The 56,996-nt window shown below is 57.1% G+C and carries 52 protein-coding genes, 1 other RNA gene, 1 pseudogene and 1 other annotated feature (1 of these 55 running past the window's edge); of the genes and pseudogenes, 29 read left to right on the forward strand and 25 right to left on the reverse strand.

The genetic code is table 11. The features are described from left to right. Positions 1–150: 150 nt before the first annotated feature. Positions 151–1,011, reverse strand: coding sequence for an acyl-CoA thioesterase II (tesB, locus tag IM299_RS06085; RefSeq protein WP_028012172.1), 861 nt, complete (start codon positions 1,009–1,011; stop codon positions 151–153). A 203-nt stretch (positions 1,012–1,214) separates the two neighbouring features. Between tesB and IM299_RS06090 the strand changes: the two genes are divergently transcribed. Next, complete coding sequence (locus IM299_RS06090) at positions 1,215–1,742, forward strand: YbaY family lipoprotein (protein WP_028012173.1); 528 nt, start codon at positions 1,215–1,217, stop codon at positions 1,740–1,742. A 33-nt stretch (positions 1,743–1,775) separates the two neighbouring features. Here the strand turns inward: IM299_RS06090 and IM299_RS06095 are convergent. Beyond that, a pseudogene (locus IM299_RS06095) lies at positions 1,776–2,172 on the reverse strand (MGMT family protein). An 84-nt stretch (positions 2,173–2,256) separates the two neighbouring features. On the opposite strand from IM299_RS06095, the gene ffs reads away from it, so the two are divergent. From ffs to IM299_RS06110, 3 genes are all read left to right on the forward strand, one after another. Next, an RNA gene (gene ffs, locus IM299_RS06100) (signal recognition particle sRNA small type) lies at positions 2,257–2,353 on the forward strand. A 258-nt stretch (positions 2,354–2,611) separates the two neighbouring features. Next, positions 2,612–2,863 (forward strand): hypothetical protein, encoded by a 252-nt coding sequence (locus IM299_RS06105; RefSeq protein ID WP_048961231.1) that lies wholly within the window; start codon positions 2,612–2,614, stop codon positions 2,861–2,863. Continuing rightward, positions 2,860–3,075: a hypothetical protein gene (locus IM299_RS06110; RefSeq protein ID WP_028012176.1), complete on the forward strand. Its 216-nt coding sequence runs from the start codon at positions 2,860–2,862 to the stop codon at positions 3,073–3,075. Before IM299_RS06105 ends, IM299_RS06110 begins: the two co-directional genes overlap by 4 nt. A gap of 80 nt (positions 3,076–3,155) precedes the next feature. Here the strand turns inward: IM299_RS06110 and IM299_RS06115 are convergent, their stop codons facing one another. Further along, complete coding sequence (locus IM299_RS06115) at positions 3,156–4,577, reverse strand: PLP-dependent aminotransferase family protein (protein ID WP_193357169.1); 1,422 nt, start codon at positions 4,575–4,577, stop codon at positions 3,156–3,158. 86 nt (positions 4,578–4,663) lie between these two features. Between IM299_RS06115 and IM299_RS06120 the strand changes: the two genes are divergently transcribed. The 3 genes from IM299_RS06120 to IM299_RS06130 all read left to right on the forward strand — a co-directional run bounded on the left by IM299_RS06120 (position 4,664) and on the right by IM299_RS06130 (position 9,617). Next, positions 4,664–5,275, forward strand: coding sequence for a YitT family protein (locus IM299_RS06120; protein WP_028012178.1), 612 nt, complete (start codon positions 4,664–4,666; stop codon positions 5,273–5,275). A 76-nt stretch (positions 5,276–5,351) separates the two neighbouring features. Next, positions 5,352–6,422, forward strand: coding sequence for a LacI family DNA-binding transcriptional regulator (locus IM299_RS06125; protein WP_193357170.1), 1,071 nt, complete (start codon positions 5,352–5,354; stop codon positions 6,420–6,422). Between the two features lie 102 nt (positions 6,423–6,524). Next, positions 6,525–9,617, forward strand: coding sequence for a beta-galactosidase (locus IM299_RS06130; RefSeq protein WP_193357171.1), 3,093 nt, complete (start codon positions 6,525–6,527; stop codon positions 9,615–9,617). 33 nt (positions 9,618–9,650) lie between these two features. On the opposite strand, the gene IM299_RS06135 is transcribed toward IM299_RS06130, so the two are convergent. Next, the gene (locus IM299_RS06135) at positions 9,651–10,451 is read right to left on the reverse strand and encodes a nickel/cobalt efflux protein RcnA (RefSeq protein ID WP_047362435.1); all 801 of its coding nucleotides are present in this window, start codon (positions 10,449–10,451) and stop codon (positions 9,651–9,653) included. Between the two features lie 133 nt (positions 10,452–10,584). Here IM299_RS06135 and IM299_RS06140 point away from each other — a divergent pair, with 133 nt between their 5' ends. Beyond that, entirely contained in the window at positions 10,585–10,857 is a 273-nt protein-coding gene (locus tag IM299_RS06140; RefSeq protein ID WP_028012182.1) for a metal/formaldehyde-sensitive transcriptional repressor, read from the forward strand. Here IM299_RS06140 and IM299_RS06145 read toward each other — a convergent pair. Continuing rightward, positions 10,850–12,415: an EAL domain-containing protein gene (locus IM299_RS06145; RefSeq protein WP_048957838.1), complete on the reverse strand. Its 1,566-nt coding sequence runs from the start codon at positions 12,413–12,415 to the stop codon at positions 10,850–10,852. The genes IM299_RS06140 and IM299_RS06145 overlap by 8 nt on opposite strands. 219 nt (positions 12,416–12,634) lie before the next feature. Here IM299_RS06145 and IM299_RS06150 point away from each other — a divergent pair, with 219 nt between their 5' ends. Beyond that, positions 12,635–12,895 carry a type B 50S ribosomal protein L31 gene (locus IM299_RS06150; protein ID WP_006176933.1) on the forward strand — a complete coding sequence of 87 codons (261 nt, stop codon included), beginning with the start codon at positions 12,635–12,637 and terminating at the stop codon, positions 12,893–12,895. Positions 12,896–12,897: 2 nt separating this feature from the next. Next, the gene (ykgO, locus tag IM299_RS06155) at positions 12,898–13,038 is read left to right on the forward strand and encodes a type B 50S ribosomal protein L36 (protein WP_003859006.1); all 141 of its coding nucleotides are present in this window, start codon (positions 12,898–12,900) and stop codon (positions 13,036–13,038) included. On the opposite strand, the gene IM299_RS06160 is transcribed toward ykgO, so the two are convergent. Then, on the reverse strand, positions 13,035–13,745 hold the full coding sequence (locus tag IM299_RS06160) for a GNAT family N-acetyltransferase (protein ID WP_193357172.1): 711 nt from the start codon (positions 13,743–13,745) through the stop codon (positions 13,035–13,037). The two genes, ykgO and IM299_RS06160, sit on opposite strands and share 4 nt — an antisense overlap. A gap of 101 nt (positions 13,746–13,846) precedes the next feature. Here IM299_RS06160 and IM299_RS06165 point away from each other — a divergent pair, with 101 nt between their 5' ends. After that, positions 13,847–15,307: a PLP-dependent aminotransferase family protein gene (locus IM299_RS06165; protein WP_193357173.1), complete on the forward strand. Its 1,461-nt coding sequence runs from the start codon at positions 13,847–13,849 to the stop codon at positions 15,305–15,307. Here IM299_RS06165 and IM299_RS06170 read toward each other — a convergent pair. The 6 genes from IM299_RS06170 to acrA all read right to left on the reverse strand — a co-directional run bounded on the left by IM299_RS06170 (position 15,279) and on the right by acrA (position 22,115). After that, complete coding sequence (locus IM299_RS06170) at positions 15,279–15,746, reverse strand: YlaC family protein (protein ID WP_028012186.1); 468 nt, start codon at positions 15,744–15,746, stop codon at positions 15,279–15,281. The two genes, IM299_RS06165 and IM299_RS06170, sit on opposite strands and share 29 nt — an antisense overlap. A 116-nt stretch (positions 15,747–15,862) precedes the next feature. Further along, positions 15,863–16,414, reverse strand: a complete 552-nt coding sequence (gene maa / locus IM299_RS06175) for a maltose O-acetyltransferase (RefSeq protein WP_028012187.1) — start codon at positions 16,412–16,414, stop codon at positions 15,863–15,865. Positions 16,415–16,623: 209 nt separating this feature from the next. Continuing rightward, positions 16,624–16,842 (reverse strand): HHA domain-containing protein, encoded by a 219-nt coding sequence (locus IM299_RS06180; RefSeq protein ID WP_008499287.1) that lies wholly within the window; start codon positions 16,840–16,842, stop codon positions 16,624–16,626. Positions 16,843–16,869: 27 nt separating this feature from the next. Next, complete coding sequence (gene tomB, locus IM299_RS06185; protein ID WP_028012188.1) at positions 16,870–17,244, reverse strand: Hha toxicity modulator TomB; 375 nt, start codon at positions 17,242–17,244, stop codon at positions 16,870–16,872. A gap of 508 nt (positions 17,245–17,752) precedes the next feature. Continuing rightward, positions 17,753–20,899, reverse strand: coding sequence for a multidrug efflux RND transporter permease subunit AcrB (gene acrB / locus IM299_RS06190; protein ID WP_041911061.1), 3,147 nt, complete (start codon positions 20,897–20,899; stop codon positions 17,753–17,755). A gap of 22 nt (positions 20,900–20,921) precedes the next feature. Next, positions 20,922–22,115, reverse strand: coding sequence for a multidrug efflux RND transporter periplasmic adaptor subunit AcrA (gene acrA, locus IM299_RS06195; RefSeq protein ID WP_041911060.1), 1,194 nt, complete (start codon positions 22,113–22,115; stop codon positions 20,922–20,924). Between the two features lie 141 nt (positions 22,116–22,256). On the opposite strand from acrA, the gene acrR reads away from it, so the two are divergent. Together acrR and mscK are read left to right on the forward strand one after the other, a co-directional pair. After that, positions 22,257–22,910: a multidrug efflux transporter transcriptional repressor AcrR gene (gene acrR, locus IM299_RS06200; protein ID WP_023310602.1), complete on the forward strand. Its 654-nt coding sequence runs from the start codon at positions 22,257–22,259 to the stop codon at positions 22,908–22,910. Positions 22,911–23,022: 112 nt separating this feature from the next. Further along, a complete protein-coding gene (gene mscK, locus IM299_RS06205) occupies positions 23,023–26,370 on the forward strand; it encodes a mechanosensitive channel MscK (RefSeq protein WP_047362428.1) in 3,348 nt (1,115 codons plus the stop codon). A 1-nt stretch (position 26,371) separates the two neighbouring features. Here mscK and rsmS read toward each other — a convergent pair whose 3' ends face one another. Both rsmS and priC read right to left on the reverse strand, forming a co-directional pair. Continuing rightward, a complete protein-coding gene (gene rsmS / locus IM299_RS06210; protein WP_193357174.1) occupies positions 26,372–26,548 on the reverse strand; it encodes a pleiotropic regulatory protein RsmS in 177 nt (58 codons plus the stop codon). Between the two features lie 14 nt (positions 26,549–26,562). Continuing rightward, positions 26,563–27,090, reverse strand: coding sequence for a primosomal replication protein N'' (gene priC, locus IM299_RS06215; protein ID WP_041911058.1), 528 nt, complete (start codon positions 27,088–27,090; stop codon positions 26,563–26,565). Between the two features lie 50 nt (positions 27,091–27,140). On the opposite strand from priC, the gene IM299_RS06220 reads away from it, so the two are divergent. The 9 genes from IM299_RS06220 (at position 27,141) to IM299_RS06260 (ending at position 36,509) form a co-directional block, all read left to right on the forward strand. Beyond that, positions 27,141–27,518 (forward strand): DUF454 family protein, encoded by a 378-nt coding sequence (locus IM299_RS06220; protein WP_193357175.1) that lies wholly within the window; start codon positions 27,141–27,143, stop codon positions 27,516–27,518. A gap of 151 nt (positions 27,519–27,669) precedes the next feature. Beyond that, positions 27,670–28,221, forward strand: a complete 552-nt coding sequence (apt, locus tag IM299_RS06225) for an adenine phosphoribosyltransferase (protein ID WP_000127359.1) — start codon at positions 27,670–27,672, stop codon at positions 28,219–28,221. Positions 28,222–28,309: 88 nt separating this feature from the next. Further along, positions 28,310–30,238: a DNA polymerase III subunit gamma/tau gene (dnaX, locus tag IM299_RS06230; RefSeq protein ID WP_163333618.1), complete on the forward strand. Its 1,929-nt coding sequence runs from the start codon at positions 28,310–28,312 to the stop codon at positions 30,236–30,238. Next, positions 29,568–29,632: a sequence feature (DnaX frameshifting element), on the forward strand. Its footprint overlaps the gene before it by 65 nt. 54 nt (positions 30,239–30,292) lie before the next feature. Beyond that, complete coding sequence (locus tag IM299_RS06235; protein ID WP_003858972.1) at positions 30,293–30,625, forward strand: YbaB/EbfC family nucleoid-associated protein; 333 nt, start codon at positions 30,293–30,295, stop codon at positions 30,623–30,625. Beyond that, a complete protein-coding gene (gene recR, locus IM299_RS06240; protein ID WP_006809843.1) occupies positions 30,625–31,230 on the forward strand; it encodes a recombination mediator RecR in 606 nt (201 codons plus the stop codon). Before IM299_RS06235 ends, recR begins: the two co-directional genes overlap by 1 nt. A 110-nt stretch (positions 31,231–31,340) precedes the next feature. After that, positions 31,341–33,215, forward strand: a complete 1,875-nt coding sequence (gene htpG / locus IM299_RS06245) for a molecular chaperone HtpG (RefSeq protein WP_045259919.1) — start codon at positions 31,341–31,343, stop codon at positions 33,213–33,215. A gap of 195 nt (positions 33,216–33,410) precedes the next feature. After that, positions 33,411–34,055, forward strand: coding sequence for an adenylate kinase (adk, locus tag IM299_RS06250; protein WP_193357176.1), 645 nt, complete (start codon positions 33,411–33,413; stop codon positions 34,053–34,055). A gap of 124 nt (positions 34,056–34,179) precedes the next feature. Beyond that, positions 34,180–35,142 carry a ferrochelatase gene (gene hemH, locus IM299_RS06255; RefSeq protein ID WP_041911054.1) on the forward strand — a complete coding sequence of 321 codons (963 nt, stop codon included), beginning with the start codon at positions 34,180–34,182 and terminating at the stop codon, positions 35,140–35,142. A 62-nt stretch (positions 35,143–35,204) separates the two neighbouring features. Next, entirely contained in the window at positions 35,205–36,509 is a 1,305-nt protein-coding gene (locus IM299_RS06260; protein ID WP_045260696.1) for an inosine/guanosine kinase, read from the forward strand. A 92-nt stretch (positions 36,510–36,601) separates the two neighbouring features. On the opposite strand, the gene ybaL is transcribed toward IM299_RS06260, so the two are convergent. Beyond that, positions 36,602–38,278 carry a YbaL family putative K(+) efflux transporter gene (ybaL, locus tag IM299_RS06265; RefSeq protein ID WP_041911052.1) on the reverse strand — a complete coding sequence of 559 codons (1,677 nt, stop codon included), beginning with the start codon at positions 38,276–38,278 and terminating at the stop codon, positions 36,602–36,604. A 232-nt stretch (positions 38,279–38,510) separates the two neighbouring features. Next, positions 38,511–39,719: an MFS transporter gene (locus tag IM299_RS06270; protein ID WP_193357177.1), complete on the reverse strand. Its 1,209-nt coding sequence runs from the start codon at positions 39,717–39,719 to the stop codon at positions 38,511–38,513. Positions 39,720–39,883: 164 nt separating this feature from the next. On the opposite strand from IM299_RS06270, the gene ushA reads away from it, so the two are divergent. Then, the gene (ushA, locus tag IM299_RS06275) at positions 39,884–41,536 is read left to right on the forward strand and encodes a bifunctional UDP-sugar hydrolase/5'-nucleotidase UshA (RefSeq protein ID WP_193357178.1); all 1,653 of its coding nucleotides are present in this window, start codon (positions 39,884–39,886) and stop codon (positions 41,534–41,536) included. Positions 41,537–41,655: 119 nt separating this feature from the next. On the opposite strand, the gene ybaK is transcribed toward ushA, so the two are convergent. The 3 genes from ybaK to copA all read right to left on the reverse strand — a co-directional run bounded on the left by ybaK (position 41,656) and on the right by copA (position 45,677). After that, positions 41,656–42,135: a Cys-tRNA(Pro)/Cys-tRNA(Cys) deacylase YbaK gene (gene ybaK / locus IM299_RS06280; RefSeq protein ID WP_008499307.1), complete on the reverse strand. Its 480-nt coding sequence runs from the start codon at positions 42,133–42,135 to the stop codon at positions 41,656–41,658. Between the two features lie 198 nt (positions 42,136–42,333). Then, positions 42,334–43,128, reverse strand: a complete 795-nt coding sequence (locus IM299_RS06285) for a TraB/GumN family protein (protein ID WP_045631425.1) — start codon at positions 43,126–43,128, stop codon at positions 42,334–42,336. Between the two features lie 50 nt (positions 43,129–43,178). Then, positions 43,179–45,677 carry a copper-exporting P-type ATPase CopA gene (gene copA / locus IM299_RS06290; RefSeq protein ID WP_193357179.1) on the reverse strand — a complete coding sequence of 833 codons (2,499 nt, stop codon included), beginning with the start codon at positions 45,675–45,677 and terminating at the stop codon, positions 43,179–43,181. A gap of 108 nt (positions 45,678–45,785) precedes the next feature. Between copA and cueR the strand changes: the two genes are divergently transcribed. After that, the gene (cueR, locus tag IM299_RS06295) at positions 45,786–46,196 is read left to right on the forward strand and encodes a Cu(I)-responsive transcriptional regulator (protein ID WP_028012206.1); all 411 of its coding nucleotides are present in this window, start codon (positions 45,786–45,788) and stop codon (positions 46,194–46,196) included. Here cueR and IM299_RS06300 read toward each other — a convergent pair. From IM299_RS06300 to IM299_RS06310, 3 genes are all read right to left on the reverse strand, one after another. Next, positions 46,193–46,645 carry an NfeD family protein gene (locus tag IM299_RS06300; protein ID WP_028012207.1) on the reverse strand — a complete coding sequence of 151 codons (453 nt, stop codon included), beginning with the start codon at positions 46,643–46,645 and terminating at the stop codon, positions 46,193–46,195. The two genes, cueR and IM299_RS06300, sit on opposite strands and share 4 nt — an antisense overlap. Next, the gene (locus tag IM299_RS06305; RefSeq protein WP_008499312.1) at positions 46,642–47,556 is read right to left on the reverse strand and encodes an SPFH domain-containing protein; all 915 of its coding nucleotides are present in this window, start codon (positions 47,554–47,556) and stop codon (positions 46,642–46,644) included. The genes IM299_RS06300 and IM299_RS06305 overlap by 4 nt, the downstream gene beginning before the upstream one ends. 110 nt (positions 47,557–47,666) lie before the next feature. Beyond that, the gene (locus tag IM299_RS06310; RefSeq protein ID WP_193357180.1) at positions 47,667–48,524 is read right to left on the reverse strand and encodes a hypothetical protein; all 858 of its coding nucleotides are present in this window, start codon (positions 48,522–48,524) and stop codon (positions 47,667–47,669) included. A 246-nt stretch (positions 48,525–48,770) separates the two neighbouring features. Between IM299_RS06310 and fetA the strand changes: the two genes are divergently transcribed. After that, positions 48,771–49,442: an iron ABC transporter ATP-binding protein FetA gene (gene fetA / locus IM299_RS06315; protein WP_028012209.1), complete on the forward strand. Its 672-nt coding sequence runs from the start codon at positions 48,771–48,773 to the stop codon at positions 49,440–49,442. Further along, positions 49,435–50,217: an iron export ABC transporter permease subunit FetB gene (fetB, locus tag IM299_RS06320; protein ID WP_193357181.1), complete on the forward strand. Its 783-nt coding sequence runs from the start codon at positions 49,435–49,437 to the stop codon at positions 50,215–50,217. Before fetA ends, fetB begins: the two co-directional genes overlap by 8 nt. 51 nt (positions 50,218–50,268) lie before the next feature. On the opposite strand, the gene IM299_RS06325 is transcribed toward fetB, so the two are convergent. Genes IM299_RS06325 through tesA form a run of 3 tightly spaced genes read right to left on the reverse strand, consistent with a single transcriptional unit; the run spans position 50,269 to position 52,604 of the window. Beyond that, positions 50,269–51,123, reverse strand: coding sequence for a co-chaperone YbbN (locus IM299_RS06325; RefSeq protein WP_193357182.1), 855 nt, complete (start codon positions 51,121–51,123; stop codon positions 50,269–50,271). A 58-nt stretch (positions 51,124–51,181) separates the two neighbouring features. Then, positions 51,182–51,991: an SDR family oxidoreductase gene (locus tag IM299_RS06330; RefSeq protein WP_102863616.1), complete on the reverse strand. Its 810-nt coding sequence runs from the start codon at positions 51,989–51,991 to the stop codon at positions 51,182–51,184. Continuing rightward, positions 51,981–52,604, reverse strand: coding sequence for a multifunctional acyl-CoA thioesterase I/protease I/lysophospholipase L1 (gene tesA / locus IM299_RS06335; protein WP_041911043.1), 624 nt, complete (start codon positions 52,602–52,604; stop codon positions 51,981–51,983). The genes IM299_RS06330 and tesA overlap by 11 nt, the downstream gene beginning before the upstream one ends. On the opposite strand from tesA, the gene ybbA reads away from it, so the two are divergent. The 3 genes from ybbA to IM299_RS06350 all read left to right on the forward strand — a co-directional run. Then, positions 52,575–53,261, forward strand: coding sequence for a putative ABC transporter ATP-binding protein YbbA (ybbA, locus tag IM299_RS06340; protein ID WP_041912055.1), 687 nt, complete (start codon positions 52,575–52,577; stop codon positions 53,259–53,261). The genes tesA and ybbA overlap by 30 nt on opposite strands. Continuing rightward, positions 53,258–55,672: a putative ABC transporter permease subunit YbbP gene (gene ybbP / locus IM299_RS06345; RefSeq protein ID WP_193357183.1), complete on the forward strand. Its 2,415-nt coding sequence runs from the start codon at positions 53,258–53,260 to the stop codon at positions 55,670–55,672. The genes ybbA and ybbP overlap by 4 nt, the downstream gene beginning before the upstream one ends. 182 nt (positions 55,673–55,854) lie before the next feature. After that, positions 55,855–56,996 carry the 5' portion of a porin gene (locus IM299_RS06350; protein ID WP_047367634.1) on the forward strand. The gene runs 4 nt beyond the window's last position, so 1,142 of the gene's 1,146 nt are visible here — the first part of the coding sequence; its start codon is at positions 55,855–55,857; the stop codon falls past the right edge of the window.

Here is a 56,996-nt window from a genome sequence, read left to right on the forward strand (position 1 = left end):
AAAGGAAAGGCCCTGGAGATACTCCACAGCCCCGAAAAAAAGCCAGTCAGTTGCTTAACTGACTGGCATTACAACTTCGGTTGCCGTTTTTAATGTTTATTGCCTCTCCCATGGGAGAGGGGCAGGGTGAGGGCATCAGGCCGCACACCATCACCCGCGATTACGCATTACCCCTTCCTGCACCGTAGAAGCGACCAGCACGCCGTCCTGGGTATAAAACTCTCCACGCACAAATCCGCGAGCGCTCGACGCTGACGTACTCTCCACGCTGTAAAGCAGCCACTCATTCATATTGAACGGACGGTGGAACCACATGGAGTGATCGATGGTTGCGACCTGCATCCCTTTTTCAAGGAAACCAACGCCGTGCGGCTGTAGCGCAACCGGCAGAAAGTTAAAGTCAGACGCGTAGCCCAGCAGATACTGATGCACGCGGAAATCTTCCGGCACGGTGCCATTGGCGCGGATCCAGACCTGACGTTTCGGCTCGGCGGTGTGGCCTTTCATGGGGTTGTGGAACTCAACCGGGCGGATCTCCAGCGGTTTATCGCAGAGAAACTTCTCTTTGACCTGCGGCGGAAGCAGATGCGCCAGCGCGCGGGCGATATCGGTCTCTGATTTGAGTTCGTCCGGCGACGGTGCTGGCGGCATCACTTTCTGATGTTCATACCCCGGTTCCGGTGCCTGGAAAGAGGCGGTCATATAAAAGATAGGCTTACCGTTCTGAACGGCCGCCACGCGGCGTGCGCTGAAGCTGTTACCGTCTCTCAGGACTTCAACGTCATACACGATCGGTTTTGCGCTGTCGCCAGGGCGTAAGAAATAGCTGTGGAATGAGTGCACCAGGCGGTCTGCAGGGACGGTCTCCTTTGCAGCGTAGAGCGCTTGTCCAACGACCTGGCCGCCGAAAACCTGACGTAAGCCGAGGTCTTCGCTCTGCCCGCGATAGAGTCCTTCCTCAATTTTTTCCAGATTCAGTAATGTCAGCAGATTGTTCAGTGCCTGACTCATAATTGTCCTCAATAAACGCCGTAGCGAAAGATAGGCAGAGTATAACGCAGAAATGAAAGTGGTCCGATGGGTAGAATAATCTGAATGTCGGCACGTTTTTAGGCATTAATCGGTGATCTGTGCCACACTTAAAAACGTTATGTGATTGAAACGACATCGGATGGGATCGATCCCGCTGGTGCATTGATGATAAGGAGACTTCAATGAAACTCGTGCCCATGCTAAGTGGTGTAGCTATTGCGGTGGCGTTGTCCGCCTGTGCCGGTAAGAGCGCCCAGGTGCCGGTACCAGCTGCAGATCCGAACGGGATTAATACCCTTTCACAGCAATCCATTCAGCAGCCTAACGTTTCCGGTACAATCTGGATTAAACAGAGAGTCGCTCTGCCGCCGGATGCGGTATTAACGGTCACGCTGTCTGATGCTTCCCTGGCGGACGCGCCGTCGAAGGTGCTGGCTCAGCGCGCGGTCCGTACTGAAGGTAAGCAGGCTCCGTTTAGCTTCGTGTTGCCGTATAACCCGTCAGACGTGCAGCCGAATGCCCGTATTCTGCTGAGCGCAGCGGTAACCATCAACGGCAAGCTGGTCTTTATCACCGATACGGTCCAGGAAGCGATTAACCACGGTGGAACCAAAATCGACCTGAATCTGGTGCCGGTGCAGCAAACCGAAGTCCCGGTTGCTCCACAGACCAATCAGCCGTCCCTGCCAACCCCACCGACCCAGATGTAACTGTTGCTCTTACCCTCTCCTTCGGGGGAGGGTTTAGTACACCCAGCGGTATTTCTGCAAATCAATCTGTCCTGCGCCCGACACCTGCACACCCTCTGAAAGCAATGCCTGACGCTGACGCTGGAGATCCGGCCCGGTCAGCGAGATAGCGCCATGACGGTTTACCACCCGATGCCAGGGCAGCGTACTGCCTTCCGGCAGCCGCTTCAGGACGCCACCGACCTGTCGCGCCGCGCGTGGAGAGCCTGCCAGCCTTGCCACATCACCGTAGGTGGTGACATAGCCTTCCGGAATCGAGGCCACGATTTGCCATACGCGCTGGGGAAAGGAGTCGTTTTCGTCCATACCTTCACCTGTGGGGATGTTTGGACCGTCATGGTAAACGAAGATCGCCCTGATTGCTGCGCCTGTTTGCGCAAGAAACCAGCATCCGGTTCCTGGTCGCTTGCAATTGGCTCTTCGCACAGGGATAATGCGCCAGCGCGTTGGTTATCAACGCTCTCAATGGGGGCTCTGTTGGTTCTCCCGCAACGCTACTCTGTTCACCAGGTCAGGTCCGGAAGGAAGCAGCCAGGGCAGACGACGTGGGTGCCGGGATGTAGCTGGCAGGGCCCCCACCCATTTGTGGCCTCATCCATCTTTCCTGTTCCCATCTCTTTTTAGCCTTTATTCCACAATAATATAATGCCTATACCGTGTAATATATATTTCATCGCTCTGAAATATTACTGTCATAAACCTGTAATAATAGACTGGCATTTTATAATTGGACGTCTATTTTCGTCAAAATTCAAAAAAATATAGATCTGGATAACAGTGATAACTTCGTGTATTAAATAAAGTACTTATTCCGAAGGGAAGTGACAAACATGGCTACTGCAGTTTTAAATGTTAAAATTGACGAAGCGCTAAAAGAAAGACTCCGCCACTATGCGGAAGTAAATAACGAAAATTTAAGCGTGACCACAGAGAAACTGCTGCTGCTGGCGTTTGAAGCAGTAGAAGAGGTGGGAGTATCGGAAGAGGATATTGATAATCAGCATACGGAAGAAGAGAGTGTTTCTCCTTTTACTCCTAAAGAAATCAAGGCTCTACGTAAACTTCTGAAGAAGAGAAAATGAAACAACAACTGTCAACTGCCAGTGACTACAACGAGGCCTGCGCTCTGTTACGTTCAGGCTACGTGAAGCATGTACGTCTTGGCTGGAATGTTGGAAGCGATGAGTTCTTTCGTATTGCGTCTGACTGGTGTGATACCGGTGCAAAAATAAAGAAAGACGGTGATAATTTCGTTATTTCCCTGAAAGGTTTCCCCATTCCTCCTCAGCACTAAATCCTGACCAGTGAAAACTGCTGACTGCATATATTACAGTCAGCAGTTTTTATTTTATGATCCAGTTCAAAATTTTAATATTAAACCAGGCGGCGTTTGACTACTGGCGTATTTGAATTTAGCGCGAGCCATAACGGTTTAATCCGCAGCAATGCCGCTTCCAGCTCCGCTGGCTCCAGCGAAAAGGGCATACGTAAAAAGCGGTCAAACGCCCCCGATAAGCCAAACCGCGTCCCGGTTCCCAGGTTAATCCCGATGATTTCTGCCCGTGCGGCAAGCTGTGTCGCCAGCATGCCAGGAAGTTCGATCCAGTAAGAGAGTCCGCCCTCCGCCTCATGAAACTTCCACTCCGGGAAATGTTCTCGCAGCAGGTTACTGCATCGATCGCGCCGTTCCGCCAGCATCTTGCGGCGAGCGGGCAGAAAACGCTCGCTATTGTCGATAAGCCACAGCGTTGCCAGCTGCTCAAGCAGCGGCGAGCCTAAATCCAGCGTATCGCGCGTCTGGGCGAGCGTGGCGATAGTCCGCGAGGAGGCGCGGATCCAGCCGAGACGCAGCCCGCCCCAGAAGCTTTTTCCGGCAGAGCCTAGCGTAATCACGCTGGCCTGCGGGTTAAACGATGCCAGCGGTGGCGGCGGTGGCGAATCAAACCAGAGATCGACCATCGTTTCATCCACGACCAGCGCCGTGCGGGTCTGGGCTGCTATATCAGCGATTGCCTGACGGGTGGCGATATCCATGCATCGACCGGTAGGGTTGTGAAAATCTGGCATCAGGTAGGCCAGGCGCGGCGCGGTCTGGGCAAGCGTAGCCGCAAAGCCATCCGTATCCCAGCCCGTTTCCGGTAACGACACTCCTACTGGCCGACACTGTGCTCCCTGAATAGCGGCAATCGCCAGCGGATAGGTGGGGTGATCGACCACGACGCGATCCCCCGGTCCGGCCATCATCCGCAGCACCAGCGCGAACCCGCTGACGGCACCGTTGACCACCATCACCTCGTCTGCCCGGGTTGGAAGACCTCGCGCGGTATAGCGCGCAGCGATGGCCTCCCGTAGCGCCGGCAGCCCAAGCTGCTCGTAGCCCGTCAGCGAGAGGTGTTGAGTAATAGCCGTAAGTGCATGGGTGTAAGCCTGGTGGATCTCCGGCCCGGCGCTGAGGGCGGCAGTGGAAAGATCCAGGGCGACGCTCGCTGCGGAAAGGGTGGGAACGGCGCGTGCATCCGGGAGGATGACGCGCGATCCGCTGCCGTGGCGGCTTTCAAGATAACCCTCTTCACGCAGGTGGGCGAGGGCGCTGCTGACGGTGGTTCGGCTGACGTTCAGCGCCGTCGCCAGCTCACGCTCACCCGGCAGGCGCGTATGCAGTGCCAGCCGGCCATCAAGGATTAATAAGCGCAGCGCGTCGGCCAGCTGGCGCCAGAGCGGAGTGCGGGATGAAGTTTGCTGCCAGTGCCCTAAAAGGCGTACCAAAGACTGGCTTCCGAAGCGGCGTGATGACATAAGCAGTCCACTATTTAAAAACTGGACATTAATCTTAGTGCCATTTTAGGTCAGGATGAAAGTCGGGTTCACTGGAGAAGATAAAAATGGTACGTCGTCTGCTACAACTTTATGTCGGTTTAGGGCTGTATGGGCTTTCCACCGCGATGTTTATTCGTGCGGATCTGGGGGTCGATCCGTGGGATGTGTTTCACCTTGGCGTGGGAATACAGCTGGGGATGAGCATCGGGACGGTGATCATTTTGACCGGTGCTGCGGTGCTCTTACTGTGGATCCCACTGCGTCAGATGCCCGGTCTTGGCACGATCAGCAACGTGATTTGTATCGGTCTGGCGGCGGACGCCAGCATGGCGCTTATCCCCGAACTGAGTTCGTTATCCGTGCGCATCGCTTTCCTGGTGTCGGGCATCGTGATGAACGCGATCGCCACCAGCATGTACATCGGGGCCGGTTTCGGGCCTGGTCCGCGCGACGGCCTGATGACCGGCATTCACGCCCGGCTGGGGTGGTCCATTCGCAGCGTGCGTACCTCCATCGAAGTGTCCGTCCTGCTGATTGGGTGCGTGCTGGGTGGCTCGTTTGGGGTGGGAACCGTGGCGTATGCTCTGACCATTGGCCCGCTTATTCAGCTCTGTTTGCCCTGGTTCCGCCAGAAGCCGCGCGGTGAGAAAATGACGCAGCCGGAGCGGGTTGTTTAATTTGCGAAGCGCTCACATGTTTTAACGGCGTCGCTGTGCCAGAATAGAAGCTTCGAAAATCGCGATGCCAGAACGCATGAAAGCAATCACTCTTTATGATGTCGCCCTCCTTGCGGGGGTTTCTTATCAGACCGTTTCCCGCGTGATTAACGACGCGGAGCACGTCTCTGCCCGCACGCGGGAAAAGGTGCAGCAGGCAATGGCGGAGCTGCATTACGTTCCCAACCTGCGGGCGCAGCAGTTGGCGGGGAAACGCACCCGTACGCTGGGGCTCATCACCACCGATCTGGCGCTGCACGCGCCTTCGCAAATTGTCTCGGCGGTAAAATCCCGGGCTGCAGGGCAGGGGGCGAGCGTCCTGATTTCCATGGTGGAGCAGCCGCAGCAGTGTCAGGCGGCGCTTCAGGCGCTGCTGGCGCAGCGGGTAGACGCGCTGCTGGTCAATGTGCCGCTTGACGATCCGCACGCCGAAGCGCTCAGGTCGCTGGCGACGCCCGTCCCGGTGCTGTTCCTCGACGTGTCACCGTCAGCGCAGGTAAATAGCCTCGTGTTTAACGCCGAAGAGGGGGCACGCCTGGGCGTTGAGCATCTGCTTTCGCTGGAGCATCAGCATATTGCCCTGCTGAGCGGGCCGGAAAGCTCGGTCTCTGCGCGCGCGCGTCTGGCGGGATGGAAATCGACGCTGGCGCAGGCGGGTCTTGACGCGGCTGCGGTGGCCTACGGCGACTGGAGCGCGGCCAGCGGCTATGAGAAGGGACATGTGCTGCTCTCGGGGGCGGTACTGCCGGATGCCATTCTGGTGGCGAACGATCAGATGGCGCTTGGGGTAATGCGCGCCTGTGCGGAAAAAGGGATAGCTGTTCCTGGCCAGATATCGGTGGTCGGGTTTGACGATACGGCCGACAGCGCCTGGTTTTCTCCGCCGCTGACGACCATTCGTCAGGCGTTTCGCGAGGCTGGCGAGCGCAGCGTGGAGTGGCTTCTGTCCCCCAGCGGGGGGGAGGAATGCTGGCAGGTTCAGCTGCCGGTAACGCTGGTGACCCGCCATTCCAGCGCGCGTCGTACCCCGCAGCAGGCCGAACGCGAGGATCTGGCGCAGCAGCTCAGAAGCCTGGCCCTCCTTGCCGGGCAGCTTGCCCGCAAATAAAACTTTGTGATCGGACTCGCTACCCCGCGATTGCGTGCTTTACCGTCGCCGGGTGCCAGGGCATGTTAACCAAAATTGTGAGCGCTTCGCAAAGAGGTTGATATGCCCAACACTTTATCGCTGACTCTCAGCGCCATTCTGGCCCGACGGGACTGGGAAAACCCGGGGGTCACCCAGTGGAACCGTCTGGAGGCACATGCGCCGTTACACAGCTGGCGTCTTGAACAGCCTGCCCTGGATGATGCTGCATCAGCCAGCAGACGCTCCCTCAATGGGGTGTGGCGATTTAACTACTTTCCTGCACCTGAGCAAATCCCGGAGGCGTGGGTAACCGCAGATTGTGCAGACGCCGTTGCGATGCCCGTGCCGTCGAACTGGCAGATGCAGGGGTTTGACACGCCCATCTACACCAACGTCACCTATCCTATCCCCGTTAATCCGCCTTTTGTGCCGCAGGAAAACCCAACCGGCTGTTACTCGCTCACATTTGATGTGGATGACGCGTGGCTTCAGAGCGGGCAGACCCGCATCATCTTTGACGGCGTGAACTCTGCGTTTCATCTGTGGTGCAACGGGCGCTGGATGGGCTATTCCCAGGACAGCAGGCTGCCTGCCGAATTCGATCTCTCGACGGTCCTGCGGCCCGGTGAGAACCGCCTGGCGGTCATGGTGTTGCGCTGGTGCGACGGTAGCTATCTGGAAGATCAGGACATGTGGCGCATGAGCGGTATTTTCCGCGATGTGACGCTACTGCATAAACCCGAAACGCAGATTGCCAATTATCGCGTGGTGACGGACCTGAATGCGGAGCTGGACCGCGCGGTGCTTAAGGCAGATGTCGCGCTGGCAGGGGCGGGCTTTGCAGACTGCGAGGTGGTCTTTACCCTGTGGCGCAAGGGTGAAAAATGCGCCAGCGTTTCCCGGTGTCCGGGGTCTGCCGTTGTGGACGAGCGCGGCAGCTGGGACGAACGCTTAACGGTGGCGATCCCCATTGACCGCCCCGCGCTCTGGAGTGCTGAAACGCCGGAACTGTATCGCCTGACGATGGCGCTTCTCGGCCCGCAGGGTGAGGTGCTTGAGGTTGAGGCGTGCGATGTGGGCTTCCGCCGCGTTGACATCAGCAACGGCCTGCTGAAGCTCAACGGTAAGCCGCTGCTGATCCGCGGGGTTAACCGACACGAGCATCACCCGGAAAACGGTCAGGTGATGGACGAGGCGACCATGCGTCGCGACATCGAAATCATGAAGCAGCATAACTTCAACGCCGTTCGTTGCTCGCACTACCCGAACCATCCGCTGTGGTACCGGCTTTGCGATCGCTACGGGCTGTACGTCGTTGACGAAGCCAATATTGAAACCCATGGCATGGTGCCGATGAGCCGCCTCGCTGACGATCCACGCTGGCTGCCCGCCATGAGTGAGCGCGTAACCCGCATGGTGCAGCGCGATCGCAATCATCCCTCAATTATCATCTGGTCGCTGGGTAACGAGTCCGGCCACGGCGCGAATCATGATGCGCTGTACCGCTGGCTGAAAACCACCGATCCCACGCGCCCGGTACAGTACGAAGGCGGCGGGGCGAATACGGCGGCGACCGATATTGTTTGCCCGATGTACGCCCGGGTCGATTGGGATCAGCCTTTCCCGGCGGTGCCTAAATGGTCAATCAAGAAATGGATCGGCATGCCCGACGAAACGCGTCCGCTGATCCTCTGTGAATACGCCCACGCGATGGGAAACAGCTTCGGCGGGTTTGCGAAATACTGGCAGGCGTTTCGCAGCCATCCTCGCCTGCAGGGTGGGTTTGTCTGGGACTGGGTCGATCAGGCGTTGACGAAGAAAGACGAAAAGGGCAACGCGTTCTGGGCCTACGGTGGGGACTTTGGCGATACGCCGAACGATCGGCAGTTCTGCCTTAACGGACTGGTATTCCCCGATCGCACGCCGCACCCGGCGCTATACGAAGCGCAGCGCGCCCAGCAGTTCTTTACCTTTACGCTGGTCAGTACCTCTCCGCTGGTGATTGAGGTGCAAAGCGGCTACCTGTTCCGCCCTACCGATAACGAGGTGCTGAGCTGGACGGTTGTCCGGGATGGGAAGGTACTGGCTTCGGGCGAGGTGACGCTGGCGATAGCCCCTGAAGGCGTTCAGCGTCTGGAGATCGCTCTGCCGGAATTGAAAGCCGGGCCGGGTGAAATCTGGCTGAATGTTGAAGTGCGCCAGCCGCGGGCAACGCCGTGGTCACCGGCAGGCCATCGCTGCGCGTGGGAGCAGTGGCCGCTTCCGGCCCCACTCTTTATTGCACCACCAGCCTCTACGGGCGAGCCGCCGGTTTTAACGCAAAACGGTCGCATCCTGGAGGTCACGCATCGTCAACAGCGATGGCAGTTCGATCGCGCATCCGGATACCTGACTCAATGGTGGCGAAATGGCGTTGAAACGCTGCTTTCACCCGTGACGGATAACGTCAGCCGCGCGCCGCTGGACAACGACATTGGGGTGAGCGAAGCGACGCGCATCGATCCAAACGCGTGGGTTGAACGCTGGAAAGCGGCGGGCATGTACGATCTCACCTCGCGCATGCTGCACTGTGAGGCAGAGCAGCATGCGCGTGAGGTGGTGGTTACCACGCTTAATGTCCTGGAGCATCGCGGCAGGGCGCTGTTCCTGAGCCGTAAAATCTGGCGGGTGGACGAGCAGGGGGTTCTGCATGGTGACATTCAGGTCGATATTGCGTCTGATATCCCGGAGCCCGCGCGCATTGGCCTGAGCGTTCATCTCGCTGAAACGCCAGAAAAGGTTGACTGGCTGGGGCTGGGGCCGCATGAAAACTACCCGGACAGAAAGCTGGCGGCGCAGCAGGGGCGCTGGACACTGCCCCTGGCAGACATGCACACGCCGTATATCTTCCCGACGGAAAATGGTTTGCGCTGCGATACCCGCAAACTTGTGCTGGGGGCGCATCAGCTGAATGGCGCGTTCCATTTCTCAGTGGGCCGCTATAGCCAGCAGCAGCTGCGTGAGACAACCCATCATCATCTGCTGCGGGAAGAGCCGGGGTGCTGGCTCAACCTCGATGCGTTTCATATGGGGGTGGGCGGCGATGACTCCTGGAGCCCCAGCGTTTCGCCGGAATTTATTCTGCAGACGCGCCAGCTTCGTTATACCTTTAGCTGGCAGCAGACTCTTACCTGACCAGAGAGGCGGCCACCGGGCGTGGCCGCCTGCTTACGCCAGAATGCCGCTCAGGCCATGCAGGCTCATGTAAATCCCTACCACGATAATCAGCGCGGCGGAGATCCACGGCGCTTTGCGGGAAAGTTCGCTGAATCCGGGCCAGCGTTTTGTCGCGTGCTTGAGGCTTAAGGCGGCAATCGCGCCGGAAGCGACCAGCGTTAACGCCAGACCGATGCTGAAGCTGAATACCAGCGTCGCGCCGAGCGCAAAATGCTTCAGCTGCAGGCAGATCAGCAGAACGGTGATGGACGCCGGGCAAGGGATAAGCCCGCCGGTCAGGCCAAACATCGCGATCTGTCCTGTCGTCACGTTTTGTCCGTTAAAACGCCGGTTGATATCCTGCGCGTGCGCGCGCTGGTGGGCGTCCTGCCACTCCTCTTCAACCAGTGGGTGTGCATGATGATGATCATGATGGTGGTCATGATCGTGATGATGATGATGATCGTGCGGCTGGCCCTCTTTCCAGGTTCGCCAAGCCATCCACAGGGCGATTGCAACGATCAACACCCCGGAGATCAGCTGGAACCAGGGTTCGGACGTATGTACGTCCCAGCCGCGGCCAAACCATAGTCCTGCCATGGCAATGATCCAGACTACCGCCGTATGGGAAAGCGTAGCCGCCAGACCGAGCAATACCGCCTGCTTCAGCGTGCCGCGGATAGCCACGATAAAGGCAGCCATCATTGTTTTTGAGTGGCCCGGCTCCAGGCCATGCAGCGCACCGAGCAGGATAGCGCTGGGAACAAACAGCCAGGCATTACCCTGCTGCAGGAGTGAAGCAAAATCGTTCATTGAAATTTCCAGTATGGAAAGCATGCGCAAATAGTACTCCCCCCCAGTAGTTTAATACTACCCCCCAGTAGAAAAATGCTCAGGGGGAGTAGAGCGTGATATGCTTCAAAAGCCAAAAATGAGGGAGACAGAGATGTCACATACCGTTCGCGATAAGAAGATGTTATTGACTCGCCTGAAGAAAATTCAGGGGCAGAGCACCGCGCTGGAGAAAATGCTCAACAGCGATCACGAGTGCGCCGAGGTGTTACAGCAGCTGGCGGCGATCCGTGGCGCGGTCAATGGCATGATGATGCAGGTGATTGAAGGGCATCTTACCGATCATGTCGTGAAAGAGCCCGAAGAGGCGCAGCGTGAAGCCGATCTTGGCGTCGTGCTGCAGGTGATCAAATCCTATCTTAAGTAGAGCGCGTGGCGAGGTTGTTCTCTGCCCAAAGGATAAATTCCGTCCTGGGCAGCGCCTTACTGTAGAACCACCCCTGCCCATACTGCACGCCGTGGCGGTGCAGCCAGGTAAGCTGCCCTTCGGTCTCCACGCCTTCCGCCACCATTGCCAGCTGCAGCGACTTCGCCATTTCGATAATGTGCGGCGTTACGTTTTTGTACTCCAGTGCATCCACGAACGATTTGTCAATTTTTAGCGTGTCGACATCGAGATGCTGCAGATAGCTGAGGCTGGAATAGCCCGTGCCAAAATCATCAATGTAGACAGGGTGGCCCGAACGGCGAAACGCGGCGATAGCCGGCGCGCTGATTTTGGGGTCGGCAAAGCCACGCTCGGTTAACTCAAGGGCGATTTGTCGGGGATGAATCTGCCACTTATTCAGGAGTTGACTCAGTAAAGGCGGCAGATTACCGGAGGTCAAATCGGCCGGGGCGAGGTTGATGGAGATATGCTGATCGGGGTGGAGCTGCAGCCAGTGGCCCATATCTTCAAACACTTTTTCCATAACTAACTGCGTCAGCTGCGAGATAAGGCCGGTTTGCTCGGCAAGCGGCACAAATATATCAGGCGAGAGACTGCTTCCGTCTGGCTGGGGCCAGCGCGCAAGCGCTTCCGCACCCACGATTTTTCCACTGCACAGCGCCACGATGGGCTGATAGTGAACCACAAAATCGCGGCTGTTAATGGCGTCCAGCAGGCGATTGCGCGGCGACTGGATTCGTCGCAGGATCCGCAGGACAAACAGTGCCGCCAGAAGGCTTATCAGGACGCCAAACGGCAGCCAGAAAAGCAGCTGTCGGTGCCAGCTTTCAGCCAGGGGGGTGAGCGATGCCCACGTGACGACAGTAAATCCAAGCTCAGGTACCGGCTTCATCACGTACATGGAGCCCTTGTACTGAACGCTGGAGACGCCTCGATCGTTGATCCGATCGCGGATATGCGGATCAAGCGTGTTACTGCTGGCGAAAATAAGATGCGTTGCGCTTCCCACCAGAGCGGCATCAATGGCAATCGCCCCGAAAGGGATCACATCCACAAGCGAGGCAGGATCGACCAGAACAAGGTAATGGCCCTTCCCGAGCACGGCCATATAGCGGTGAAAGCCAAGATCGTTCTGTGCGGTAAGCCACGCGCTGTAGCCATCTTCGGTGATACGCATGGGAGGAGGATAAGCGGCGGATTTACTGGCCTGCTCAAGCGAAGAGCAGAGGGGTTTGAGGTTGTCGATATAGATCACCTCCTGGATATAGCGCCACGAGAACGCGACCCGACGTATTTCCCTCAAATGCAGCGGACTACAGGGAACGCCCTTAAATCCCTGCAGGTGATTTAACGCTTCTTTAGCCTGATCCACGACCCTGTCGGTGCGCATCAGCACTCGAGAAGCATAGCTATCCAGCGCATCAACAAATTTCTCTTCTGCCTGGCGATGGGCAAGCCAGATGCTGAGGCAAATGGGAACCAGCACGGAAAAGATAAGTACGCCAGTCACCAGACTGACCAGATGTCGGGTTTTCATGCTGTCGTTTCCTTTCTCATATGCCCGAATCCGGACACTGAGTTTCCTGCCTGAAGAGAAAGATTTTACCGCGAAATGAAATAGTTATAGCACGTGGGGGCAGGGTTTTCATGTTGTCTAAAGCAAATTAGAAAATATCCTCAGGAGAGAGAGGGTTGTTTTTTCAACCTTGCCTGGATATTATTTTGTTATGTTATAACAAAACACAAAGGGTTTATGATGAAACCAAACATCCATCCAGCGTATCGCACCGTGGTATTCCACGACACCAGTGCCAATGAATACTTTAAAGTGGGTTCAACCATTAAAACCGACCGCGAAATTGAGCTCGACGGTGAAACGTATCCGTACATCACTATCGAGGTTTCTTCAAAATCGCATCCGTTTTATACCGGTAAGCAAAAAACGTTTTCCACGGATGGCAGCGCAGCGCGCTTCCGCAAGCGTTTTGGCGGTTTTCTTAATGCGAAGCGGGGCTAACCATGCAGGTGCTTAACTCATTGCGCAGCGCAAAACAGCGTCACCCGGATTGCCAGATAGTCAAACGCAAGGGACGCTTATACGTGATTTGCAAATCCAATCCGCGCTTTAAGGCGGTGCAGGGACGTAAAAAAAGACGCTAGACGCGCGTTTCTCGCCAGCTTTCCAGGGAGCTTTTCTGTTTGCCATCGGCAGTAAAATTGTCGGTGGCAAGCCAGCCTTCAAAGGCGCTCGCCAGCGCCGGCCACTCTTTGTCGAGAATCGAAAACCAGTCGGTATCCCGGTTACGGCCTTTTATGACCAGCGCCTGGCGAAAACGGCCTTCAAACTGAAAGCCCAGACGCAGTGCCGCTTTGCGTGATGGTTCGTTCAGGCTGTTGCATTTCCATTCATATCGCCGGTAGCCCAGGGTATCGAACGCGTACCGCATCAGCAGATATTGCGCTTCTGTTGACATGGGTGTGCGGCTTAACAGCACGGAGAAGTGAACGTGTCCCACTTCCACAACGCCGTTTTTAGGATCGATCCGCATCAGGGCCAGCGTCCCGACAGGGGCCTGGGTCTGATTATCGATAACGGTAAAGTGCATCGGATCAGATAACTCACACACGCTTGCCACCCATTCGGCAAACTCAGCGGCCGTGGCATCGGGTTCACGCAGTAGCCACGTCCAGCTGCGGGTGTCTCCGGCCAGAGCATAGGCGGAGAACAGCGCCCCGGCATGCTCCACGCGCAGCGGTTCAAGCCGACAATAATGCCCCTGCAGTACCACCCGGGACGGATGAGGGCGAGGCTGCCAGTCGGTAAGGGCTTCGCCCACAGGTTGTCCAAACTCATTGAATGTCTTCATCTTTATTTCCGTGACGTTGAGAAGAGTTCCAGATTAGAAAATTACTGGTTCCTTAAAAAGAACCACTCAGCTATGTTTTGGTGGTACCACAAGGAGATGAGATGAACATACCGGGCGATGAACTTTATACCTTGCTCCATGCTGCGCTTAAAACGCGTGGGGAAGAGACGCTCCAGCGCGCGCTCTATCTCGCTTTGCGGGAGGCCATACTGGGCGGAAGGCTTCGGTCCGGCAGCCAGCTGTCCGGCTCGCGAACGCTGGCGCAGCAGCTTTCCGTTTCACGGAACACCGTCAATGCGGCGCTGGACCAGCTCACGCTCGAAGGCTATTTGCTGCGTAACCGTCAGGGGACGCGGGTGGCGCAATTCGCCCATCGTGCCAGCCCGCGGGTTCTGACCGATCCTGAGGTCAGGCTGGCAAAACGTGTCGTCCAACTGCCTGCGCCTGTGCAGCGCGACACCCCGGTGATGGCCTTTACGCCGGGAACGCCCGCCATCAACTATTTCCCCTTGCCGCTGTGGCGGAGATTGTACGATCGCGTCCTGCGGGAGGAGGGGAGCGCTCTGCTGGGCTATGGCGACCCGGCCGGTGAGCCGTCGCTGCGGGCAGCCATCGCCCGTCACCTTGCGCTTTCTCGCGGCATTGACTGCGACGCCAGCCAGATTGTGATAACCGAAGGGGCGCTGGAGGGCGTCAATCTGTGCACGATGCTGTTAAGCGAGCCGGGGGATGTCGCCTGGGTGGAAAATCCCGGCTACAGCGGAGCCAAAAGCGCCTTCGTCAAAACCGGCCTTGCGATGATCGGCATATTGGTGGATGACGAGGGAATGTGCTGGGAAGGGCTGCATGCGCCTTCACCTGCGCTCGTTTTCACTTCGCCGTCGCATCAGTTTCCTTACGGGAGCGTGCTCAGCGCGCGGCGGCGTCTGGCGCTGCTGGAACTGGCCCGCCAGCACAAGGCGTGGATCATTGAGGACGATTACGACAGCGAGTTCCGCTATGTCGGCGAGCCCGTACCGGCGATGCTGGGCATGGTCAACAACGCGCCCGTTGTGTATCTGGGGACGTTCAGTAAAACGCTGTTTCCGTCGCTCCGAATGGGGTTCATGGTGTTACCGCCAGCGCTGGCGAAAGCGGCGCGTCCGGCCATCGGCTCGCTGCTGCGCGGCGGGCATCGCGCAGAACAGCGCACCCTGGCGCTGTTTATCGAGGAGGGGCACTATGCCCGTCATCTTGCCGCCATGCGTCGCCTGTATCGTAAGCGTTACCGCCAGCTGCGGGAGGTGCTGAGCGCAGAGCTTTATACTCCGCACCGTGTTCTTGCCGGTGAAGGGGGAATGCACCTGACATTGGCGATTGACGGTATCGACGACCAGCGGCTGGTGGAGAAAGCGAGGGCATTTCAGCTGGCACCCGCTGCGCTGAGCGGCTATTACCTGGAGACGAAGCAGGGGCAAACCGGCCTGGTTTTAGGTTACGGCAACACCTCTGCTTCGCAGTTTGCGTCGGGTATCCGACGCCTGCAGGCGTTAATTACGCAGCAGCAGGACGGGAAAGGGTAAAAACATCATAAAAAGAGAGCTGGCCTTTCGTTGCGACCATTTTCTGCAGCTTCTCTTTGTGCACGGTTTCGACAGCCGGAGAGTGCAGGATGCTGTCGATAAGCTCATTTGGCACAAAACGCGTGTTGTACCATTCGCCGTTGTAGCAGACCCGGAAATCGAGGACGTCGATATCTTCGTAACGGTAGCGGGGATTCACGTCGAAAAAGAAAAAGGCGTTAAACACGACAAACAGCACCACCAGCAGCCAGACGGAGTCCACCAGCGTTTCGGACTTCAGCATGACAATCAGCGTTGCCAGCCAGGCGGCATACATGGCAACAAACAGCCCGGGATGTTTGCGGATAAAGCTAATGCTAAAGCGCGGGCGATTGTCTCGCTTTTCGCGGTGGTTAAGATCGTCGATGGTAGCGGTAAGCAGGCGCTGTATCTCGGTCATTTTTGGCCTTTTGAGTGTTGACAATACAGGGTATCTGCCAATTTTAGGGGAGCCATCCGGCTGAAAAAAGTAACAGTCGGGCGCTAAAAGACCATAACAGTTGGCTCCCCGGAGCGTTACAGCGTTTTAATGATTTTCGCTGGGTTACCGCCCACGACGACGTTAGCCGGCACGTCTTTCGTCACGACGGCACCGGAAGCCACAACCACATTATCCCCGATGGTGACGCCTGGGTTAATGACCGCACGTCCACCAATCCAGACATTATTGCCAATGGTGACGGGCTTACCAAACTCCACTCCGCTGTTACGTTCTTGCGCATCCAGCGGATGGGTGGCCGTATAAATATGAACGCCCGGCGCGAGCATGCAGTTGTCGCCAATATGTACAGGGCAGACATCCAGCATTACGCAATCGAAGTTGGCGTAAAAGTCTTTGCCCAGATAAATGTTATATCCATAGTCACAGCGGAAGCTCGGCTCAATATACGCCCCTTCGCTTTGTCCCAGCAGTTCCGCCAGAATGTTCTGGCGTTCTGTTTTTTCGTCAGGCGCGGTGTGGTTATAGCGGTGAAGCAGATGGCGCGCCCGAAGCCGATCGGCGCGTAACGTCTCATCACCAGGGCGGTAATGTTCACCTGAAATCATCTTCTGTTTTTCTATGCTCATCGGAAACCTCTCTGGATGTTATTCCTGAAGGGTAATCGCAACAGGCGTTAAGGGGAACGTTCCCGGAAGGCCGATGTGACCACAGTCACAACATTGTTGCTGATGAGCGCGTTTAACACGGAGACTTGGCTTTCGCGCAGGGAGCATAACGGGACAGGTGAATACAGCTTATAACGTGGCGTAGAAACTCTACAGACACACTTCAAAGATTAACGGACAAATTTCCATACAGAAGTAGGGATTTTGTCATACAGCTTATTCATCGTTAGCTCTGCAAGGCGATGGTCAGCGGCTGAATAAAATACCGCCAGTTCATTATCAGAAAGCTCGTATTTATTCTTTTCAATGACGCGTTCAAGGGTGTCAATTGACTGACAACGTCGTAAGCGCATCAAATAATCGATTTTTGTGAGTGGTTTATCAGACATAAATTCACCTTAGTAATTGTAATAATTTTAACAGGAAAGACTAACCGGGTTAGCTCTGCTCACGTTGACGAAACAGCGGAATAGCCGGTTTCCCGATTTACGCCATTTTTGCAAATCCTGAGTGTTAATGCCGTAACTGCTGAACAACATAAAGGTGTCGTCCAGGTATTCATCAATTTGCTCAATGAGCTTATTATCTTCATTGTACTTAATTTTATAATTAAGTGCGAAGGTAGCGATATGCTCTATCAGCTCATTCAACTGTAAATTGATGGCAGACGTTGGGTCATTTACCCAGCCATGGTTGCTTTCATCAAGATTGGCAAGGCAGTCATGGTACAAGGATTCGCAGAGAAATTTCAACTGCGCGATATCATGCCTTTTTGGCGAGTACTCGTCCATAGCGCATCCCCTTCTGAGTGATTTCTTACTCACCGAACATCATTGTCGGGATGGATACATCTGACTTAGCTACATGAGCGCTGTGTTCCTGATAACCTAACTATAAGCCACTCCTTCCTGGATTTCACCGCGCTATTACGAAAAATTACAAATAAAACCGCAGGCTGCGAGCGTCTACGCAAATGTTCATCCGAAACTGAACTTTTTTATCAGGATTAACGATAGTTTTTTCGCTTCCTTACATTTCATTGGCTTAGCTTAGAGCCATAAGAAAAGTTCACATCCGGAGTTCCGTTTGTCTTAACTTTTAATTAGGAATATTCCTAACAACTTAAGCAAGGAAATAGATTTAAAAAAATCCTGAGTTCACCTATTAAGTTATCAGTTAATTATGATATGTCTGTTTAAGATGACAGAAAATAAATAGGACCTCAATAAGCTTATTTTATGATTTTTTCTGAAAATAAAAAGGCCGCAAATGCGGCCTTTTTATTATATGAAACCGGTATCAGTGAGGTTCTACCGAATGACTGTGCTCAACATCTTCATTCTTCCGGCTGAAGCGGCGGCGCACCACCACGAAGAACACCGGGACGAAGAAGATAGCCAGTACGGTCGCGGTGATCATACCGCCCATTACACCTGTACCGACCGCGTTCTGCGCACCGGAGCCTGCACCGGAGCTAATAACCAGCGGCATTACGCCGAGGATGAACGCCAGAGAGGTCATCAGGATTGGACGCAGACGCATACGCACCGCTTCCAGCGTCGCCTCAATAAGGCCTTTACCCTCTTTCTCCATCAGATCTTTGGCGAATTCAACGATAAGTATCGCGTTCTTCGCCGACAAGCCAATGGTTGTCAGCAGGCCTACCTGGAAGTACACGTCGTTGGTCAATCCACGGAACGTTGCCGCAAGCAGCGCACCAATAACCCCGAGTGGAACCACCAGCATAACGGAGAACGGAATTGACCAGCTCTCGTACAGCGCCGCCAGACACAGGAAGACCACAATCAGTGAAATGGCGTACAGGGCAGGGGCCTGGTTACCGGACAGACGTTCCTGATAGGACATACCGGTCCAGTCATAGCCGATACCCGCAGGCAGTTTGCTGGCCAACTCTTCCATCAGGTTCATGGCTTCACCGGTGCTTCGGCCCGGTGCGGCCTGACCCAGGATTTCCATCGACGGCAGACCGTTGTAACGTTCCAGACGCGGAGAGCCGTATTCCCAGTGTGACGTTGAGAAGGATGAGAACGGCACCATCTGACCGTTGCTGCCGCGAACGTACCAGTTGTTAATATCGTTCGGCAACATACGGTACTGCGCTTCGGACATGACGTACACTTTCTTCACGCGACCACGGTCGATGAAGTCGTTGACGTAGCTACCGCCCCAGGCCGCACCCAGCGTGGTATTGATGTCGCTGATGGACACGCCCAGCGCCTGCGCTTTTTCCTGATCGATGTTGATCTTATACTGCGGCGTATCTTCCAGTCCGTTTGGACGTACGCCGACCAGCAGGTCAGGGTGTTTAGCCACTTCGCCGAACAGCTGGTTACGCGCCTGCGTCAGTTTCTCGTGACCCAGACCGCCCTGGTCGATCAGCTGGAAGTCGAAGCCGGTCGCCGTACCCAGTTCAACAATCGCTGGCAGGTTAAAGGCGAAGACCATCGCATCTTTAATCTGCGAGAAGGTGCCCATGGCACGGCCCGTGATCGCTTCAACTTTATTCTCATCGCCCGGACGATCCGCCCAGTCTTTCAGAGAAACGAAGGCGATACCGGTGTTCTGACCACGACCCGCAAAGCCAAAGCCGTTAACCGCAAACACGGATTCAACGTTCGCTTTCTCTTTGGTGAGATAGTAGTCCGTCACTTCGTCCAGCACCTTCTGGGTTCGCTCTTGCGACGCCCCTGCCGGAAGCTGTGCCATCGTCAGGAACACGCCCTGGTCTTCATCTGGCAGGAACGAGCTTGGCAGACGAACGAACAGGAACGCCATCCCCACTACGATGATGATATAGAGCAGCAGATAACGACCGGTGCTGCGCAGGATATTGCCCACGCTGTCGGTGTAGTGGTGTGTGCTCTTATCAAACATGCGGTTAAACCAGCCGAAGAACCCTTTATGCTCGCCGTGACCGCCTTTCTGAACCGGCTTCAGCATGGTGGCACACAGCGCTGGCGTCAGGATCAACGCTACCAGTACCGATAGCGCCATCGCGGAGACGATGGTAATGGAGAACTGGCGGTAAATCGCACCCGTAGAGCCTCCGAAGAAGGCCATCGGGATAAATACCGCGGACAGCACCATCGCAATACCGACCAGTGCGCCCTGGATCTGGCCCATGGATTTACGGGTGGCTTCCTTCGGCGGCAGACCTTCTTCCGCCATCACGCGCTCGACGTTCTCTACTACTACGATGGCGTCATCCACCAGCAGGCCGATGGCGAGCACCATCCCGAACATCGTCAGGGTGTTTATCGAGAACCCAAAGGCTGCAAGGATGGCAAAGGTCCCCAGCAGAACGACCGGCACGGCGATGGTTGGGATCAGCGTCGCGCGGAAGTTTTGCAGGAACAGATACATCACCAGGAACACCAGGATGATCGCTTCTACCAGCGTTTTAACCACTTCGTGAATCGAAATTTTAACGAACGGGGTAGTGTCGTACGGATAAACGATTTTCAGGCCTGACGGGAAGAACGGTTCCATCTTCTTCAGTTCCGCACGGATTGCCGTCGCGGTGTCCAGGGCGTTCGCGCCTGTCGCCAGTTTGATACCCAGACCGGACGCCGGTTTACCGTTAAACTTCGCGATGATGTCGTAGTTCTCACCACCCAGCTCAACCCTGGCAACGTCGCGCAGACGAACCTGCGAACCGTCCTGGTTCACCTTCAGCAGAATTTTGCTGAACTCATCGGCGGAGGTCAGACGGGTTTGCGCGATGATGGACGCGTTAAGCTGCTGGCCTTTCACCGGCGGCGTACCGCCTAGCTGACCGGCTGCCACCTGGGCGTTCTGCGCTTTAATCGCGTTAATCACGTCAACCGGCGTCAGCTGGAAGTTGTTCAGTTTGTTCGGATCCATCCAGATACGCATCGCGTACTGGGAACCGAACAGCTGAACGTCACCCACACCGGACGTACGGCTGATGGCGTCCTTCATGTTGGCGCCCACGTAGTCGGAAATATCCTCCTGCGTCATGGTGCCGTTGGTGTTAATAACGCCGACAACCATCAGGAAGCTGCTGGACGATTTCTCGACGCTCACACCCTGCTGTTGCACTTCCTGCGGCAGAAGAGGCATTGCCAGCTGCAGTTTGTTTTGCACCTGAACCTGCGCAATGTCCGCATCCGTACCGGATTCAAAGGTCAGGGTGATCTGAACCGTACCGGTGGAGTCACTGTTTGAGGACATGTACATCAGGTTATCGATACCGTTCATGTTCTGTTCGATAACCTGAGTCACGGTATCCTGCACCGTTTTCGCATCAGCCCCCGGGTAGGTTGCGGAGATCGTTACCGCCGGTGGCGCAATCGTTGGATATTGCGCCACAGGCAGCTTCAGGATCGCAAGTCCCCCGGCCAGCATGATGATAATGGCGATCACCCACGCAAATATGGGGCGATCGATAAAGAAATTAGGCATGTCTTAACGGCTCCTGTTTAAGTTAAGACTTGGTTTGTTCTGACTGGCCAGCGGCCGAAGCTTGTTGTTTATCGTCAGATGTCACTTCCTGTGCTTTTACCTGCGCGCCAGGACGTACTTTTTGCAAACCAGTAACAATCACGCGATCGCCATCTTTCAGACCTTCCGTCACCAGCCATTTATCGCCAATCGCCTGCGTGGCGGTGATATTGCGCGTTTCGACTTTGTTATCTGCCCCAACAACCAATGCGCTCGCATCGCCGCGTGGCGTACGGGTCACACCCTGCTGTGGAACAAGAAGTGCGGTTGGATTCGTTCCTTCTTCCAGACGCGCGCGAACGAACATACCTGGCAGCAGATTTTTGTCAGGGTTCGGGAAAATCGCACGTAAGGTGATGGAACCGGTGGTCTGGTCGACCGTCACATCAGAGAATTCCAGAGTACCTTCCTGCGGGAACTTGATACCGTCGTTGGTAACCAGCTCCACTTTGGCTTTGCCGTTTTCCTGTTTCAGGGTGCCGTTAGCCAGCTCCTGTTTCAGGCGCAGGAAATCGTTGCTGGACTGCGTCACGTCAACGTAGATCGGATCAAGCTGCTGCACGGTAGCCAGCGCAGTGGTCTGCCCGTTCTGCACCAGCGCCCCTTCCGTCACGGAAGATTTACCAATACGACCGCTGATAGGGGAGGTCACTTTGGTATAGGCCAGGTTAATGCGTGCAGTTTCGACAGCCGCTTTGGCTGCTACCACGGCCGCGTTAGCCTGCTGGGCATCTGCCAGCGCGGTATCGTAATCCTGTTGGCTGATGTACTTCGTGCCGAGCAGTTTCTGGTAGCGGTTCAGCGTCAGCTGAGCGATTTTTGCCGCCGCTTGTGCTTTAGCCAGGTCACCTTTTGCGCTTTCATAAGAAGCCTGATAGGTCGCGGGATCAATCTGATACAGAGACTCACCGGCCTTCACATCGCCGCCTTCGGTAAAGTTACGTTTCAGGATAATGCCGCTAACCTGAGGACGCACTTCCGCAATGCGGTAAGCGTTTGTACGGCCTGGTAATTCTGTGGTGATCTGCAGAGGTTCAGATTTGAGTGTCACAACGCCGACTTCTGGCGCCTGCTGAGCTCCTTGTTGAGCCGGTTTGTCGTCACATCCTGTAAGCGCTAAGCTGCCTGAGAGCATCAGAACGACCGCCAGAGGCGTTAACCCTCTGTTTTTGTTCATATGTAAACCTCGAGTGTCCGATTTCAAATTGATCAAGGGTCCTGAGTCTAAAAACCCATTGCTGCGTTTATATTATCGTCATGCTATGGTACATACATTCACAAATGTATGTAAATCTGACTCCTGTAAATTCACCCACCTATGGCACGAAAAACTAAACAACAAGCGCTGGAAACCCGACAACACATTCTGGATGTGGCAATACGTTTGTTCTCTCAGCAGGGTGTTTCTTCTACCTCGCTGGCGCAAATTGCTCAGGCTGCCGGTGTGACGCGGGGAGCGATTTACTGGCATTTTAAAGACAAGTCAGATCTGTTCAGTGAAATCTGGGAGCTTTCAGAGTCCAGCATTAGCGATCTCGAGAGTGAGTATCGGGCAAAATTCCCTGACGATCCACTCTCAGTATTAAGAGAAATATTAGTATATATCCTTGAAGCAACGGTAGTTGAAGAGCGTCGCAGATTAATGATGGAAATTATCTTTCATAAATGTGAGTTCGTGGGCGAGATGGCGGTGGTGCAACAAGCGCAGCGCAGTCTCAGCCTGGAGAGCTACGATCGTATCGAACAGAACCTGAACCTGTGTATGCAGGCAAAGCTGTTACCGGCCAATTTACTCACCCGCCGGGCAGCCATCCTGATGCGCAGCTACATTTCAGGTCTAATGGAAAACTGGCTTTTTGCGCCGCAATCCTTTGACCTCAAAGAGGAAGCCCGCAGCTACGTGGCGATTTTACTGGAAATGCTACAGCTCTGCCCGACGCTGCGCAGCGACGCGCCTTCGCTCACGGCCTGAGCCCTTCCAGGATTTATCTCAGAGGCTTACGTTCTCGCTATTCTGCTTCCGACGAGCGTGATATTCTTCACGCCGGACTATTTTCGGTCATCTGCTGACATCATTCACAACTATGCTGCCCATCAATCGCTCGCAACATCCTGTATTTGCATTGCTCTTTGCTATGCTGTTTTTCTTCTCCACCGCGCCGCTTTCCTGGGCCCGCGCAGACAACAGCACTGATATTCCCTCGCGCAGTGAAATTCAGTCGCAGCTCGACACCCTGAACAAACAAAAAGAGCTCTCTCCTCAGGAGAAACTCACCCAGCAGGATCTGACGGAAACGCTGGAAAACATTGATAAGATTGAGCGCGTTAAAGCTGAAACCACCCAGCTTCGTCAGAAGGTGGCGCAGGCGCCGGAGAACATGCGTAAGGCCACGGAAGCGCTGAGCGCGCTGAGCGACGTCGATAACGACGATGAAACGCGCAAAACGCTCTCCACGCTCTCCTTACGCCAGCTGGAATCGCGCGTCGCGCAATTGCTCGACGATCTGCAAACCGCACAGTCTGACCTCGCGACCTACAACAGTCAGCTCGTCTCCCTGCAAACCCAGCCCGAGCGCGTGCAAAACGCGATGTACGCCGCGTCTCAGCAGCTGCAGCAGATCCGCAACCGCCTGAACGGCACGACGGTAGGGGAGGGCACGCTGCGCCCGACCCAGCAAACCCTGCTGCTGGTTCAGCAGTCGCTGCTCAATGCGCAAATCGAACAGCAGCGTAAAAGCCTGGAAGGGAATACGGTGCTGCAGGACACGCTCCAGAAACAGCGTGATTACGTGACGGCGAATATTAATCGTCTGGAGCATCAGCTTCAGCTGTTGCAGGAGGCGGTAAACAGCAAACGCCTGACCCTGACGGAAAAAACCGCTCAGGAAGCCGTCTCGCCGGACGAAACTGCCCGCATTCAGGCCAACCCGCTGGTGAAGCAGGAGCTTGAGGCTAACCACCAGCTCAGCCAGCGCCTGATACTGGCGACGGAAAGCGGCAACTCGCTGGTTCAGCAAAATATTAAAGTGAAGAACTGGCTGGATCGCGCGCTGCAGGCGGAGCGCAACATCAAAGAGCAGATCGCGGTTCTGAAGGGCAGCCTCCTGCTGTCGCGTATTCTCTACCAGCAGCAGCAGACGCTGCCGTCTGCCGACGAACTGGAGGACATGACCAACCGCATTGCGGATTTACGTCTGGAGCAGTTTGACGTCAACCAGCAGCGCGATGCCCTTTTCCAGAGTGATGCTTTCGTCGCCAAAATCGAAGAGGGGCACTCCAGTGACGTAAATCCGGAAGTGCATGACGCGCTGCTCCAGGTGGTGGATATGCGCCGTGAACTGCTGGACCAGCTCAATAAACAGCTGGGCAACCAGCTGATGATGGCAATTAACCTGCAGATTAACCAGCAGCAGCTGGTCAGCGTGTCAAAAAGCCTGCAGGAGATTTTGACGCAGCAGATTTTCTGGGTGAACAGCAACAAGCCGATGGACTGGGACTGGATTAAGTCCTTCCCGGAGACGCTGAAAACGCAGATTAAGAGCATGAAAATCACCGTGAACTGGGAGAAAGCCTGGCCTGCGGTAATGATTGCTTTCCTGGCGGGCTTACCGCTGCTGCTGATTGCCGGTCTGATCCGCTGGCGTTTGAAATGGCTGAAACAGTACCAGGCGAAGCTGGCCTCGGAAGTGGGGCAACTGCGTAACGACAGCCAGCTCCATACGCCAAAAGCGATTCTGATAGATCTCATTCGCGCGCTGCCGGTGTGCCTGATTATTCTGGCCGTGGGCCTGATCCTGCTCACGATGCAGCTTAACGTCAGCGATCTGCTCTGGGCGTTCAGTAAAAAACTGGCGCTGTTCTGGCTGGTATTTGGCGTGTGCTGGAAGGTGCTCGAAAAAGACGGCGTGGCGGTGCGTCACTTCAACATGCCTGCGCAGCTGACCAGCCACTGGCGTCGCCAGATTGTGCGCGTCAGCCTGGCGCTCCTGCCGCTGCACTTCTGGTCGGTAGTCTCCGAGCTTTCCCCGCTGCATCTGATGGATGATGTGCTGGGTCAACTGGTCATTCTGCTCAACCTGCTGCTGATTGCGATCCTGATGTGGCCGATGTGCCGCGACAGCTGGCGTGATAAAGAGTCCCACAATATCCGTCTGGCCACCGTGACGGTGCTGGCGATCATTCCGCTGGCGCTGATGGTGCTTACGGCAACGGGCTACTTCTACACCACGCTGCGCCTGTCCGGGCGCTGGATCGAGACGGTCTATCTGGTGATCGTCTGGAACCTGCTCTATCAGACCGTGCTGCGCGGCTTAAGCGTCGCGGCCCGCCGCATTGCTTACCGTCGTGCCATTGCGCGTCGTCAGCATCAGGTGAAAGAGGGGGCTGAAGGCGCGGAGCCGCAGGAAGAGCCGACCATCGCGCTGGAGCAGGTTAACCAGCAGACGCTGCGTATCACCATGCTGGTGATGATCGCGCTGTTTGCGGTGATGTTCTGGGCGATCTGGTCTGATTTAATTACCGTCTTCGCTTATCTCGACAGTATTACCCTCTGGCAGTACAACGGTACCGAAGCCGGCGCGGCGGTGATGAAAAGCGTCACCATGGGCAGCCTGCTGTTTGCGCTGGTGTCGTCGGTGGTGGCCTGGGCGCTGATTCGTAACCTGCCGGGTCTGCTGGAAGTGCTGGTGCTCTCAAGGCTGAACCTGCGCCAGGGGGCGTCTTACGCCATCACCACCATCCTGAATTACGTCATCATTATCGTCGGGGCGATGACGGTATTCGGCTCGCTGGGCGTCTCGTGGGATAAACTGCAGTGGCTGGCGGCGGCCCTCTCGGTCGGTCTTGGTTTTGGCCTGCAGGAGATCTTCGGTAACTTTGTCTCCGGCCTGATTATCCTCTTCGAACGTCCGGTGCGTATCGGCGATACCGTCACCATCGGTACGTTCTCCGGGACCGTCAGCAAGATCCGAATTCGTGCGACCACCATCACTGACTTCGATCGTAAAGAGGTGATCATCCCGAACAAAGCGTTCGTGACCGAGCGTCTGATCAACTGGTCGCTCTCGGATACCACCACGCGCGTGGTGATTCGCCTCGGCGTGGCCTACGGTTCCGATCTGGATAAAGTGAAAGAGGTATTGCTTAAAGCCGCTAAATCGCATCCAAAAGTCATGCACGATCCTGCGCCAGACGTCTTCTTCACCACCTTCGGGCCAAGCACGCTGGATCACGAGCTGCGTTTATACGTGCGTGAACTGCGCGATCGCAGCTACACAGTTGATGAACTGAACCGCGCGATCGACCGCCTGTGCCGTGAAAACAACATTAACATCGCCTTCAACCAGCTTGAGGTTCACCTGCATAATGAGAAAGGTGATGAGCATACGGAAGTGAAGCGCGACATTAAGGGCGACGACCCGACTCCGGCTTAATCTATTTTCCCTCTCCCACAGGGAGAGGGTTAGGGGGAGGGGGAAGTTTCCCCTCAAAATCCCGCCGCACAATCTCCAGCGCTTTAAGCACCGTCTCGGCCGGGATCTCATGATTCTCCAGCAGCATAATTAAATCGACGGCCAGCTTGACCTCGTCGGGTGCATTTTCCAGTGACATAGATGTGGCTCCAGTTAACGGGTCAGGCGTGCAATCACGCGTTCAATCTCATCCAGCGCCTGACGGCAGCGGACGATGCGGCCTTCCAGCGCGCTAATCTCGCGCATCAATAGCTGCTGCTCTTCCAGCGTTTCGCTGTTGTTCAGGCGGGCTTCGCGCTCGCGCTTCATCTCAAACAGACGCCGCTCAAACTCCTGATTCTCCAGCCGCTTGCGCTGCCATTTTCCCAGCCCAGGTGAGGCGCTGTCCCACGCCCGTAGCGGCCAGGCGGCGATTTCGCGGTGCAGGGCGGTGATCTGCTCGGTAAGATGCTCCGCAAGCCACACCACCTGTTCCTGCTGTTCACTCTCAACCGCGTGGCGAAGCTCATCGAGGTTGGTCTGCATCTCAGCAAGGTAATCCTGAATGACGGTGCTGCGGGTGCGGAAAAGCTGCCGGTCAAAGCGCGGTTTCAGCGTGGCGTGTCCCATCAGCGGCGTGGCCTGCGCCCGCAGAGCGATCAGCTGATTTTGCAGCTTCTCAAGAAGCAGTGCTGTTTTCAATGCGCTCTCCAGTGGTAAAGTAGCCGTTCAGTTTGATAACGATTCGCATTATGCAGCGTACTATTTTAATCATCATTGGCTGGCTCGCGGTAGTGCTGGGTACGCTGGGCATCGTATTGCCCTTGCTGCCGACCACCCCGTTTATCCTGCTGGCCGCCTGGTGCTTCGCCCGCTCGTCGCCGCGTTTTCACCACTGGCTGCTGTACCGCTCGTGGTTTGGCGGCTACCTGCGGCACTGGCAAAAACACCGGGCCATGCCGCCCGGGGCCAAGCCGCGCGCCATTGCCTTTATCCTGATCACCTTCGCCATTTCGTTATGGCTGGTGAACATGATGTGGGCGCGTATTCTGCTGCTGGCGATCCTGGCCTGCCTGCTGATCTTCATGTGGCGGATCCCCGTGGTTGATGAAAAGCAACAAAAGCACTGAAGCCTCATCATGGCGGTTGCAATTATGGCGCGCAGCCAGTAAATTCGACCGTTTTCGAGCACAGGTGCGCCTGGTCAAAGGTTAAACAACTGTTACTTTGACCGACTCGTCGCGCGCCGTGAGTAACACTGTTTCATTTAGGCACAAACCGATGACCGCAACTGCACAGCAGCTTGAATATCTGAAAAATAGCATCAAAAGCATCCAGGACTATCCAAAGCCTGGCATTCTTTTCCGTGATGTCACCAGCTTGCTGGAAGACCCGAAAGCGTACGCGCTCAGCATTGAACTGCTGGTCGAACGATATAAAAACGCCGGGATCACCAAAGTAGTAGGTACCGAAGCCCGCGGCTTCCTGTTTGGCGCACCGGTTGCGCTGGCGATGGGCGTGGGTTTTGTGCCGGTGCGTAAGCCGCGCAAACTGCCGCGTGAAACCATCGCCGAGAGCTACGAGCTGGAGTACGGCACCGATCAGCTGGAGATCCACGTTGACGCGATCAAGCCCGGCGACAAAGTGCTGGTGGTGGACGATCTGCTGGCAACCGGCGGCACTATCGAAGCGACCGTCAAGCTGATCCGCCGTCTGGGTGGTGAAGTGACCGACGCGGCCTTCATCATCAACCTGTTCGATCTTGGCGGTGAACAGCGCCTGGAAAAACAGGGCATTACCAGCTACAGCCTGGTGCCTTTCCCGGGTCATTAATCCCGGTTTTCACAACCTCGCTCAATGGGTGAGGTTGTGATAGCATTCCCCTCCATAAATTCACCTTCCAGCGTTGCAGAGCCTGCCCATGAGTTATCAGGTGTTAGCCCGTAAATGGCGACCTCAAACCTTTGCTGACGTTGTCGGTCAGGAACATGTGCTGACGGCCCTGGCGAACGGCTTGTCGCTAGGTCGCATCCATCACGCCTATCTTTTTTCCGGCACCCGCGGCGTCGGTAAGACCTCTATTGCCCGTCTGCTGGCGAAAGGTCTGAACTGCGAAACCGGGATCACCGCCACCCCGTGCGGCGTGTGTGACAACTGCCGCGAGATCGAGCAGGGGCGTTTTGTCGATCTGATCGAGATCGACGCCGCCTCGCGCACCAAGGTGGAAGACACCCGCGATCTGCTCGACAACGTGCAGTACGCCCCGGCGCGCGGCCGCTTCAAGGTCTACCTGATCGATGAAGTGCACATGCTGTCGCGCCACAGCTTTAACGCCCTGCTGAAAACGCTGGAAGAGCCGCCCGCGCACGTTAAATTCCTGCTGGCGACCACCGATCCGCAAAAGCTGCCGGTTACCATCCTGTCGCGCTGCCTGCAGTTCCACCTGAAGGCGCTGGACGTTGAGCAGATCCGCGCGCAGCTTGAGCATATCCTTGATGAAGAGAATATCGTTCACGAGCCGCGCGCCCTGCAGCTGCTGGCCCGCGCGGCTGACGGCAGCCTGCGTGATGCGCTAAGCCTGACCGACCAGGCGATCGCCAGCGGTGACGGCAAGCTCTCGACCGAAGCGGTCAGCACCATGCTCGGCACGCTGGATGACGATCAGGCGCTGTCGCTCATCGAAGCGATGATTGCCGCCAACGGCGAGCGCGTGATGTCGCTGGTCAACGCGGCCGCTGCCCGCGGTATTGAGTGGGAAGCGCTGCTGGTCGAGATGCTCAGCCTGCTGCACCGCGTGGCGATGCTGCAGCTGTCTCCGTCGGCCATCGGTGCGGATATGGCCGCCATTGAACAGCGGATGCGTGAACTTGCCCGCACCGTGCCGCCTGCCGACGTGCAGCTGTATTACCAGACGCTGCTGATTGGCCGCAAAGAGTTACCGTTCGCGCCGGACCCCAGGATGGGCGTCGAAATGACGCTGCTGCGCGCGCTGGCGTTCCATCCGCGCATGCCGTTGCCGGAACCGGAAGCGCCGCGGCAGTCTTTTGCCCCGGTCGCCCCTACGGCGGTGATGTCACCGCAGCAGGTGCCACCGCAGCCGACGCCGCCGCCACAGCAAAACGTGCCGCTGTCGGATGCCACCAGTTCGGTGCTTGCCGCACGCAGCCAGCTGCAGCGTGCGCAGGGAGTAACCAAACCAAAAAAGAGTGAACCGGCAGCGCCAGGAAGAGCGCGGCCGGTGAACAACGCCGCGCTTGAACGACTGGCCTCGGTAACGGAGCGCGTACAGTCGCGTCCGGCACCGTCCGCGCTCGAGCAGAAAGCCCCGGTGAAAGAAGAGGCTTACCGCTGGAAGGCGACCACCGTTGTTGAAACGGTCAAGGAAGTGGTCGCCACGCCGAAAGCGCTGAAAAAGGCGCTGGAGCATGAAAAAACGCCTGAGCTTTCCGCGAAGCTCGCCGAAGAGTCCATCGCGCGCGACGCCTGGGCCGCTGAGGTCAGCAAACTCCAGCTACCGAAGCTGGTGGAGCAGGTCGCGCTGAACGCCTGGAAAGAGCAGGACGGCAATCAGGTGCGTCTGCACCTGCGTCCGGGCCAGCGGCACCTCAATTCCCCTGGCGCGCAAAAGGCGCTGGCCGAGGCGCTTGCTGCTTTACAGGGTTCACCGGTTGAATTGACTATCATTGAAGATGATAATCCGGCAGTGAAAACGCCGCTTGAGTGGCGCCAGGCCATTTATGAAGAGAAGCTCGCGCAGGCGCGCGAGGCAATTATTGCGGATAACAACATTCAGACCCTGCGCCGGTTCTTCGACGCCGATCTGGATGAAGAGAGTATTCGCCCCATTTGATCGTGAGTCTGACTTACGGTTGTAATCCTTAAACGTGAAAGAAGAGAGAAGCCTATGTTTGGTGGAAAAGGCGGTCTGGGTGGCCTGATGAAGCAGGCTCAGCAGATGCAGGAAAAAATGCAGAAGATGCAGGAAGAGATCGCTCAGCTGGAAGTCACGGGTGAATCCGGTGCCGGTCTGGTCAAGGTGACCATTAACGGTGCGCACAACTGCCGTCGCGTTGAAATCGACCCGAGCCTGCTCGAAGACGACAAAGAGATGCTGGAAGATCTGGTTGCAGCCGCGTTTAACGATGCCGCTCGCCGTATCGACGAAACCCAGAAAGAGAAAATGGCCTCTGTTTCCAGCGGTATGCAGCTGCCGCCGGGCTTTAAGATGCCGTTCTGATGCAAACCAGTCCGCTGCTCACGCAGTTAATGGAAGCACTGCGCTGCCTGCCGGGCGTTGGCCCGAAGTCGGCGCAGCGCATGGCGTTTACGCTATTGCAGCGCGACCGCAGCGGCGGGATGCGCCTGGCGCAGGCTCTGACCCGCGCCATGTCAGAAATTGGTCACTGTGCGGATTGCCGCACCTTTACCGAGCAGGACGTGTGTAACATCTGTACGAACCCGCGTCGTCAGGAGAACGGCCAGATTTGCGTGGTGGAGAGTCCGGCGGACATCTACGCCATCGAACAAACCGGGCAGTTTTCCGGCCGCTATTTCGTGCTGATGGGGCACCTCTCCCCGCTGGACGGCATTGGCCCGGACGATATCGGTCTTGACCGCCTTGAACAGCGTCTTGAGTCCGAAACCATCAAAGAGGTGATCCTCGCCACCAACCCCACGGTGGAAGGGGAGGCAACCGCCAACTACATCGCCGAGCTGTGCGCGCAGTACGGCGTTGACGCCAGCCGCATCGCCCACGGCGTGCCGGTCGGCGGCGAGCTGGAAATGGTCGACGGCACCACGCTGTCGCACTCTCTGGCCGGACGTCACAAGATTATTTTCTGACCAAACGGAGGCCGCGCGCGCGGCCTCCGCTTGAAAATTTCCCCCCGTATCCCCATCTCTCACTCAACGTTTTAAAACCCCATTAAATGGCATTGTTGAGGTCGACATAGATGAAAGGACAAGAAACCCGTGGTTTCCAGTCAGAAGTAAAACAGCTTCTGCACCTGATGATCCATTCCCTGTATTCCAACAAAGAAATTTTCCTGCGTGAGCTGATTTCCAACGCCTCCGATGCGGCGGACAAGCTGCGCTTCCGCGCGCTGTCTAACCCGGATCTGTACGAAGGCGACGGCGAGCTGCGCGTGCGCGTCTCTTTCAACAAAGAGAACCGCACCCTGACGATTGCCGATAACGGCATCGGGATGAACCGCGACGAGGTCATCGACCACCTCGGGACCATCGCGAAATCCGGCACCAAAGCGTTTCTGGAGTCCATGGGCTCTGACCAGGCGAAAGACAGCCAGCTGATTGGCCAGTTCGGCGTAGGCTTCTACTCGGCGTTCATCGTGGCGGACAAAGTCACCGTGCGCACCCGCGCGGCGGGCGACAGCGCCGAGAACGGCGTGCTGTGGGAATCCAAAGGGGAAGGCGAATACACCGTTGATGACATCACCAAAGCGGATCGCGGCACCGAAATCACCCTCCACCTGCGCGAAGGCGAAGATGATTTCCTGAACGACTGGCGCGTACGCTCCATCATCAGCAAATATTCCGACCACATCGCGCTGCCGGTAGAGATTGAAAAACAGGAAGAGAAAGACGGTGAAACCGTTGTTTCCTGGGAGAAAATCAACAAGGCGCAGGCGCTGTGGACGCGTAACAAGGCTGAAATCAAAGACGACGAGTACAACGAGTTTTATAAGCACATCGCTCACGACTTTACCGACCCGCTGACCTGGAGCCACAATCGCGTGGAAGGGAAGCAGGAGTACACCAGCCTGCTGTATATCCCGGCACAGGCACCGTGGGACATGTGGAACCGCGATCACAAGCACGGCCTGAAGCTGTACGTGCAGCGCGTCTTCATCATGGACGACGCCGAGCAGTTCATGCCGAACTACCTGCGCTTTGTTCGTGGCCTGATAGACTCCAACGATCTGCCGCTGAACGTCTCCCGTGAAATCCTCCAGGACAGCACCGTTACCCGTAATCTGCGTAACGCCCTGACCAAACGTGCGTTGCAGATGCTGGAAAAACTGGCGAAAGACGACGCGGAAAAATACCAGACCTTCTGGAAACAGTTCGGCCTGGTGCTGAAAGAAGGCCCGGCTGAAGACATGGCGAACGTTGAAACCATCGCCAAACTGCTGCGCTTCGCCTCTACGCACACTGACTCCTCCGCCCAGACCGTGTCGCTGGAAGAGTACGTCTCCCGCATGAAGGAAGGGCAGGAGAAGATCTACTACATCACCGCCGACAGCTATGCGGCAGCGAAGAGCAGCCCGCACCTGGAGCTGCTGCGTAAGAAAGGTATCGAAGTGCTGCTGCTTTCTGACCGCATCGACGAGTGGATGATGAACTACCTGACCGAGTTCGACGGTAAGGCGTTCCAGTCCGTTGCCAAAGCCGACGAGTCCATCGACAAGCTGGCGGATGAAGTGGACGAAAGCGCGAAAGAAGCCGAGAAGGCGCTGGAGCCGTTCGTTGAGCGTGTCAAAACCCTGCTGGGCGACCGCGTGAAAGAGGTGCGCTTTACGCACCGTCTGACCGATACTCCGGCGATTGTCACCACCGATGCGGACGAAATGAGCACCCAGATGGCGAAGCTGTTCGCCGCGGCGGGCCAGGCGGTACCGGAAGTGAAATATATCTTTGAGCTTAATCCGGATCATCCGCTGGTGAAACGCGCGGCGGATACCCAGGATGAAGCTCGCTTTGCCGAGTGGGTTGAACTGCTGCTGGATCAGTCCCTGCTGGCCGAGCGCGGCACCCTGGAAGATCCTAACCTGTTCATTAAACGTGTGAATGCGCTGCTGCTGGCGTAACTGACCACGTCTCCCCTGGTCTTCTCCCTCTCCCCGTGGGAGAGGGCCGGGGTGAGGGCACCAGACCGCACTCTCCCAAATTATCTCCCCCCATTAACCGTTTCAGCCTTCCCGCCTTCCTTGAGCCACGCCCGTTCTGGTGGTATTGTTTAGCGCTTTTGAAAAATTGAAACGACATTTGAGGGGATTTTCGCAATGCGTATTATTCTGCTTGGCGCTCCGGGCGCGGGTAAAGGAACTCAGGCTCAGTTCATCATGGAGAAATACGGTATTCCGCAAATCTCCACCGGTGACATGCTGCGCGCCGCTGTAAAATCTGGCTCCGAGCTGGGTAAACAAGCGAAAGACATCATGGACGCAGGCAAGCTGGTAACCGACGAGCTGGTTATCGCGCTGGTTAAAGAGCGCATTGCGCAGGAAGACTGCTGTAACGGTTTCCTGCTGGACGGCTTCCCACGCACCATTCCTCAGGCTGACGCCATGAAAGAAGCGGGCATCAACGTGGACTACGTGCTGGAGTTCGACGTACCGGACGAGCTGATCGTTGACCGTATCGTTGGCCGTCGCGTGCACGCTGCCTCTGGCCGCGTTTACCACATCAAATTCAACCCGCCTAAGGTTGAAGGCAAAGACGACGTGACCGGCGAAGAGCTGACCACCCGTAAAGACGATCAGGAAGAGACCGTGCGTAAACGCCTGGTGGAATACCATCAGATGACCGCGCCGCTGATTGGCTACTACACCAAAGAAGCGCAGGCGGGTAACACCAAATACGCCAAAGTTGACGGCACCAAAGCCGTGGCTGACGTACGTGCAGAGCTGGAAAAAATCCTCGGCTAATCACGCGCCTCTCACCCGGGCTTCCGGGTGAGAAATATTCTCATCTTACCTATTACAGCAATGGGTTTCGTTTAAACGCATTTCCGCTACAATTGACAACCTATCAAATGGTTAAGAGGCGTGAATGAGTCAGGCGAAAACCGGCATCCTGCTTGCCAATCTGGGCACCCCAGAAGCACCCACTCCAGCGGCGGTAAAACGCTACCTGCGACAATTTTTAAGCGACACGCGCGTCGTGGATTTTCCGAGACTGCTGTGGTGGCCGCTGCTGCGTGGCGTCATTCTGCCGATTCGCTCTCCGCGCGTCGCCAAACTTTATCAGTCCGTCTGGATGGAGGAGGGCTCGCCGCTGATGGTGTACAGCCGTCGTCAGGAAAAAGCGCTGGCCGCCCGTCTGCCGGATATGCCCGTCGCACTCGGCATGAGCTACGGTAAACCTTCGCTGGAAAGTGCCGTCGATGCGCTGCTGGCACAGGGCGTGGATCATATCGTCGTGCTGGCCTTGTATCCGCAGTACTCCTGCTCGACGGTGGCCGCCGTCTGGGACGAGCTGGCGCGTATTCTGAAGACGCGTCGCCGCATTCCGGGCGTGACCTTTATTCGCGATTATGCGGATAACGATCTCTACATTAAGGCGCTTGCCAACAGCGCCCGAGCATCGTTTGAAAAGCACGGCGAGCCGGATCTGCTGCTGCTCTCCTATCACGGTATTCCGCAGCGTTTCGCCAACGAAGGGGATGATTACCCCCAGCGCTGCCGCGATACCACCCGCGAGCTGGTCTCCGCCCTTGGCCTGCCGCCGGAGAAGGTGATGATGACCTTCCAGTCGCGCTTTGGCCGCGAGCCGTGGCTGACGCCGTACACCGATGAAACCCTCAAAATGCTCGGCGAGAAGGGCGTGAAGCACATTCAGGTGATGTCGCCGGGCTTCTCGGCGGACTGCCTTGAAACGCTGGAGGAGATCGCGGTGCAAAACCGGGAATTTTTCCTTGAGGCCGGCGGCGAAAAGTATGAGTACATTCCGGCGCTTAACGACTCACCTGAGCATATCGACATGATGGTCTCGTTGGTGACGAACAGCCGCTGATCGCACTCCGGGCCGGGTTTGTGCTACCATTCCCGGCCCATATTCTTCGTACAGTTCAGACCATGAAATTTCCCGGTAAACGCAAATCCAAACACTACTTTCCCGTCGATGCCCGCGATCCGCTCCTGCAGCAAATCCAGCCTGAAAATGAAACCAGCGCGGCCTGGGTTGTCGGTATCGACCAGACGCTGGTGGACATTGAAGCGAAAGTGGATGATGAGTTTGTCGCCCGTTACGGTCTGAGCGCCGGTCACTCGCTGGTGATTGAGGACGACGTTGCCGAAGCGCTGTACCAGGAGCTGGTGCGCGAAAATCTGATTACCCATCAGTTCGCTGGCGGCACCATCGGCAACACCATGCACAACTACTCGGTGCTGGCAGATGACCGCTCGGTGCTGCTCGGCGTGATGTGCAGCAATATCGAAATCGGTGGCTACGCCTACCGCTACCTGTGTAACACCTCCAGCCGCACCGATCTTAACTATCTCCAGGGCGTAGACGGGCCGATTGGCCGCTGCTTTACGCTGATCGGCGAATCCGGCGAGCGTACCTTTGCCATCAGCCCGGGCCACATGAACAAGCTGCGCGCGGAAAGCATTCCCGAAGAGGTGATCGCGGGCGCGTCTGCGCTGGTGCTGACCTCCTACCTGGTGCGCTGCAAGCCGGGCGAGCCGATGCCTGAGGCGACCATGAAGGCGATTGAGTACGCGAAAAAGTACGACGTGCCCGTCGTTCTGACGCTGGGCACCAAATTCGTGATTGCCGATAACCCGGAGTGGTGGCAGACCTTCCTGAAAGAGCACGTCTCCATTCTGGCGATGAACGAAGAAGAGGCCGAGGCGCTGACCGGTGAAAGCGATCCGCTACTGGCGTCCGACAAAGCGCTGGACTGGGTGGATCTGGTGCTCTGCACCGCGGGTCCGGTTGGGCTGTATATGGCGGGGTTCACGGAAGAAGAGAGCAAGCGCAAAACCCAGCACCCGCTGCTGCCGGGGGCGATTGCGGAGTTCAACCAGTACGAGTTCAGCCGCGGCATGCGCCACAAAGACTGCGTGAATCCGCTGCGTATCTACTCCCACATTGCGCCGTATATGGGCGGGCCGGAGAAGATCATGAACACTAACGGCGCGGGCGACGGCGCGCTGGCCGCGCTGCTGCATGACATTACCGCGAACGCCTATCACAAAACTAACGTGCCGAACTCCAGCAAGCACAAGTTCAGCTGGCTGACCTATTCGTCGCTGGCGCAGGTGTGCAAGTACGCGAACCGCGTGAGCTACCAGGTGCTGAACCAGCATTCTCCACGCTTAACGCGTGGACTGCCGGAACGAGAAGACAGCCTCGAAGAGGCGTACTGGGACAGGTAAAAGCAAAACGGCAACCTGTGGTTGCCGTTTTTAGTATTTGTTCCCTCTCCCTGTGGAGAGGGCCAGGGTGAGGGCATCAGGCCGCAGCAAACTTACCCCGTAACCGCCTCTTCAACTGGCGGCTTCGTCAGCAGCGTCAGCATGGTGTTCGCAATCTCACGCTCGCCCATCACCACCTGATTCGCGCCGCGCTCGGTAATGTACTCCACCTCGTCGTCATAGTGCGCTCGGGCAATGATCTCAATACCGGGGCACTTCTCACGCGCGGAGGCCACAATCTCACCCGCTTCATAACCGTTTGGAATGGTCAGCAGCAGCCAGCGGGCGCAGTCCAGATGCGCCAGCTCCATGATCTCTTCGTTCGCCGCATTGCCCAGCACCGCACGAATCCCGCGCTCGCGAAGCTCATCCACGCGGGTGCGTGACGTCTCAATCACCACCAGCGGGATCCCCTGCGCCATCAGCTTCTCGCCGAGCAGGCTGCCGACGCGGCCAAAGCCCACCAGCAGGGCGTGATTACAAATATCCACCGGGATCTGCTTCTCTTCTTCCGTTGCCTCTTCCAGCGTCTGCTCTTCGAGGGTTTCGGTCTTCTCGAGGTATTTTTCCAGCAGGGCAAACAATACCGGGTTTAGCATGATGGAGAGGATTGCCCCCGCCAGCACCAGATTTTGCCCCGCCTGTGGCAGCAGGTTCAGGGCCATGCCCAGACCGGCCAGAATAAAGGCGAACTCGCCAATCTGCGCCAGGCTGGCGGCAATGGTCAGCGCCGTGCGCGGGGAGTGGCCGAACATTCGCACCAGGAAGAAAGCCGCGAGCGACTTACCAAAAATAATGATCGCCAGCGTGCCCAGCACGGCCAGCGGCTGCTGGATCAGCACCAGCGGATCGAACAGCATCCCGACGGAGACGAAGAACAGCACGGCAAACGCATCGCGCAGCGGCAGGGTATCGTGCGCCGCGCGGTGACTCAGCTCGGATTCGTTCAGCACCATCCCGGCGAAGAACGCCCCCAGGGCAAAGGAGACATCAAACAGCTCAACGGCGCCAAAGGCGATGCCCAGCGCCAGCGCAAGGACGGAGAGCGTAAACAGCTCGCGGGAGCCGGTCGCCGCGCTGCGGGACATGATCCACGGCACCAGACGGCGGCCCACCAGCATCATGATGGCGATAAAGGCCACCACCTTACCGATGGTGATGCTCATATCCAGCGCCAGCGAGGCGAAGCCGATGTTCTCTTTTTCCATCATCCCGGCGACGGCAGGCAGCAGCACCAGCGTCAACACCATCACCAGATCTTCTACAATCAGCCAGCCAATCGCGATTTGCCCGCGCTGGCTGTCTATCAACTGCCTCTCTTCAAGCGCGCGCAGCAGCACCACGGTACTGGCGGTGGAGAGGCACAGCCCAAAGACGATGCCGGTCATCAGCGACCAGCCCAGCACTGCCGAAAGCGCCATGCCCAGCAGCGTCGCCACCCCTATCTGGGCGATCGCTCCGGGTATGGCGATCGACTTTACCGCCATCAGGTCCTTCAGCGAAAAATGCAGACCGACGCCAAACATCAGCAGGATCACGCCCAGTTCCGCCAGCTCTGGCGCCAGTTTGGTATCCGCCACGAAGCCTGGCGTGAAAGGCCCCGCCAGTACACCCGCTAACAAATAGCCGACAAGAGGAGAAATACGCAGCTTATTGGCAATCATGCCAAGGATAAAAGCGAGCACAAGTCCACCAACAATGGTGGTAATAAGCGGTGTGGCGTGGTGCATTCCGTCTCCTTTCGTGGTGAGTGTTCCATTTTTGGCGTGAATACCAAAAAGCCAGGTAATAGTTTATGACAATTTTTGCCCTTATGTTTATGAATAATTGTTGAAGTTTGAATAAAACGGCAATATGCGATTAAAAAGGCGCATATTGATAAATTCAGAGTGGGGATGAAGAGGAAACCCTTATCGCATAAGGGGGAAGGGTAGCCAAAGCATAACTTTAGCTACCCGTAAATCACGCTTTATGACGATTATCAGGCAGGAATATGGTCAACATCCCAAGAAGCGGCAGGAAAGCGCAAATTTTGTAAACCAGGAAGATGCTGGTGTGATCCGCAACCATCCCTAATACGGCTGCGCCAAGGCCGCCCATCCCAAAGGCGAAACCGAAAAAGAGCCCGGAAACCATACCTATACGGCCCGGCAGCAGCTCCTGAGCATAGACCAGGATGGCGGAAAACGCGGAGGCGAGGATAAAACCGATTATCACGGTTAAAATCCCGGTCCATTCCAGACTTGCGTACGGCAAAATAAGGGTAAACGGCGCCACCCCGAGGATAGAGCCCCAAATGACATATTTACGGCCAATTTTATCCCCCACCGGCCCGCCAATCACCGTTCCTGCGGCCACCGCGAAGAGGAAAGCAAACAGGTGAAACTGCGCGTTTTGTACCGATAATCCGAATTTTTGCATCAGATAAAAGGTGTAATAGCTGCTGATGCTCGCCATATAGAAGTATTTGGAGAAAATCAGCACCAGCAGCACGGAAACCGCAAGAATGACCTTATTACGAGGCAGGGGATTGATAACCTTTGCTTTAGGTTTCCCTTTGTTCACGCGATGCTGGGCGGCGTACCAGCGGCTGATCTGTGCCAGCACGACAATGGCGAGCAGGGCGGCCAGCACAAACCAGGCCACATTGCCTTTGCCATACGGGGCGATAATCACCGCCGCCAGCAGCGGGCCGAGGGAGCTACCGAAGTTGCCCCCTACCTGGAAGAGTGACTGCGCCAGCCCGTGACGGCCACCGGAGGCCATACGCGCCACGCGGGACGATTCCGGATGGAAGACGGACGAGCCGGTTCCCACCAGCGCGGCGGCGAGCAGAACCGCTTCAAAACTGCCTGCCATGGCCAGCAGCACCAGCCCGCTTAAGGTAAAGCACATGCCTATCGGCAGCGACCACGGCATCGGGTATTTATCCGTCCAGTAACCCACCACCGGCTGCAGCAGCGACGAGGCCAGCTGGAAGGTCAGGGTGATCATCCCGATCTGTACGAAGGTTAACGAAAACTCAGACTGCAGCAGCGGGTAGATCGCCAGAATCAACGACTGGATCATGTCGTTGAGCAGGTGCGAGAGGCTGATTGCGCCTAAAACTTTAAAAGAGGTGCGCGACGCCGGCGCGCCCGGAGCGGGCTGGGTTGATTCACTCATTGCCATAAATACCACGTCAATTTGTTATTAGAGATGCAGGGAGTAATTATTATCCGACTAACATACTCGTCCGTGACATTTGAAGAAAGTCGCAATTCTGAAAACTTATTTGTCTATTCTTGTTAGTCACTGTAATTTTTGCCTTTGTCTATTGGTCAGGGAGAGAGAAGATGAAGTTAATGAAGCGGGGCGTCGCGCTGGCGCTTATTGCCGCATGGGGCCTGGCAAGCCTGCCCGCGCAGGCGTATGAAAAAGATAAAACCTATAAAATCACCATCCTGCATACCAACGATCATCACGGTCATTTCTGGCGCAGTGAATACGGCGAGTATGGTCTGTCGGCGCAAAAAACGCTGGTGGACGGCATTCGCAAAGAGGTGGCGGCCCAGGGCGGCAGCGTGTTGCTGCTGTCGGGCGGGGATATTAATACCGGCGTGCCGGAATCGGATTTACAGGATGCTGAACCCGATTTCCGCGGCATGAATTTAATCGGTTACGACGCGATGGCCGTCGGCAACCACGAGTTTGACAATCCGCTGAGCGTGCTGCGCCAGCAGGAAAAATGGTCCAAATTCCCGTTCCTCTCCGCCAATATTTACCAGAAAAGCACCGGCGAACGTCTGTTTAAACCGTGGGCGCTGTTTAAGCGTCAGGATCTCAAAATCGCGGTCATCGGCTTAACCACCGACGATACGGCAAAAATCGGTAACCCTGAGTTCTTCACCGATATCGAATTCCGCAAACCGGCAGACGAAGCGAAGCTGGTGATTCAGGAGCTGCAGCAGAATGAAAAGCCGGACGTGATTATCGCCACTACCCACATGGGACACTACGATAACGGCGAGCACGGCTCCAATGCGCCCGGCGACGTGGAGATGGCGCGCAGCCTGCCAGCGGGCTCGCTGGCGATGATTGTGGGCGGTCACTCGCAGGATCCGGTGTGCATGGCGTCGGAGAACAAAAAGCAGGTGGACTACGTGCCGGGCACGCCGTGTGCGCCAGATCGTCAGAACGGGATCTGGATTGTGCAGGCCCACGAGTGGGGTAAATACGTGGGTCGGGCGGACTTTGAGTTTCGTAACGGTGAGATGAAGCTGGTGCGCTATCAGCTTATCCCGGTGAACCTGAAGAAGAAAGTCACCTACCCGGACGGGAAAAGCGAGCGCGTACTTTACACGCCAGAGATTGCTGAAAACCAGCAGATGCTCTCCCTGCTGACGCCGTTCCAGAATAAAGGCAAGGCGCAGCTGGAGGTGAAAATCGGCACGCTGAACGGTCGTCTGGAAGGGGACCGCAGTAAAGTCCGCTTCGTGCAGACCAACATGGGCCATCTGGTGCTGGCGGCGCAGATGGCGCGCACGAATGCGGACTTCGGCGTGATGAGCGGCGGCGGCATTCGTGACTCCATCGAAGGCGGAAACATCACCTATAAAGACGTGCTGAAGGTGCAGCCGTTCGGCAACGTGGTGGTGTATGCGGATATGAGCGGGAAAGAGGTCGTTGACTACCTGACCGCCGTGGCGCAGATGAAGCCGGACTCGGGTGCCTATCCCCAGTTTGCCAACGTCAGCTTTGTGGCGAAGGACGGCAAGCTCAACGATCTGAAAATCAAAGGCGAGCCGGTAGACCCTGCGAAAACCTACCGTCTGGCGACGTTAAGCTTTAACGCTACCGGCGGCGACGGCTATCCCCACATCGATAATAAACCGGGCTACGTAAACACCGGTTTTATTGATGCGGAAGTGCTGAAGCAGTACATCGAGCAGAACTCGCCGATTGACGTGAATGCGTATGAGCCGAAAGGTGAGGTGAGCTGGCAGTAGTGTTGTGCGGCCTGATGCCCTCACTCCAACCCTCTCCCACCGGGAGAGGGCGCGAACACAAAAAACGGTAACGCCTGTTACCGTTTTGCTTTTACCTCGTAGTCGCCACCCGGCTTTTTTTACTCCCGGCGGGCAATATCCGCAAACTTCGCGTCCAGCATTTTCGCCAGATCGCCCGCGGCCAGTTCAATATCCAGCCCGCGTTTACCGCCCGAAATATAGATCGTCTCAAATTCCTGCGAAGGCGCATCGATCAGCGTCGGCAGGCGTTTTTTCTGTCCGAGCGGGCTGATCCCGCCCACCAGATAGCCCGTGGTGCGTTGCGCAACCATCGGGTCCGCCATATCGACCTTTTTCGCCCCCAGCGCTTTCGCTACCTTTTTGAGATCGAGCTGTCCGGCAACGGGCGTTACCGCCACGGCGAGGTGCTTCATATCGCCATTCACCGCGACCAGCAGCGTTTTATAGACCTGGTCAGCGTTCAGCCCCAGCTTGCGCACCACTTCATCACCAAAGTTGGTTTCGTTCGGATCATGATCGTAGGTATGGATCCGGAAAGAAATATTGTTTTTTTCGAGTAATTTAACGGCGGGAGTCATAGCTATCCTTCTTACGACAGACAATTCATGCAGCTAGCATACGCCTGACGTTTGTCTAAAAAATAGCACCATCTTGCGCAATAGTGTTGGCAGTGATGGTCACTTTGAGCGACAATCGGCTCAGCCGAAGGTCACTTCGGTATAATAAAAACGATGAAATTCCTCTTTGACGGGCCAATAGAAATATTGGCCATTTTTTTATTTCAACAGCGACGGCAAATTCCCTTCGCCGTATAAATGCAGCGCCCCGACCGCGACCACGTACTCCCCCGCAGGTAAAGCATGCAGCGTCTCTCGCCAGGCTTTGTTGCGCGCATTCATCAGCACATCATAAAGCGATTCACTGAACGTCGACGGAAGCGCCAGCTTACCGTCCGCGGGCGGCGCATCCAGCCACCAGCCAATCATGGTTTGCAGCAGACGCGCGTTGGTGTGCCAGTGGGTCAGGGTATCATCCAGCAGCATCAGACCGTCGTCAGGAAGCTGGCGCAGGAGCGCAATCTGGCTGTCCGTCCCTTCCAGCTCGATGATGGGCATACGGCGCGCCCGCGCCACGTTCAGCAGCTGGTAATCAATGCCGTAGTCACCGCGCAGGCCCAGACGCTGCGCCTGCGTGGCCTGCAGCACCATCGCAATTTGCCACAGCGGCAGGGTGTCAATCATGGAGAGCGACACGCCGGTTTCTGCCGCCACGCGCCTCAGCTCCGCGAGCTGGTCGTCGTTCAGGCGCTCCGCCAGCGGGAGATCGCTTTCAAGCCCGGCAAACGGCGACTCGTGGCCGGAAATGTCCGCCTCGACGACCAGCGCGTCGGCGCGCTTCAGGCGTTTTATCAGACCGGATGGCAGAGGAGACATTCCCTGCGTGCCCATATGGATGCTGCCGACCAGGTGCAGGTGTTGCCCGCCGGGAAGCGAGATATCCAGGCCGGGCCAGGCATAGCGTCGGGGGAAGAGGGCGCGAAACGATGCTTTTATACGATTAAACAGACTCATACGCGCTCCATCACCGGAAAGGGTCATGCTAGCGCGTACGAGAACAAGGTTCAATCCTTCGGTTTAAACCGCAGCAGACGGTTGGCGTTGCTCACCACGGTAATGGAGGAGAGTGCCATCGCCGCACCCGCAACCACCGGGTTCAGCAGGGTGCCGGTCAGCGGCCACAAAATGCCGGCAGCAACCGGAATACCGAGCGAGTTATAGACGAACGCCCCCAGCAGGTTCTGCTTCATGTTGCGCAACGTGGCTTTCGAAATGGCCAGGGCGTCGGCCACGCCCATCAGGCTGTGGCGCATCAGCGTGATGGCCGCGGTTTCAATGGCGACATCGCTCCCGCCACCCATGGCTATCCCTACGTCCGCCTGGGCCAGCGCCGGGGCGTCGTTGATGCCGTCGCCCACCATCGCCACCTGGCGGCCCTGGCTTTGCAGGTCCTTGATGGCGTCCGCTTTGCCGTCCGGCAGCACGCCCGCAATCACCTCATCAATACCGGCCTCTTTCGCGATGGCGTTGGCGGTGGTCGGGTTATCCCCGGTCAGCATCACCAGGCGATAGCCCGCGCGGTGCAGGCGCTGTAAGGCATCCACGCTGTCCTGGCGAAGCGGATCGCGCACGGCCAGCAGCGCGGCGGCTTTGCCATCCACCGCCAGCAGAACCGGGGTGGCACCCCGAGACGCCTGTGCTTTCAGTTCTTCTTCCAGCGCGGACGTATCAACACCGTTTTCATTCAGCAATGCCTGATTACCCAGCAGCAGCGCGTGGCCGTCGGCTTCACCGCTGACGCCAAGCCCGCGCAGGGTACGGAAATTGCTGACCTGCGGCAGGGCAGAAGCATTCCCCTTATCGAGAATGGCGCGGGCCAGCGGGTGGCTGGAACCCTGCTCCAGCGCGGCGGCAAGGCGCAGCGCGTCCTCTTGCGTAATGCCAGCGGTACTCACGGCCACTACCTGCGGTTTGCCCTCGGTCAACGTGCCGGTTTTATCAAAGACAATCGTATCCAGGGTGCTCGCCCGCTGCAGGGCATCTGCATCACGGACCAGCACGCCAAACTCGGCGGCACGGCCCACGCCGGAGATAATCGACATCGGCGTCGCCAGCCCAAGAGCGCACGGACAGGCGATGATCAGCACCGTGGTGGCGATGACCAGGGTGTAAACAATCTGCGGTGCCGGGCCGAAGAAATACCAGATCGCCGCGCTCAGCAGAGCAATGCCGACCACTACCGGCACAAAAATGGCCGAGATTTTGTCAGCAAGCTGGCCAATCTCCGGCTTGCTGCTCTGGGCCTGGCGGACCATGCGGATAATACGCGACAGCGTGGTGTGGCTACCGACGGCACTGGCGCGGAACAGCACGCTGCCGTCCTGCACTACCGTACCGGCATGAACCGCATCGCCCTGTGATTTTTGCTGGGGGATCGGCTCCCCGGTCAACATCGCTTCATCCAACCAGGCGTCGCCCTGGGTGATTTCACCGTCGACGGGCACCCGGTCGCCGGTGGTCAGGCGCAGCGTCATGCCCGGCTGTACCTCAGCCAGCGGGACGCTTTTTTCCCCATCGTCCGTGACCACGCGGGCCGTCGGCGGGGTTAAATCGAGCAAGCGTTCCAGCGCTTTCGAGGAGCGCTGACGGGCGCGCGCTTCCAGCATGTGGCCCAGGTTAATCAGGCCGATAATCATAGCGCTGGCTTCATAATAGAGATGGCGGGCTTCCATCGGGAACCACTGGGGCCAGACGTTCACGCTCATGGAGTACAGCCACGCCGCGCCGGTACCGAGCGCAACCAGCGTATCCATCGTCGCCGTGCGGTTTTTCAGGCTCTTCCAGGCGCTGGTATAAAAATGCCCACCTGCAAAGACCATGACCGCAAGGGTAATTAAACCAATCACCAGCCACAGCGTGCGGTTGTCTGCGGTGACCATCATGTTGTCACCCATCATGCCCCACACCATCACCGGAATACCGACCAGCAGGGCGACGATCGCCTGCCAGCGGAAGCGCTTCATGGTGGTAATAGCCGTTTCCTGCTGGCGCTCGCGGCGCTCGGCATCATCTTCGATGGCCTCTGCCCCGTAGCCCGCTTTTTCCACGGCCTGCACTAAATCTGCGGCGGAGGCACTGCCCATCACCAGCGCAGTACGCTCCGCAAGGTTGACCCGTGCCTGTGCGACGCCCGGTACCGCCTGCAGGGCGTTCTGCACGCGGGAGACGCAGCTGGCGCAGCTCATGCCGTTGATCAGCAGCTGTTGGCTGTCATCAATATCATCTGCTGCCGGAAGCTCAGGAGTGGCCGCTGTCAGCGCTTCCGACGGGGATGATGACTCTGCCAGCGGGTTAGCCTTTGGGTGGCTTAACTCCGCCCCATAACCGGCCTGTTTAATGGTATCAATCAGCGCGTCCGCGCTGGCGCTGCCGGTCACGGCGGCATGGTCGATAGTCACTTCAGCGCTTTCAACGTCAGGACGCTGTTCCAGGCTTTCTTTAACGCGTTTGACGCAGTGGCCGCAGGAGAGGCCGTCCAGCGTCAGGTCGATAGTGTGAGACATAACAAAACTCCCGTATAATATATTGGTCAGTTGTTGACCGGAGTAACGCTTTTCGCTAACTGTTATGAAGGTTAAACCTTCCATCAAGGGGAAGGTCAAGGGGGAAATGTGAATATCAGTGACGTGGCAAAAAAAACCGGCTTAACCAGCAAGGCGATCCGCTTTTATGAAGAGAAGGGGCTGGTAACGCCACCGCTGCGCAGTGAAAACGGCTACCGCAGCTACACGCAGCTGCATCTCGATGAGCTGACGCTGCTGCGCCAGGCAAGACAGGTGGGGTTTAACCTGGAAGAGTGCGGCGAGCTGGTTAACCTGTTTAACGATCCGAAGCGCCACAGCGCGGACGTGAAAAAACGCACGCTGGAAAAAGTGGCGGAGATCGAGCGCCACATCATCGAGCTACAGGCGATGCGCGAACAGCTGCTGCAGCTGGCGGAATCCTGTCCGGGTGATGACAGCGCCGACTGCCCGATTATTGATAATCTTGCCGGCTGCTGCCATCGCAAAACCCACGTCTAGCAGGCTTTTACCCGCAGCGTAATCCCTTCCACCGCAATGACCTCAACCTGCGTTCCGGCGCTGAGGTCGTCGTCGGCCACCACCGGCCACGAGCTGTCGCCCACGCGCATGTGCCCGCGCCCGTTCACCAGCGCGGCGTCGAGCGTAAAGCGCTTGCCGACAATTTGCTGTCCGCGCTGGTTAAGATGCGCGTCCAGCGGTTTCTGCTCTTTGACCTGACGGTTAAGCCAGCGCCACCACAGCCAGGCGGCAACCAGCGTCAGCACGGCAAACAGCGCGCCCTGCCACGCCCAGCCCAGAGGAAGGATCCAGACCAGCAGGCCCGTAATGACAGCGGCAACACCGCTCCAGAGCAGGTAGCCGTTGCCGCCAAGCATCTCCGCCGCCAGCAATAAGCCACCGAGGCTTAGCCAGAAGGCATGAGGATGTGCAACGATGAGCTCAATCATTTTTTACGCTCATTTCCGCTGTCTTTGATCAGTTCGGCGATCCCTGCGATAGAGCCCATCAGGCTGCTGGCGTCCAGGGGCATCATCACCACTTTGCTGTTGTTCGCGGAGCCGATCTCTTTCAGCGCATCGGTATATTTTTGCGCCACGAAGTAGTTCACGGCCTGGATATCACCGGCGGCAATCGCCTCGGAGACCATCTGTGTCGCACGGGCTTCCGCTTCTGCGGAACGTTCACGCGCTTCCGCCTGTAAGAACGCGGACTGACGGTCGCCTTCGGCTTTCAGGATCTGCGACTGTTTTTCCCCTTCCGCTTTGAGGATCTCCGCCTGACGGACCCCTTCGGCTTCCAGAATATAGGCACGCTTGGTACGCTCGGCCTTCATCTGCGCGTTCATGGAGGCGATCAGCTCTGCCGGTGGGCGCACGTCGCGGATCTCAATACGGGTGACTTTGATCCCCCACGGGTTCGTTGCCTCATCAACAATGTGCAGCAGGCGGGTATTGATGCTGTCGCGCTGGGAGAGCATTTCGTCCAGCTCCATCGAGCCGAGCACGGTACGGATGTTGGTCATCGTCAGGTTGACGATCGCCAGCTCCAGGTTGCTCACCTCATAGGCCGCTTTCGGCGCATCAATCACCTGAATAAAGCAGACGGCATCAATGGTAACGTTGGCGTTATCTTTGGAGATCACTTCCTGAGAGGGGATATCCAGCACCTGCTCCATCATGTTGATTTTGCGGCCAATCCGGTCCATGAACGGAACAATCAGGCTCAGGCCGGGCTGCAGCGTGTTGGTATAGCGGCCGAAGCGCTCGACGGTCCACTGGTAACCCTGAGGGACAATTTTGACACCTGCGCCCACGATAACCAGCGCAACGAATATAAGGACGGGAACAACGATGAGCATAAAAACCTCCTGTTTTGCATGCTTTGATGAGAAAAAGCGCGTGTTTGCTATTCGTAAGTATATCGGCTAATGGGCTAAAATTCGCCCCGTCCGACGGGCGGGGCAGAGCGTTAGTGGTAGCTGTAGGTAAAGTCAGCGATCAGCGCATCGTCACCCGCATCGGCGATGGCTTTCGACAGGCCGTGATAGAAGGTCTCCAGCCCAATCTCTTCGACCTGGCGCAGCTGCTCGCGGATCGGCGCGCAGAACAGTTCCGCATTGCCCGCGCCCACGCGCTTGTTGTTCGGCGGAAGCTGACCGGTGATCCCTTTAAACCAGGTGCGTACCGCGCCCTTCAGAGAGGTGGGTGCGTCGTTGACGGCGTCGTGTCCCGTCAGAATTTGCAGCGTCGGGAACTGGTCTGCACAGACTGCCGTTTTCATACGCGCATAAAACTGGCTGAAGAGTTCGAAAGACTGCAGATCGGTGACTTTGGGTTTGGTCGTTTTGCCCTGAACGTTGCCGGTCTTTTTCGCCGCGGGCTGCGCGGGCGCCAGCTTATTGAGCTGCAGATCGAACAGCAGGTTCGCGTGTTCGCGTCGTTTGCTTACGTCCGGGAAGCGTTCGATAAACGCGCGGATAAATTCCGGCGTCATCAGGTCCGCAAAATCATGGTTGACCAGCCACTGGCCGCGGGCAAACTCACCGGGAGACTGGAACCAGGCCGGAACCTTGCCCGGCTCGAACTCTTTGACATTCCCTCTGCCGTCGATTTCAACGAAGCGAGTGCCGTTATCAAACGCAAAGCGGCAATTCTTCAGCTGAATGACCGGCTTCATCTTCAGCAGGCCCTTAACGAACCGGACAAGCTCTCCCCCGAACACATAAGCCGTAACGGATTCTGAAGCAATGGCGGCAAGAAGCTGATCGATGGTTTTCACGCCGGGTTCAAGTTCAGAGAAATCATAAAAAGTGTGAATATTAGACATTCTTGTACTTCCTTATTGTGTTGCGGGCAGAGCTTAACACCACTTTAACGAATGTTCTAAACCAGGGATGCGGAAGTGTCGCTAAGGTCACGGCGTAAACTGTAAAGCGAAAGTGTAAAGCATGTCTAATGAATGCACGGTAAACACAATCGGAAGTCTTGGTGGCGAAAGGGGGCGCTAAAACGCGTTGTGACGAACGTGCGGCACGGATTATGCTAATAACGCTCAGGAGTTACTGGAAAAAATATGAACAACGAAAATGCAGTTTTGCAGATAAAGGACGTCGGCTTTCGTGTCGCAAATAACACGATCCTTCAGCACGTCGGGTTTAACCTTTCTCCCGGTGAGTTCAAGCTGATAACGGGGCCGTCAGGCTGCGGTAAAAGCACCTTACTGAAGATTGTGGCCTCACTGCTGAGCCCAACGGAGGGAACCATTCTGTTTGAAGGGCAGGATATTGCGTCACTTTCCCCGGAAAGCTATCGCCAGCAGGTCTCTTATTGCGTCCAAACGCCCGTGCTTTTTGGCGACACGGTTTTTGATAACCTGATTTTTCCGTGGCAAATCCGCAATAAAACGCCGGAGCCGGAAAAATTCATCGACGATCTGGCCCGTTTTGGCCTGGCGAAGGAGACGCTGACCAAATCCATCAGTGAGCTCTCGGGCGGCGAAAAGCAGCGCGTCTCGCTGATCCGTAATCTGCAGTTCTTACCGAAGGTATTGCTGCTGGATGAGATCACCAGCGCGCTCGATGATGCCAACAAACGCAACGTCAACGAGATTATTCATCGTTACGCCCGCGAGCAGAATATTGCCGTGCTGTGGGTGACGCACGACTCAAACGAAATTACCCATGCGGATGACGTGATTACGCTCCAGCCGCACGGCGGGAAAATGCAGGAGGCCAACCGTGGGTGAGCATAACATTACCAATGAATCTCTGGCGTTTTCGATGGTTCTGGTGCTGATTGCTATCGTCGTCAGCTACCGGGAAAAGCTGGGCCTGGAAAAAGATATTGTCTGGAGTATCTGCCGCGCGGTGGTTCAGCTCATCATCGTCGGCTATGTGCTGAAGTATATTTTCAATGTCAACCACGCGGTGCTGACGCTGCTGATGGTGCTCTTCATCTGCTTTAACGCGGCGTGGAACGCGCAGAAACGCAGTAAATATATTGATAAGGCGTTTATCTCGTCATTTATCGCGATTACCACCGGGACGGCGCTCACCCTGGCGGTGTTGGTGCTCTCTGGCTCGATTGAGTTTACGCCGATGCAGGTGATCCCTATCTCCGGGATGATTGCGGGAAACGCCATGGTGGCCGTTGGCCTGTGCTACAACAACCTTGGCCAGCGTTTCAGCAGTGAACAGCAGCAGCTGCAGGAGAAGTTAAGCCTGGGGGCGACGCCAAAAATGGCTTCAGCGCGGCTGATTCGTGAGAGCATTCGCTCATCGCTGATCCCGACCGTGGATTCTGCCAAAACGGTGGGGCTGGTGAGCCTGCCGGGCATGATGTCGGGGCTGATCTTTGCCGGTATCGATCCGGTAAAAGCGATTAAGTATCAGATCATGGTGACGTTTATGCTGCTTTCCACGGCGAGCCTGTCAACCATCATTGCTTGCTATCTGACCTATCGGAAGTTCTACAACCCGCGCCACCAGCTGGTGGTGACGCCGTTGAAAAAGACGGGGTAATATCGGTTTTTTGTAGGCCCGGTAAGCGTTAGCGCCACCGGGCATTTTTTGTTAGTAGAGCAGCGCGTACAACTGACGACGATACTTCGACGCCAGCGCGTCTCCGGTGCCCAGCGCGGCCAGGATCTCCTGGAACATCTTGCGCGCCTGACCGTCTGCGGCAGCCAGATCTTTCTGCAGGTGGCTGAACAGCAGCTCCAGCGCCTCTTCGTTACGTCCCACCTGATGCAGCTGGAGCGCCAGCTGGCTTGCCAGCGCGGCATCCGCCGGGTTGTCGGCCACCTGCTGCTGCAGCTGCTGAATTTCCGGAGTGTCCGCCGCCTGCTTTAGCAGCTCAATCTGCGCCACCAGCCCCTGATAGCGAGTATCCTGATCCTGCATTGGTACCGTCTTGAGCACGGCTTCCGCGTCTTCTGAACGGTGCAGGGCGATCTGCGTTTCCGCCAGCAGCAGGCCGATCTGGCTGTCCTGGTTCGACAGCTGCCACGCCTCTTTCAGCAGCGGCAGCGCCTCGTCGTATTTGCCTTCCTGCATCAGCGCCATCGCTTCCTGCGCTTTCAGCTCTTCTTCGCGCGGCAGCACTTTATCCAGCAGGGCGCGAATCGCCTCTTCCGGCTGGGGTCCCTGGAAGCCATCGACAGGCTGGCCGTTCTGGAACAGATAAACGGTTGGAATGGCGCGCAGACCAAACTGCGACGCCACCATCGGTTCGGCGTCACAATCCAGTTTCGCCAGAATGAACTGACCGTTGTACTGCGCGGCAAGGTTTTCCAGCACCGGCGTCAGCTGCAGACAGTGCTGGCTGCGCTCAGACCAGAAGTAGAACAGCACCGGTTTAGCCATCGACTGTTCGAGGACCTGTTGCAGGTTTGCTTCTGTAATATTGACGATATTCTGTACGGACATGCGGCTTTCTCTTTTGTCGGTTTACTCTTTACATGGGGATGAGCGTCGTCGCTTCAACTCAGCCGTGCAAAATTTTGTCCATTATCCTGCCCGGAAGCAGGCGCTTTAACCAGCCGACGGCATGGGTGACCAGCGTCACCGGATAGCGCATTTTGGGATGCTCGCTCTCAAAAGCATGGCGCACTTTGGCAACCACCGCCTCTGGCCCGAGGGTAAAACGTGCGGCGATGCCGGGGTTTTCGACCGGTTTGTCCGCCTGGGTCTGGTTCACGTTTTCGGTAAAGCGGGTGCGGATCGGGCCGGGTTCAATCAGGCTGACCTTGATGCCGCTGTGGCGCAGCTCCATGCGCAGGGCGTCGGACCAGGCTTCCAGCGCATATTTGCTGGCGGCGTAGGCGCCGCGGCCCGGGGTGGAAATCAGCCCCATCACTGACGATGTCATCACGATGCGCCCTTCGCCGTGCGGCAGCATGGCCGGGAGCAGACGCATGGTGAGCTGATGGACGCCAAAGAAATTGGTTGAAAACTGCTTCTCCAGCGTTTCGCGCGAGAGCGTATCCAGCGGGCCATACACGCCGTAACCGGCATTATTAAAGAGACCGTACAGACGGCCTTCGGTCAGGGCTATCACCTCGTCGGCGGCGCGTTCAACGCTCTCCGGCGAGTCCATATCCAGCTGTATGCCGGTAAAGCCCAGCCCGTTCATGCGCTCGACATCGTCAGGCTTGCGGCACGCTGCCAGCACCCTAAATCCCTGGCGCTTTAGTTCAAGCGCGCTCTCAAGGCCGATTCCGCTGGAACATCCTGTAATTAAGACCGATTTTTGCATAACTTTACCTGTCAGGAACTCCGCTGAATTACGAGTCATGTTTAACTAAAGGAGCCAGCCGCGTTGCCATCCAGTCGGCAATAAACGGCTGCGCATCGCGATTGGGGTGGATACCGTCGTCCTGCATCCACTGAGGTTTGAGATAGACCTCTTCCATGAAAAATGGCAGGAGCGGAATATCAAACTCTTTGGCAAGCTTAGGGTAGATCGCGCTAAAGGCTTCATTATACCGACGACCGTAGTTGGCGGGCAGGCGAATTTGCATCAGCAGCGGCTGGGCGTTTGCCGCCTTGATGTCCTGCAAAATGGTGCGCAGCGTTTGCTCGGTTTGCTGCGGCTGGAAGCCACGCAGGCCGTCATTACCGCCAAGCTCAACCAGCACCCAGCGCGGCTGATGCTGCTTAAGCAGCGCAGGCAGGCGCGACAGACCCTGCTGCGAGGTATCGCCGCTGATGCTGCCGTTGATAACGGTCGTCTTGCTTTGCCATTTGTCATTGAGCAGAGCCGGCCAGGCCGCGCTGGCCGCCATGCGGTAGCCCGCGCTCAGGCTGTCGCCAAGAATCAGTAACGTGTCCGCTGCCGCCGCGCGGAAGGTCATCAGCATCAAAAACAGGAAGGGCAAATGCCAGCGGAAAACAGTGTTGAAGTTCATCGTCTTAAGAAGTCCGTCGGTCAGGGGGAGCAGGAGCTTTCAATCCTTACCGGAGTTGAACTCGTTGTCAAACGCGCCGAAACCATCGCGCTGATTGGCGAATCCGGTTCCGGCAAGTCTACGCTGCTGGCGATTCTGGCCGGTCTGGACGACGGCAGCAGCGGCGAAGTCCACCTGGTCGGGCAACCGCTGCACCAGCTTGATGAAGAGGCGCGAGCCGCGCTGCGCGCGCGGCATATCGGTTTTGTCTTTCAGTCTTTTATGCTGATCCCGACCCTGAACGCGCTGGAAAACGTCGAGCTCCCGGCGCTGCTGCGCGGCGAAAAGAGTCGCGAAAGCCGCACGCATGCGAAGGCGCTGCTGGAACAGCTCGGCCTGGGCAAGCGCCTCGACCATCTTCCGGCACAGCTTTCCGGCGGCGAGCAGCAGCGCGTGGCGCTGGCGCGGGCGTTTAATGGCCGCCCGGAAGTGCTGTTTGCCGATGAACCCACCGGCAACCTTGACCGTAAAACCGGCGACAAAATTGCTGATCTGCTGTTTTCGCTTAACCGCGAACATGGCACCACGCTGATCCTCGTGACCCACGATCCGCAGCTGGCCGCCCGCTGCGACCGCCGCCTGCGGCTGGTGAACGGTATTCTTCAGGAGGAAGCATGATCGCCCGCTGGTTCTGGCGCGAATGGCGCTCGCCCTCGCTGCTGATTGTCTGGCTGGCGTTAAGCCTGGCGGTGGCCTGCGTGCTGGCGCTCGGCAGCGTCAGCGACCGTATGGAAAAAGGGCTCAGCCAGCAGAGCCGCGAATTTATGGCCGGGGACCGGGCGCTGCAAAGCTCGCGTCCTGTGCCGCCTGGCTGGATTGAGGAAGCGCGCAAGGAAGGGCTAAAGGTGGGGGAGCAGCTCACCTTCCAGACCATGACCTTCGCGGGGGACACCCCGCAGCTCGCCAGCGTGAAGGCCGTGGATGACATCTACCCGATGTACGGGGAATTACAAACCAGCCCGCCGGGGCTAAAGCCGACGCCCGGCACGGTGCTGCTGGCATCGCGCCTGATGGCACTTCTCAACCTGAAACCCGGCGACAGTATTGACGTTGGCGATGCCACTCTGAAAATCGCCGGGGAAGTGGTGCAGGAGCCCGACTCCGGCTTTAACCCGTTCCAGCTCGCGCCGCGCCTGCTGATGAACACCGCCGATGTCGCGAAAACCAACGCCGTCCAGCCGGGAAGCCGCGTCACCTGGCGCTACAAGTTTGGCGGCACGTCCGCGCAGCTGGAGGCGTATGAAAAATGGCTTCTGCCGCAGCTCAAGCCGGAACACCGCTGGTACGGGCTGGAGCAGGACGAAGGGGCGCTCGGCAAATCCCTCGAACGTTCCCAACAGTTCCTGCTGCTGTCGGCGCTGTTAACCCTGCTGCTGGCGGTGGCGGCGGTTGCCGTGGCGATGGGGCACTACTGCCGCAGCCGCTACGACCTGGTGGCGATCCTTAAAACCCTCGGCGCGGGGCGGGCGCAGCTGCGCAAGCTGATCGTCGGCCAGTGGCTGATGCTGCTGGCCCTCTCAGCGCTTACCGGCGGAATAATAGGCCTGCTGTTTGAAAAACTGCTGATGGTGATGCTGAAACCGGTGCTGCCGGCCGCTTTGCCCCCGGCAAGCCTCTGGCCGTGGCTGTGGGCGATGGGCGCGATGACGGTGATCTCGGTGCTGGTGGGGCTGCGCCCGTACCGCCTGCTGCTCGCCACGCAGCCGCTGCGGGTGCTGCGCAATGATGTGGTGGCGAACGTCTGGCCGCTGAAGTTCTATCTTCCGGCGATTATTGCTGTTGCGGTCGGGCTGCTGGCTTGGCTGATGGGCGGCAGCACCCTGCTGTGGGCAGTGCTGGCCGGCGCGGTGGTACTGGCGCTGCTGTGCGGCGTGCTGGGCTGGATACTGCTCAACGTCCTGAAAAGGCTGACGGTAAAATCCCTGCCGGTGCGGCTGGCGGTCAACCGCCTGCTGCATCAGCCCTGGTCAACGCTCAGCCAGCTGTCGGCCTTTTCGCTGTCGTTTATGCTGCTGGCGCTGCTCCTCGTGCTTCGCGGGGATCTGCTGGATCGCTGGCAGCAGCAGCTTCCGCCGGAAAGCCCGAACTATTTCCTGATCAACATCGCACCGGAACAGGTGACGCCGCTGAAGGGTTTCCTGTCGGAGCATCACATTATTCCCGAGTCGTTCTATCCCATCGTCCGTGCGCGTCTGACGCAGATCAACGGCCAGTCAACCGAGGGGAACAAGGACGAGTCGCTTAACCGCGAACTCAACCTGACCTGGCAGGAGAAACGTCCCGACCATAACCCGATTACCGCCGGTAGCTGGCCGCCGAAAGCGGGAGAGGTGTCGATGGAAGAGGGGCTGGCGACGCGCCTGAACGTGAAGCTCGGGGACAGCGTGACCTTCACCGGTGATACCCAGGATTTTACCGCCAAAGTCACCAGCCTCCGTAAAGTGGACTGGGAAAGCCTGCGGCCAAACTTCTTCTTCATCTTCCCGCCGGGCGCGCTGGACGGGCAGCCGCAGAGCTGGCTGACCAGCTTCCGCTGGGAAAACGGCAACGGCATGCTGACGCAGCTTAACCGGGAGTTCCCGACGGTGAGCCTGCTGGATATTGGCGCGATCCTCAAACAGGTCGGGCAGGTGCTGGAGCAGGTGAGCCGCGCGCTGGAGGTGATGGTGGTGCTGGTGACAATCTGCGGCATATTGCTGCTGCTGGCGCAGGTGCAGGTGGGCATGCGCCAGCGTCATCAGGAACTGATAGTCTACCGCACGCTCGGCGCGGGTAAGCGGCTGCTGCGGGCGACGCTCTGGAGCGAGTTTGCGCTGCTTGGGCTGGTGGCGGGTCTGGTCGCGGCGATTGGCGCGGAGACGGCGCTGGCGGTGCTGCAGACAAAGGTCTTCGACTTCCCGTGGGAGCCTGACTGGCGTCTCTGGCTAGTACTCCCTCTCTGCGGCGCGGTGCTGCTCTCCCTCTGCGGGGGCTGGCTCGGGGCGCGATTGTTAAAGGGCAAGGCCCTGTTCCGGCAGTTTGTGAATTGATTTGGCATGGTAATCATTACGCACCGGTTTTTATGCCGGTGCGCAATGCTTAAATAGCACAAAGTGATAATGCAAACGCATTTAGTAGCACAAAACATTAAAAACCCGCCCACACAGCCCGAAAATTTCCGGTTAATATTCACCAGCTAAATATTTAGCAGCGTGTCTATTAAGGAAAAATAATGACTATAAAAAAATCAGCGCTGGCGGCAACGATCGGCGCGGCAGTGGCATTGACTACTTTTGCATCTCAGGCAGAAATCACCGTACTTAAGCAGGATCCTCAGGCGGGTAACCCGCTGAGCCGCCTGAACTTCACCGTTGGCGGCAGTATTCGTCCTCAGTTCCAGAACATGACCGGCGATGACGGCAAAAACGGCTACAAGCGTAACGGCTTTGACGGCGGTACCCGCTTCCGTTTCGCGGCAGACTACTACCTGTTCGATGACATCAGCTGGATCAGCTATTACGAGCTGGGGGTGAACATTCCGGCGCAGTTTAACTGGGATAACCACTACGCCGACGGCGCGCACGACACCTCACGCCGTATGCTCTACACCGGCCTGAAGAGCGATACCTGGGGTACGCTGACCTTCGGCCAGCAGAACAGCGTTTACTATGATGTGGTGGGCGCGAAAACCGATATCTGGGACTACGACATGATCGGCCAGGCGCCGGGTAACGGGATCAACGGCGACTACGACGGCTCTTATCGTTCACGCCAGATGCTGAAATATAAGAAAACCGTGGGCGATGCGGACATCTATGCATCCTACCTGTTTGAAGACAGCGAATATCTGCCGGGCAACGGCCTGCGCTACAAGCGTAAAGGCGGCGGCTCACTGGGTATCGATTACCACCTGACCACCGATCTGACCTGGGGTGCTGCGTGGAACTACACCCGCGCGGACATGCGTAACCCGGACAACGGGGACAGCAAATCCTACGACCAGAATATTGTCGGTACTGCGCTGAGCTGGACGCCGGACAACTGGACCTTCTCCGCTGGCGGCGGCTGGTACCAGAACTTCCTGACCACCAAAAAAGTGTCTGTTAACGACTACTTTGCGGGCGACGCGTGGGGTATTGAATACTTCGCAGGGTACAAATTCCCAATCGGTCAGTACGCGGTGAAATCCATCCAGCCTTACTTCATGGGTGACCGCATCGAGTACGTGAACGGCCGTAACTACCAGCGCATCGACAACGGCGTGGGTATCAGCTTCCAGCTGGATTACGGTTTCCGCGTGGATTACGAACACGTGTTCACCTCCAGCACCGACAACCTGGGCGATATGAACCTGGTGCGTCTGCGTTACGACTT

This window comes from Enterobacter cloacae complex sp. P47BA (assembly GCF_014930485.1).
In the GTDB taxonomy this organism is placed as follows: Bacteria; Pseudomonadota; Gammaproteobacteria; order Enterobacterales; family Enterobacteriaceae; genus Enterobacter; species Enterobacter bugandensis.

Excerpts from the sequence above, each read along its gene's own strand:
- tesB (WP_028012172.1), bottom strand. The coding sequence starts at position 1,011 with ATGAGTCAGGCACTGAACAATCTGCTGACATTACTGAATCTGGAAAAA.
- IM299_RS06090 (WP_028012173.1), top strand. The coding sequence starts at position 1,215 with ATGAAACTCGTGCCCATGCTAAGTGGTGTAGCTATTGCGGTGGCGTTG.
- IM299_RS06105 (WP_048961231.1), top strand. The coding sequence starts at position 2,612 with ATGGCTACTGCAGTTTTAAATGTTAAAATTGACGAAGCGCTAAAAGAA.
- IM299_RS06110 (WP_028012176.1), top strand. The coding sequence starts at position 2,860 with ATGAAACAACAACTGTCAACTGCCAGTGACTACAACGAGGCCTGCGCT.
- IM299_RS06115 (WP_193357169.1), bottom strand. The coding sequence starts at position 4,577 with ATGTCATCACGCCGCTTCGGAAGCCAGTCTTTGGTACGCCTTTTAGGG.
- IM299_RS06120 (WP_028012178.1), top strand. The coding sequence starts at position 4,664 with ATGGTACGTCGTCTGCTACAACTTTATGTCGGTTTAGGGCTGTATGGG.
- IM299_RS06125 (WP_193357170.1), top strand. The coding sequence starts at position 5,352 with ATGAAAGCAATCACTCTTTATGATGTCGCCCTCCTTGCGGGGGTTTCT.
- IM299_RS06130 (WP_193357171.1), top strand. The coding sequence starts at position 6,525 with ATGCCCAACACTTTATCGCTGACTCTCAGCGCCATTCTGGCCCGACGG.
- IM299_RS06135 (WP_047362435.1), bottom strand. The coding sequence starts at position 10,451 with ATGAACGATTTTGCTTCACTCCTGCAGCAGGGTAATGCCTGGCTGTTT.
- IM299_RS06140 (WP_028012182.1), top strand. The coding sequence starts at position 10,585 with ATGTCACATACCGTTCGCGATAAGAAGATGTTATTGACTCGCCTGAAG.
- IM299_RS06145 (WP_048957838.1), bottom strand. The coding sequence starts at position 12,415 with ATGAAAACCCGACATCTGGTCAGTCTGGTGACTGGCGTACTTATCTTT.
- IM299_RS06150 (WP_006176933.1), top strand. The coding sequence starts at position 12,635 with ATGAAACCAAACATCCATCCAGCGTATCGCACCGTGGTATTCCACGAC.
- ykgO (WP_003859006.1), top strand. The coding sequence starts at position 12,898 with ATGCAGGTGCTTAACTCATTGCGCAGCGCAAAACAGCGTCACCCGGAT.
- IM299_RS06160 (WP_193357172.1), bottom strand. The coding sequence starts at position 13,745 with ATGAAGACATTCAATGAGTTTGGACAACCTGTGGGCGAAGCCCTTACC.
- IM299_RS06165 (WP_193357173.1), top strand. The coding sequence starts at position 13,847 with ATGAACATACCGGGCGATGAACTTTATACCTTGCTCCATGCTGCGCTT.
- IM299_RS06170 (WP_028012186.1), bottom strand. The coding sequence starts at position 15,746 with ATGACCGAGATACAGCGCCTGCTTACCGCTACCATCGACGATCTTAAC.
- maa (WP_028012187.1), bottom strand. The coding sequence starts at position 16,414 with ATGAGCATAGAAAAACAGAAGATGATTTCAGGTGAACATTACCGCCCT.
- IM299_RS06180 (WP_008499287.1), bottom strand. The coding sequence starts at position 16,842 with ATGTCTGATAAACCACTCACAAAAATCGATTATTTGATGCGCTTACGA.
- tomB (WP_028012188.1), bottom strand. The coding sequence starts at position 17,244 with ATGGACGAGTACTCGCCAAAAAGGCATGATATCGCGCAGTTGAAATTT.
- acrB (WP_041911061.1), bottom strand. The coding sequence starts at position 20,899 with ATGCCTAATTTCTTTATCGATCGCCCCATATTTGCGTGGGTGATCGCC.
- acrA (WP_041911060.1), bottom strand. The coding sequence starts at position 22,115 with ATGAACAAAAACAGAGGGTTAACGCCTCTGGCGGTCGTTCTGATGCTC.
- acrR (WP_023310602.1), top strand. The coding sequence starts at position 22,257 with ATGGCACGAAAAACTAAACAACAAGCGCTGGAAACCCGACAACACATT.
- mscK (WP_047362428.1), top strand. The coding sequence starts at position 23,023 with ATGCTGCCCATCAATCGCTCGCAACATCCTGTATTTGCATTGCTCTTT.
- rsmS (WP_193357174.1), bottom strand. The coding sequence starts at position 26,548 with ATGTCACTGGAAAATGCACCCGACGAGGTCAAGCTGGCCGTCGATTTA.
- IM299_RS06220 (WP_193357175.1), top strand. The coding sequence starts at position 27,141 with ATGCAGCGTACTATTTTAATCATCATTGGCTGGCTCGCGGTAGTGCTG.
- apt (WP_000127359.1), top strand. The coding sequence starts at position 27,670 with ATGACCGCAACTGCACAGCAGCTTGAATATCTGAAAAATAGCATCAAA.
- dnaX (WP_163333618.1), top strand. The coding sequence starts at position 28,310 with ATGAGTTATCAGGTGTTAGCCCGTAAATGGCGACCTCAAACCTTTGCT.
- IM299_RS06235 (WP_003858972.1), top strand. The coding sequence starts at position 30,293 with ATGTTTGGTGGAAAAGGCGGTCTGGGTGGCCTGATGAAGCAGGCTCAG.
- recR (WP_006809843.1), top strand. The coding sequence starts at position 30,625 with ATGCAAACCAGTCCGCTGCTCACGCAGTTAATGGAAGCACTGCGCTGC.
- htpG (WP_045259919.1), top strand. The coding sequence starts at position 31,341 with ATGAAAGGACAAGAAACCCGTGGTTTCCAGTCAGAAGTAAAACAGCTT.
- adk (WP_193357176.1), top strand. The coding sequence starts at position 33,411 with ATGCGTATTATTCTGCTTGGCGCTCCGGGCGCGGGTAAAGGAACTCAG.
- hemH (WP_041911054.1), top strand. The coding sequence starts at position 34,180 with ATGAGTCAGGCGAAAACCGGCATCCTGCTTGCCAATCTGGGCACCCCA.
- IM299_RS06260 (WP_045260696.1), top strand. The coding sequence starts at position 35,205 with ATGAAATTTCCCGGTAAACGCAAATCCAAACACTACTTTCCCGTCGAT.
- ybaL (WP_041911052.1), bottom strand. The coding sequence starts at position 38,278 with ATGCACCACGCCACACCGCTTATTACCACCATTGTTGGTGGACTTGTG.
- IM299_RS06270 (WP_193357177.1), bottom strand. The coding sequence starts at position 39,719 with ATGGCAATGAGTGAATCAACCCAGCCCGCTCCGGGCGCGCCGGCGTCG.
- ushA (WP_193357178.1), top strand. The coding sequence starts at position 39,884 with ATGAAGTTAATGAAGCGGGGCGTCGCGCTGGCGCTTATTGCCGCATGG.
- ybaK (WP_008499307.1), bottom strand. The coding sequence starts at position 42,135 with ATGACTCCCGCCGTTAAATTACTCGAAAAAAACAATATTTCTTTCCGG.
- IM299_RS06285 (WP_045631425.1), bottom strand. The coding sequence starts at position 43,128 with ATGAGTCTGTTTAATCGTATAAAAGCATCGTTTCGCGCCCTCTTCCCC.
- copA (WP_193357179.1), bottom strand. The coding sequence starts at position 45,677 with ATGTCTCACACTATCGACCTGACGCTGGACGGCCTCTCCTGCGGCCAC.
- IM299_RS06300 (WP_028012207.1), bottom strand. The coding sequence starts at position 46,645 with ATGATTGAGCTCATCGTTGCACATCCTCATGCCTTCTGGCTAAGCCTC.
- IM299_RS06305 (WP_008499312.1), bottom strand. The coding sequence starts at position 47,556 with ATGCTCATCGTTGTTCCCGTCCTTATATTCGTTGCGCTGGTTATCGTG.
- IM299_RS06310 (WP_193357180.1), bottom strand. The coding sequence starts at position 48,524 with ATGTCTAATATTCACACTTTTTATGATTTCTCTGAACTTGAACCCGGC.
- fetA (WP_028012209.1), top strand. The coding sequence starts at position 48,771 with ATGAACAACGAAAATGCAGTTTTGCAGATAAAGGACGTCGGCTTTCGT.
- IM299_RS06325 (WP_193357182.1), bottom strand. The coding sequence starts at position 51,123 with ATGTCCGTACAGAATATCGTCAATATTACAGAAGCAAACCTGCAACAG.
- IM299_RS06330 (WP_102863616.1), bottom strand. The coding sequence starts at position 51,991 with ATGACTCGTAATTCAGCGGAGTTCCTGACAGGTAAAGTTATGCAAAAA.
- ybbA (WP_041912055.1), top strand. The coding sequence starts at position 52,575 with ATGCCAGCGGAAAACAGTGTTGAAGTTCATCGTCTTAAGAAGTCCGTC.
- tesA (WP_041911043.1), bottom strand. The coding sequence starts at position 52,604 with ATGAACTTCAACACTGTTTTCCGCTGGCATTTGCCCTTCCTGTTTTTG.
- ybbP (WP_193357183.1), top strand. The coding sequence starts at position 53,258 with ATGATCGCCCGCTGGTTCTGGCGCGAATGGCGCTCGCCCTCGCTGCTG.